This is a genomic window from Mycolicibacterium sarraceniae (assembly GCF_010731875.1).
GTDB lineage: Bacteria > Actinomycetota > Actinomycetes > Mycobacteriales > Mycobacteriaceae > Mycobacterium > Mycobacterium sarraceniae.
In genome coordinates this window covers 4,497,392-4,553,606 of the sequence record NZ_AP022595.1, presented here as the reverse complement: position 1 = coordinate 4,553,606, position 56,215 = coordinate 4,497,392, and the positions used below count along the sequence as shown (strand labels likewise).

55 protein-coding genes and 4 pseudogenes (2 of these 59 cut by a window edge) are annotated in these 56,215 nt (G+C 66.6%); 40 read left to right on the top strand and 19 right to left on the bottom strand.

Annotation, left to right across the window (positions count from 1 at the left end):
- The 4 genes in view from G6N13_RS25525 to G6N13_RS22720 are tightly spaced (at most 46 nt apart) and all read left to right on the top strand, a layout consistent with a single transcriptional unit that may run on beyond the window.
- Window positions 1-484 carry the 3' portion of a TIGR04255 family protein gene (locus G6N13_RS25525; protein WP_163700836.1) on the top strand. 380 nt of this gene lie to the left of the window's left edge, so 484 of the gene's 864 nt are visible here — the last part of the coding sequence; the start codon falls outside the window, past its left edge; it ends in the stop codon at window positions 482-484.
- A 46-nt stretch (window positions 485-530) separates the two neighbouring features.
- The gene (locus G6N13_RS22730; protein WP_163700833.1) at window positions 531-1,781 is read left to right on the top strand and encodes a glutamate-5-semialdehyde dehydrogenase; all 1,251 of its coding nucleotides are present in this window, start codon (window positions 531-533) and stop codon (window positions 1,779-1,781) included.
- Window positions 1,782-1,799: 18 nt separating this feature from the next.
- Window positions 1,800-2,678, top strand: a complete 879-nt coding sequence (locus tag G6N13_RS22725; RefSeq protein WP_163700830.1) for an AAA family ATPase — start codon at window positions 1,800-1,802, stop codon at window positions 2,676-2,678.
- A gap of 4 nt (window positions 2,679-2,682) precedes the next feature.
- Window positions 2,683-4,128 carry a vWA domain-containing protein gene (locus tag G6N13_RS22720; protein ID WP_163700827.1) on the top strand — a complete coding sequence of 482 codons (1,446 nt, stop codon included), beginning with the start codon at window positions 2,683-2,685 and terminating at the stop codon, window positions 4,126-4,128.
- 132 nt (window positions 4,129-4,260) lie between these two features.
- Here G6N13_RS22720 and G6N13_RS22715 read toward each other — a convergent pair.
- Window positions 4,261-4,518, bottom strand: a pseudogene (locus G6N13_RS22715) (IS1634 family transposase); the annotation flags it as partial.
- Window positions 4,519-4,821: 303 nt separating this feature from the next.
- On the opposite strand from G6N13_RS22715, the gene nadD reads away from it, so the two are divergent.
- The 5 genes from nadD to G6N13_RS22690 are packed head-to-tail and all read left to right on the top strand — an operon-like array spanning window position 4,822 to window position 8,093.
- Entirely contained in the window at window positions 4,822-5,454 is a 633-nt protein-coding gene (nadD, locus tag G6N13_RS22710; protein WP_163702451.1) for a nicotinate-nucleotide adenylyltransferase, read from the top strand.
- Window positions 5,451-5,834 (top strand): ribosome silencing factor, encoded by a 384-nt coding sequence (gene rsfS / locus G6N13_RS22705; protein WP_163700824.1) that lies wholly within the window; start codon window positions 5,451-5,453, stop codon window positions 5,832-5,834. Before nadD ends, rsfS begins: the two co-directional genes overlap by 4 nt.
- Window positions 5,831-6,499, top strand: a complete 669-nt coding sequence (gpgP, locus tag G6N13_RS22700; RefSeq protein WP_163700821.1) for a glucosyl-3-phosphoglycerate phosphatase — start codon at window positions 5,831-5,833, stop codon at window positions 6,497-6,499. The genes rsfS and gpgP overlap by 4 nt, the downstream gene beginning before the upstream one ends.
- Entirely contained in the window at window positions 6,489-7,226 is a 738-nt protein-coding gene (gene octT, locus G6N13_RS22695) for a diglucosylglycerate octanoyltransferase (RefSeq protein WP_163700817.1), read from the top strand. The genes gpgP and octT overlap by 11 nt, the downstream gene beginning before the upstream one ends.
- Window positions 7,227-7,229: 3 nt before the next feature.
- Window positions 7,230-8,093, top strand: coding sequence for a DegV family protein (locus G6N13_RS22690; protein ID WP_163700814.1), 864 nt, complete (start codon window positions 7,230-7,232; stop codon window positions 8,091-8,093).
- Here G6N13_RS22690 and G6N13_RS22685 read toward each other — a convergent pair.
- Window positions 8,080-8,631, bottom strand: coding sequence for a YceI family protein (locus tag G6N13_RS22685; RefSeq protein WP_163700812.1), 552 nt, complete (start codon window positions 8,629-8,631; stop codon window positions 8,080-8,082). The two genes, G6N13_RS22690 and G6N13_RS22685, sit on opposite strands and share 14 nt — an antisense overlap.
- A 97-nt stretch (window positions 8,632-8,728) precedes the next feature.
- Window positions 8,729-9,784: an NAD(P)H-dependent amine dehydrogenase family protein gene (locus G6N13_RS22680; RefSeq protein ID WP_163700810.1), complete on the bottom strand. Its 1,056-nt coding sequence runs from the start codon at window positions 9,782-9,784 to the stop codon at window positions 8,729-8,731.
- Window positions 9,785-9,900: 116 nt separating this feature from the next.
- Here G6N13_RS22680 and G6N13_RS22675 point away from each other — a divergent pair, with 116 nt between their 5' ends.
- The 3 genes from G6N13_RS22675 to holA are packed head-to-tail and all read left to right on the top strand — an operon-like array spanning window position 9,901 to window position 13,146.
- Window positions 9,901-10,686, top strand: coding sequence for a ComEA family DNA-binding protein (locus tag G6N13_RS22675; protein ID WP_163700807.1), 786 nt, complete (start codon window positions 9,901-9,903; stop codon window positions 10,684-10,686).
- Window positions 10,683-12,212, top strand: a complete 1,530-nt coding sequence (locus G6N13_RS22670) for a ComEC/Rec2 family competence protein (RefSeq protein ID WP_163700803.1) — start codon at window positions 10,683-10,685, stop codon at window positions 12,210-12,212. The genes G6N13_RS22675 and G6N13_RS22670 overlap by 4 nt, the downstream gene beginning before the upstream one ends.
- Window positions 12,175-13,146 carry a DNA polymerase III subunit delta gene (gene holA, locus G6N13_RS22665; RefSeq protein WP_163700800.1) on the top strand — a complete coding sequence of 324 codons (972 nt, stop codon included), beginning with the start codon at window positions 12,175-12,177 and terminating at the stop codon, window positions 13,144-13,146. Before G6N13_RS22670 ends, holA begins: the two co-directional genes overlap by 38 nt.
- Here holA and rpsT read toward each other — a convergent pair whose 3' ends face one another.
- The gene (gene rpsT, locus G6N13_RS22660) at window positions 13,147-13,407 is read right to left on the bottom strand and encodes a 30S ribosomal protein S20 (protein WP_163700797.1); all 261 of its coding nucleotides are present in this window, start codon (window positions 13,405-13,407) and stop codon (window positions 13,147-13,149) included.
- Between the two features lie 256 nt (window positions 13,408-13,663).
- On the opposite strand from rpsT, the gene G6N13_RS22655 reads away from it, so the two are divergent.
- Genes G6N13_RS22655 through G6N13_RS22645 form a run of 3 tightly spaced genes read left to right on the top strand, consistent with a single transcriptional unit; the run spans window position 13,664 to window position 17,052 of the window.
- A complete protein-coding gene (locus G6N13_RS22655) occupies window positions 13,664-15,235 on the top strand; it encodes a circularly permuted type 2 ATP-grasp protein (protein ID WP_407663948.1) in 1,572 nt (523 codons plus the stop codon).
- On the top strand, window positions 15,235-16,212 hold the full coding sequence (locus G6N13_RS22650; RefSeq protein ID WP_163700794.1) for an alpha-E domain-containing protein: 978 nt from the start codon (window positions 15,235-15,237) through the stop codon (window positions 16,210-16,212). Before G6N13_RS22655 ends, G6N13_RS22650 begins: the two co-directional genes overlap by 1 nt.
- Window positions 16,213-17,052 carry a transglutaminase family protein gene (locus G6N13_RS22645; RefSeq protein ID WP_163700791.1) on the top strand — a complete coding sequence of 280 codons (840 nt, stop codon included), beginning with the start codon at window positions 16,213-16,215 and terminating at the stop codon, window positions 17,050-17,052.
- Here G6N13_RS22645 and G6N13_RS22640 read toward each other — a convergent pair.
- The gene (locus G6N13_RS22640) at window positions 16,992-18,539 is read right to left on the bottom strand and encodes a PepSY-associated TM helix domain-containing protein (protein ID WP_163700787.1); all 1,548 of its coding nucleotides are present in this window, start codon (window positions 18,537-18,539) and stop codon (window positions 16,992-16,994) included. The genes G6N13_RS22645 and G6N13_RS22640 overlap by 61 nt on opposite strands.
- A 27-nt stretch (window positions 18,540-18,566) precedes the next feature.
- Window positions 18,567-19,397: a ribonuclease Z gene (locus tag G6N13_RS22635; RefSeq protein WP_163700784.1), complete on the bottom strand. Its 831-nt coding sequence runs from the start codon at window positions 19,395-19,397 to the stop codon at window positions 18,567-18,569.
- A gap of 306 nt (window positions 19,398-19,703) precedes the next feature.
- On the opposite strand from G6N13_RS22635, the pseudogene G6N13_RS22630 reads away from it, so the two are divergent.
- Window positions 19,704-19,904, top strand: a pseudogene (locus G6N13_RS22630) (CBS domain-containing protein); the annotation flags it as partial.
- Window positions 19,905-19,907: 3 nt separating this feature from the next.
- On the opposite strand, the gene G6N13_RS22625 reads toward G6N13_RS22630, so the two are convergent.
- Window positions 19,908-20,504: a type II toxin-antitoxin system PemK/MazF family toxin gene (locus tag G6N13_RS22625; RefSeq protein WP_235677868.1), complete on the bottom strand. Its 597-nt coding sequence runs from the start codon at window positions 20,502-20,504 to the stop codon at window positions 19,908-19,910.
- Between the two features lie 43 nt (window positions 20,505-20,547).
- On the opposite strand from G6N13_RS22625, the gene lepA reads away from it, so the two are divergent.
- Complete coding sequence (lepA, locus tag G6N13_RS22620; protein WP_407663817.1) at window positions 20,548-22,494, top strand: translation elongation factor 4; 1,947 nt, start codon at window positions 20,548-20,550, stop codon at window positions 22,492-22,494.
- 228 nt (window positions 22,495-22,722) lie between these two features.
- Here lepA and G6N13_RS22615 read toward each other — a convergent pair whose 3' ends face one another.
- Window positions 22,723-24,738 carry a glycoside hydrolase family 15 protein gene (locus G6N13_RS22615; RefSeq protein WP_163700779.1) on the bottom strand — a complete coding sequence of 672 codons (2,016 nt, stop codon included), beginning with the start codon at window positions 24,736-24,738 and terminating at the stop codon, window positions 22,723-22,725.
- A gap of 110 nt (window positions 24,739-24,848) precedes the next feature.
- Between G6N13_RS22615 and G6N13_RS22610 the strand changes: the two genes are divergently transcribed.
- The 6 genes from G6N13_RS22610 (at window position 24,849) to G6N13_RS22590 (ending at window position 29,168) form a co-directional block, all read left to right on the top strand.
- The gene (locus G6N13_RS22610) at window positions 24,849-25,043 is read left to right on the top strand and encodes a hypothetical protein (RefSeq protein WP_163700776.1); all 195 of its coding nucleotides are present in this window, start codon (window positions 24,849-24,851) and stop codon (window positions 25,041-25,043) included.
- Window positions 25,044-25,170: 127 nt separating this feature from the next.
- Window positions 25,171-25,263, top strand: a complete 93-nt coding sequence (locus tag G6N13_RS26280) for an Ms4533A family Cys-rich leader peptide (protein ID WP_407663816.1) — start codon at window positions 25,171-25,173, stop codon at window positions 25,261-25,263.
- Between the two features lie 117 nt (window positions 25,264-25,380).
- Window positions 25,381-26,421, top strand: coding sequence for a sulfate ABC transporter substrate-binding protein (locus G6N13_RS22605; RefSeq protein WP_163700772.1), 1,041 nt, complete (start codon window positions 25,381-25,383; stop codon window positions 26,419-26,421).
- Window positions 26,418-27,299, top strand: coding sequence for a sulfate ABC transporter permease subunit CysT (gene cysT, locus G6N13_RS22600; protein WP_163700769.1), 882 nt, complete (start codon window positions 26,418-26,420; stop codon window positions 27,297-27,299). Before G6N13_RS22605 ends, cysT begins: the two co-directional genes overlap by 4 nt.
- Window positions 27,296-28,108 carry a sulfate ABC transporter permease subunit CysW gene (cysW, locus tag G6N13_RS22595; protein WP_163700767.1) on the top strand — a complete coding sequence of 271 codons (813 nt, stop codon included), beginning with the start codon at window positions 27,296-27,298 and terminating at the stop codon, window positions 28,106-28,108. Before cysT ends, cysW begins: the two co-directional genes overlap by 4 nt.
- A 22-nt stretch (window positions 28,109-28,130) precedes the next feature.
- Entirely contained in the window at window positions 28,131-29,168 is a 1,038-nt protein-coding gene (locus G6N13_RS22590) for a sulfate/molybdate ABC transporter ATP-binding protein (RefSeq protein ID WP_179965040.1), read from the top strand.
- On the opposite strand, the gene G6N13_RS22585 is transcribed toward G6N13_RS22590, so the two are convergent.
- From G6N13_RS22585 to G6N13_RS26275, 4 genes are all read right to left on the bottom strand, one after another.
- A complete protein-coding gene (locus tag G6N13_RS22585) occupies window positions 29,165-29,869 on the bottom strand; it encodes a sirohydrochlorin chelatase (protein WP_235677867.1) in 705 nt (234 codons plus the stop codon). The two genes, G6N13_RS22590 and G6N13_RS22585, sit on opposite strands and share 4 nt — an antisense overlap.
- Entirely contained in the window at window positions 29,866-30,579 is a 714-nt protein-coding gene (locus tag G6N13_RS22580; RefSeq protein ID WP_163700757.1) for a phosphoadenylyl-sulfate reductase, read from the bottom strand. Before G6N13_RS22580 ends, G6N13_RS22585 begins: the two co-directional genes overlap by 4 nt.
- A complete protein-coding gene (locus tag G6N13_RS22575; RefSeq protein WP_163700754.1) occupies window positions 30,576-32,249 on the bottom strand; it encodes a nitrite/sulfite reductase in 1,674 nt (557 codons plus the stop codon). The genes G6N13_RS22580 and G6N13_RS22575 overlap by 4 nt, the downstream gene beginning before the upstream one ends.
- 118 nt (window positions 32,250-32,367) lie before the next feature.
- Window positions 32,368-32,442, bottom strand: coding sequence for an Ms4527A family Cys-rich leader peptide (locus G6N13_RS26275; protein WP_407663947.1), 75 nt, complete (start codon window positions 32,440-32,442; stop codon window positions 32,368-32,370).
- Window positions 32,443-32,553: 111 nt separating this feature from the next.
- On the opposite strand from G6N13_RS26275, the gene hemW reads away from it, so the two are divergent.
- Window positions 32,554-33,729 carry a radical SAM family heme chaperone HemW gene (hemW, locus tag G6N13_RS22570; RefSeq protein WP_163700751.1) on the top strand — a complete coding sequence of 392 codons (1,176 nt, stop codon included), beginning with the start codon at window positions 32,554-32,556 and terminating at the stop codon, window positions 33,727-33,729.
- A 275-nt stretch (window positions 33,730-34,004) separates the two neighbouring features.
- Here hemW and G6N13_RS22565 read toward each other — a convergent pair whose 3' ends face one another.
- Window positions 34,005-36,275 (bottom strand): SulP family inorganic anion transporter, encoded by a 2,271-nt coding sequence (locus G6N13_RS22565; RefSeq protein ID WP_407663814.1) that lies wholly within the window; start codon window positions 36,273-36,275, stop codon window positions 34,005-34,007.
- Window positions 36,276-36,597: 322 nt separating this feature from the next.
- Between G6N13_RS22565 and G6N13_RS22560 the strand changes: the two genes are divergently transcribed.
- Both G6N13_RS22560 and G6N13_RS22555 read left to right on the top strand, forming a co-directional pair.
- Complete coding sequence (locus tag G6N13_RS22560) at window positions 36,598-37,383, top strand: response regulator transcription factor (RefSeq protein WP_163700747.1); 786 nt, start codon at window positions 36,598-36,600, stop codon at window positions 37,381-37,383.
- Window positions 37,380-38,924 (top strand): sensor histidine kinase, encoded by a 1,545-nt coding sequence (locus tag G6N13_RS22555; RefSeq protein WP_235677865.1) that lies wholly within the window; start codon window positions 37,380-37,382, stop codon window positions 38,922-38,924. The genes G6N13_RS22560 and G6N13_RS22555 overlap by 4 nt, the downstream gene beginning before the upstream one ends.
- Here G6N13_RS22555 and G6N13_RS22550 read toward each other — a convergent pair.
- Window positions 38,879-39,202 carry a type II toxin-antitoxin system VapB family antitoxin gene (locus tag G6N13_RS22550; RefSeq protein WP_163700745.1) on the bottom strand — a complete coding sequence of 108 codons (324 nt, stop codon included), beginning with the start codon at window positions 39,200-39,202 and terminating at the stop codon, window positions 38,879-38,881. The genes G6N13_RS22555 and G6N13_RS22550 overlap by 46 nt on opposite strands.
- A 185-nt stretch (window positions 39,203-39,387) precedes the next feature.
- On the opposite strand from G6N13_RS22550, the gene hrcA reads away from it, so the two are divergent.
- The 3 genes from hrcA to G6N13_RS22535 are packed head-to-tail and all read left to right on the top strand — an operon-like array spanning window position 39,388 to window position 42,347.
- The gene (gene hrcA, locus G6N13_RS22545; protein WP_163700742.1) at window positions 39,388-40,425 is read left to right on the top strand and encodes a heat-inducible transcriptional repressor HrcA; all 1,038 of its coding nucleotides are present in this window, start codon (window positions 39,388-39,390) and stop codon (window positions 40,423-40,425) included.
- A gap of 25 nt (window positions 40,426-40,450) precedes the next feature.
- On the top strand, window positions 40,451-41,593 hold the full coding sequence (dnaJ, locus tag G6N13_RS22540) for a molecular chaperone DnaJ (RefSeq protein WP_163700739.1): 1,143 nt from the start codon (window positions 40,451-40,453) through the stop codon (window positions 41,591-41,593).
- Window positions 41,594-41,597: 4 nt separating this feature from the next.
- Window positions 41,598-42,347 (top strand): 16S rRNA (uracil(1498)-N(3))-methyltransferase, encoded by a 750-nt coding sequence (locus G6N13_RS22535; protein WP_163700737.1) that lies wholly within the window; start codon window positions 41,598-41,600, stop codon window positions 42,345-42,347.
- Here G6N13_RS22535 and G6N13_RS22530 read toward each other — a convergent pair.
- A pseudogene (locus tag G6N13_RS22530) lies at window positions 42,344-43,138 on the bottom strand (LuxR C-terminal-related transcriptional regulator); the annotation flags it as partial. The gene G6N13_RS22535 and the pseudogene G6N13_RS22530 overlap by 4 nt on opposite strands.
- 240 nt (window positions 43,139-43,378) lie before the next feature.
- Between G6N13_RS22530 and G6N13_RS22525 the strand changes: the two are divergent.
- The 7 genes from G6N13_RS22525 (at window position 43,379) to era (ending at window position 49,313) form a co-directional block, all read left to right on the top strand.
- On the top strand, window positions 43,379-44,617 hold the full coding sequence (locus G6N13_RS22525; protein ID WP_163700734.1) for a cytochrome P450: 1,239 nt from the start codon (window positions 43,379-43,381) through the stop codon (window positions 44,615-44,617).
- The gene (locus G6N13_RS22520) at window positions 44,614-45,018 is read left to right on the top strand and encodes a nuclear transport factor 2 family protein (protein WP_163700730.1); all 405 of its coding nucleotides are present in this window, start codon (window positions 44,614-44,616) and stop codon (window positions 45,016-45,018) included. Before G6N13_RS22525 ends, G6N13_RS22520 begins: the two co-directional genes overlap by 4 nt.
- 222 nt (window positions 45,019-45,240) lie before the next feature.
- Window positions 45,241-46,260 carry a PhoH family protein gene (locus G6N13_RS22515; RefSeq protein WP_407663811.1) on the top strand — a complete coding sequence of 340 codons (1,020 nt, stop codon included), beginning with the start codon at window positions 45,241-45,243 and terminating at the stop codon, window positions 46,258-46,260.
- Between the two features lie 15 nt (window positions 46,261-46,275).
- Window positions 46,276-46,812, top strand: coding sequence for an rRNA maturation RNase YbeY (gene ybeY, locus G6N13_RS22510; RefSeq protein WP_163700724.1), 537 nt, complete (start codon window positions 46,276-46,278; stop codon window positions 46,810-46,812).
- Window positions 46,809-48,101 carry a hemolysin family protein gene (locus G6N13_RS22505; RefSeq protein ID WP_163700721.1) on the top strand — a complete coding sequence of 431 codons (1,293 nt, stop codon included), beginning with the start codon at window positions 46,809-46,811 and terminating at the stop codon, window positions 48,099-48,101. Before ybeY ends, G6N13_RS22505 begins: the two co-directional genes overlap by 4 nt.
- The gene (locus tag G6N13_RS22500; protein WP_163700718.1) at window positions 48,094-48,414 is read left to right on the top strand and encodes a cytidine deaminase-like protein; all 321 of its coding nucleotides are present in this window, start codon (window positions 48,094-48,096) and stop codon (window positions 48,412-48,414) included. Before G6N13_RS22505 ends, G6N13_RS22500 begins: the two co-directional genes overlap by 8 nt.
- On the top strand, window positions 48,411-49,313 hold the full coding sequence (gene era, locus G6N13_RS22495) for a GTPase Era (protein WP_163700714.1): 903 nt from the start codon (window positions 48,411-48,413) through the stop codon (window positions 49,311-49,313). Before G6N13_RS22500 ends, era begins: the two co-directional genes overlap by 4 nt.
- Before the next feature lie 191 nt (window positions 49,314-49,504).
- On the opposite strand, the pseudogene G6N13_RS22485 reads toward era, so the two are convergent.
- Window positions 49,505-49,771: pseudogene (locus G6N13_RS22485) on the bottom strand (amidase family protein); the annotation flags it as partial.
- Window positions 49,772-49,898: 127 nt separating this feature from the next.
- On the opposite strand from G6N13_RS22485, the gene recO reads away from it, so the two are divergent.
- The 3 genes from recO to G6N13_RS22470 are packed head-to-tail and all read left to right on the top strand — an operon-like array spanning window position 49,899 to window position 51,983.
- Window positions 49,899-50,720: a DNA repair protein RecO gene (gene recO, locus G6N13_RS22480; protein ID WP_163700712.1), complete on the top strand. Its 822-nt coding sequence runs from the start codon at window positions 49,899-49,901 to the stop codon at window positions 50,718-50,720.
- On the top strand, window positions 50,680-51,594 hold the full coding sequence (locus tag G6N13_RS22475; RefSeq protein ID WP_179965039.1) for a decaprenyl diphosphate synthase: 915 nt from the start codon (window positions 50,680-50,682) through the stop codon (window positions 51,592-51,594). Before recO ends, G6N13_RS22475 begins: the two co-directional genes overlap by 41 nt.
- Window positions 51,595-51,638: 44 nt before the next feature.
- A complete protein-coding gene (locus G6N13_RS22470) occupies window positions 51,639-51,983 on the top strand; it encodes a hypothetical protein (RefSeq protein WP_235678114.1) in 345 nt (114 codons plus the stop codon).
- Window positions 51,984-51,987: 4 nt separating this feature from the next.
- Here the strand turns inward: G6N13_RS22470 and G6N13_RS22465 are convergent, their stop codons facing one another.
- Window positions 51,988-52,410 carry a Fur family transcriptional regulator gene (locus G6N13_RS22465; RefSeq protein WP_163700706.1) on the bottom strand — a complete coding sequence of 141 codons (423 nt, stop codon included), beginning with the start codon at window positions 52,408-52,410 and terminating at the stop codon, window positions 51,988-51,990.
- Window positions 52,407-52,739 carry an ArsR/SmtB family transcription factor gene (locus tag G6N13_RS22460; RefSeq protein WP_163700703.1) on the bottom strand — a complete coding sequence of 111 codons (333 nt, stop codon included), beginning with the start codon at window positions 52,737-52,739 and terminating at the stop codon, window positions 52,407-52,409. The genes G6N13_RS22465 and G6N13_RS22460 overlap by 4 nt, the downstream gene beginning before the upstream one ends.
- 146 nt (window positions 52,740-52,885) lie before the next feature.
- On the opposite strand from G6N13_RS22460, the gene G6N13_RS22455 reads away from it, so the two are divergent.
- Window positions 52,886-54,268: a glycine--tRNA ligase gene (locus G6N13_RS22455; protein ID WP_163700700.1), complete on the top strand. Its 1,383-nt coding sequence runs from the start codon at window positions 52,886-52,888 to the stop codon at window positions 54,266-54,268.
- On the opposite strand, the gene G6N13_RS22450 is transcribed toward G6N13_RS22455, so the two are convergent.
- Window positions 54,265-56,215 carry the 3' portion of a TPM domain-containing protein gene (locus G6N13_RS22450; RefSeq protein ID WP_163700696.1) on the bottom strand. It continues 65 nt past the right edge of the window, so the window shows 1,951 of its 2,016 coding nt (coding positions 66-2,016); the start codon falls outside the window, past its right edge; the stop codon is at window positions 54,265-54,267. The two genes, G6N13_RS22455 and G6N13_RS22450, sit on opposite strands and share 4 nt — an antisense overlap.

Sequence of the window (56,215 nt, the reverse complement as noted above, 5' to 3'; positions counted from 1 at the left end):
CGGGTTGCGCTTCGTCGACGAGATCCGGGTTCCCGAACCGGTGGCCGACTCGCGAGGGTGGACCAAGTGGATCAACAGCGGCCTGCTCGGTGCGCTGGCGATCACCCCCGACTACGTCCCCGCCCGGGGCATCCAGGGGATCGTGAACTTCGATCTCGGCGAACGCGGGAGCCTCAACGTGCAGTTCGCCGCCTTCAAGGACGGAGCGGCGGTGGTCCCGCAGCACCTGCAGCGACGGCCCTTCCGGTCCGGCCCGTTCTTCGGGCTCGATCTGGACGGTTTCTACGAGTTCGGCCAGGACGCGCTCGTCCGCCTCGACGCCGACGTCGCATCTGAGGTTCTGGCCAGATTGCACGCCCCGATCGAGTCGGCGTTTCAGAGCGCCATCACCGATGACGCCCGCGCCCTGTTTGGCGTCGCCGCCTCGGCGGACGAACGTATCGGCCGTCACCGCACCGTCGACCCGCTCGCCGGGCCGTCCTAGACGGCCCCCACCTGCCGGTTGGTGGGGAGACCGATACCCTGGGGGAATGAGTGTCGAGACGGCGGCCATCTCTGGGGACGTGCGTGATCAGGTTCTCGACGCCGCCCGTCGGGCGCGGGTCGCCTCGCGTTCGCTGGGGTCACTGACTACCACCGTCAAAGACCGCGCCCTGCACGCCGCCGCCGACGCCGTGCTGGCCCACGCCGACGCGATCCTGGCTGCCAATGCCGCAGATCTCGACGCGGCGCGCGCAGCGGGCACCGCGGAGGCGATGCTGGACCGGCTGGCGCTCAACCCGCAACGCATCGATGGGATCGCGGCCGGCCTGCGCCAGGTCGCCGGGCTTCCCGACCCGATCGGCGAGGTACTGCGCGGCCGCACGCTGCCCAACGGGCTACAACTGCGTCAGCAGCGGGTTCCCCTCGGCGTGATCGGCATCGTCTACGAGGGCCGGCCCAACGTGACGGTCGATGCCTTCGGCCTCACCCTCAAATCCGGCAACGCCGTCCTGCTGCGCGGCAGTTCCTCGGCCGCGCGTTCCAACGCCGCTCTGGTCGCCGCACTGCGCGGCGCACTGGCAGCCGAAGGTCTGCCCGAGGATGCGGTCCAGTTGCTGCCCAGCAACGACCGTTCCAGCGTCACCCACCTCATCCAGGCCCGCGGCCTGGTCGACGTCGTGATCCCGCGTGGCGGTGCCGGATTGATCGACGCCGTCGTCCGCGATGCCACGGTGCCCACCATCGAAACCGGTGTCGGCAACTGTCACGTCTACGTCCACTCCGCCGCCGACCTCGACGTCGCCGAGCGGATCATCCTCAACGCCAAAACCCGTCGCCCGAGCGTCTGCAACGCCGCCGAGACGTTGCTGGTGGACTCCGCCGTCGCCGATATCGCGCTGCCGCGGCTGGTGGGTGCCCTGCAACAGGCCGGCGTCGCCGTCCACGACAATCCGACCGACGACGATCTGCGGGCCGAGTTCCTGTCCATGGACATCGCGGTGGCCGCCGTCGACGGTCTCGACGCCGCCATCGACCACATCAACACCTACGGCACCGGTCACACCGAGGCCATAGTCACCACCAATCTTGCTGCGGCACAACTCTTTACCGAGCGTGTCGACGCAGCCGCGGTGATGGTCAACGCCTCGACGGCGTTCACCGACGGCGAGCAGTTCGGTTTCGGAGCCGAGATCGGCATCTCCACCCAGAAGCTGCATGCCCGCGGCCCGATGGGTCTGCCCGAATTGACGTCAACCAAATGGATCATCTGGGGAGACGGCCACACCCGCCCTGCCTGAGGCGACGACAGGAGAACCATGACTGAAACCCCGGCGCGTCCGGCACCGCTGTTCACCGACATCGACGATGTCGCCAAGCGGCTCGCCGAGACCGGCTATCTGCCCGATACCGCTACCGCGACCGCGGTGTTCCTCGCCGACCGGCTGGGCAAGCCGCTATTGGTCGAGGGACCGGCCGGTGTCGGCAAGACCGAGCTGGCCCGCGCGGTCGCCCAGACCACCGGGTCCGGGCTGGTGCGCCTGCAGTGCTATGAGGGTGTCGACGAGGCCCGCGCGCTCTACGAGTGGAACCATGCCAAGCAGATTCTGCGGATGCAGTCCGGGTCGAACGATTGGGACCAGGCCAAGTCCGACATCTTCAGCGAGGAATTCCTGCTGTCACGGCCGCTGCTGACCGCTATCCGGCGCACCGAACCCACCGTGCTGCTGATCGATGAAACCGATAAGGCCGATATCGAGATCGAGGGACTGCTGCTGGAGGTGCTGAGCGACTTCGCGGTGACCGTCCCCGAATTGGGGACGATTACCGCGGCGCGCACCCCGTTCGTGGTGCTGACCTCCAATGCCACCCGGGAGCTGTCCGAGGCGCTCAAGCGTCGCTGCCTGTTCCTGCACATCGACTTCCCCGACGCGGACCTCGAGCGGCGAATCCTGTTGTCCCGGGTGCCCGAACTGCCCGAATCGCTGGCGGCCGAACTGGTTCGGATCATCGGCGTGCTGCGCGGTATGCAGCTCAAGAAGCTGCCCTCGGTGGCCGAGACCATCGACTGGGGCCGCACCATCCTGGCGCTCGGGCTCGACACGATCGACGACGCCACGATCGCCGCGACGCTGGGGGTCATCCTCAAGCACCAGTCCGATCAGCGGCGCGCCGCCGCCGAACTGCGGCTGAACTAAGCCGATGGCCGTCCGCAGGGTGCGCCCCTCACAGCCGCTGGCCCCACACGGCCTGCCCGGTCATCTCGTGGGTTTCGTCGAAGCACTGCGCGCCCAGGGCATTTCGGTGGGCCCGTCGGAGACGGTCGACGCCGGCCGGGTGCTGACCGTGCTGGGTCTCGGTGACCGGGAGGCGCTTCGTCACGGTCTGGCCTGCGCGGTGTTGCGCCGTGCGGACCACCGGGAGACCTACGACGCGCTGTTCGACCTGTGGTGGCCGGCGGCGCTCGGCGGCCGCACCGTCATCGCCGACGAGGGCGCCGACGAGGACGCCCAGGACGGGTTGCCGCCCGAGGACGTCGAGGCGATGCGGCAGATGCTGCTGGACCTGCTGGCTGAAAACCCCGATATCGGCGATATGGACGAGCGACTGGTCGCGATGATCGCCCAGATCGTCGAGGCCTTCGGCCGCTACAACTCGAGCCGCGGCCCGTCGTACTCGTCGTATCAGGCGCTCAAGGCGATGGGCCTGGACGAGCTGGAAGGCCGGCTGCTGGCGGGTCTGCTGGCACCGCACCACGACGATCCTACTCCCACCCAAGAGCAGATCGCCAAAGCGCTTGCCGCGCAGAAGATCACGCAGCTGCGCCGGATGGTGGAAGGCGAGACCAAGCGTCGCACCGCTGAACAGCTCGGCCGCGATCACGTTCAGATGTACGGCATCCCGCAGCTGGCCGAGAATGTCGAATTCCTCCGGGCTTCTGGCGATCAGCTGCGCCAGATGCGCAAGGTCGTCGGCCCGCTGGCCCGGATGCTGGCCACTCGGCTGGCGGCGCGGCGGCGTCGCGCCCGTTCCGGTGCCATCGATCTGCGCAAGACGCTGCGCAAGTCGATGTCGACCGGGGGCGTGCCGATCGACGTCGTTCTGCGTAAGCCACGGCCGGCACGCCCGGAACTCGTTGTGCTGTGTGATGTCTCAGGCTCAGTGGCCGGCTTCAGCCACTTCACCCTGCAGCTCGTGCACGCCCTGCGCCAGCAGTTCTCCCGGGTTCGGGTCTTCGCGTTCATCGACACCACCGACGAGGTGACCCACCTGTTCGGACCGGACGCCGACCTCGCGGTCGCCGTCCAGCGCATCACCCGGGAAGCGGGAGTCTATACCCGTGACGGGCATTCCGACTACGGCAATGCGTTTGTCTCCTTCGCCGAGAACTTCCACAATGTGCTGTCACCGCGCAGCTCGCTGCTGGTGCTCGGCGATGCCCGCACCAACTACCGCAACCCGGCCGTCGACATCCTGGCTCATATGGTCAGCGCCAGCCGGCACGCGCACTGGCTCAATCCGGAGCCCCGGCATCTCTGGGGCAGTGGCGATTCGGCGACGGCGCGCTACGAGGACGTCATCACCATGCACGAATGCCGTTCTGCCAAGCAGCTTGCCGCGGTGATCGACCAGCTACTCCCGGTCTAGTACCCCAGCCGTAGATCGCTTTTATTGATACTGAACGGCGTGTTTGCGCAGTTTGGAACGGTTGCCGGGGCGTGATTCGCGGTTTGTGGAAACGAGAAAACACCCACGGCAGCCGCGGTTGCCCGAGTTAGGTCATTTGGCGTAGTCCCTTGAGTTTTCGGTTTCCAGCGCATTGAGCATGGTCGTGACCGCGGCGTTTAGCGCTGGCGGGAAGGCGGCGATGGCGCCGTTGAGGTCGATGGCCGATCGCAGGGGTTTGTGGGTGCGCAGGAATCGGCGCAGTGACAGTCCGCTGCGGTTCTGGACTTCGCGGCTGAGGGCCAAGGCGGTGAACACGATGCTCAGGTGGGCTTCGATGGCGTCGCGGGTACGGGTGAACATGGGTCTGGCGGCGGGTGTGTTGGCCGAAGTGTCGGTGCCGTCCGGCACACGCGAGATGAAATCGCGGCAACCACAGCGGCCACACCCGTCACAGACGGTGTCAGGCGTCGGCTACCGAAATCCATCATCATCGACCCCTTGATCGGCATAACTCGACTCAGGGCGAAACGCTACCTGAATTGCGGTGATATCCCGCGAAGATCTTTGCCAGCGCACGGTTGCGCCAGCGGGTCACGAGCGTCGCGAATCGCCTGGCCGCCTCCCGTAAGCTGGTCAATCGTGGTTTCCTCGGCTCGGCGCAGGCTCGGCGTGATGGGTGGGACGTTCGATCCCATCCACAACGGCCACCTTGTTGCCGCCAGTGAGGTGGCCGCCCTCTTCGATCTCGACGAGGTGGTCTTCGTGCCGACGGGTCAGCCGTGGCAGAAGTCCCGGGAGGTGACCCCGCCCGAGGATCGCTACCTGATGACCGTCATCGCGACCGCGTCCAACCCCCGGTTCTCGGTCAGCCGCGTCGACATCGACCGCGGCGGGCCCACCTACACTAATGACACGCTGCGCGATCTGCGCGCGCTCAACCCTGACGCTGACCTGTTTTTCATCACCGGAGCCGATGCGCTGGCATCGATCCTGTCCTGGCAGAACTGGGAAGAACTGTTCGCGCTGGCCAAGTTCGTCGGTGTCAGCCGGCCGGGCTACGAACTGAACGCCAAGCACATCGTTGCCGCCTTCGACCAGCTGCCCGAAGAAGCACTGAGCCTGGTCGAGGTGCCCGCGCTGGCCATCTCGTCCACCGACTGCCGCGTCCGTGCTGCCGGAAACCGGCCGATCTGGTACCTGGTGCCCGACGGCGTCGTGCAGTACGTATCCAAGCGCGGCCTGTACAGCGGAGTCGGCCAACTGCGCCGGCCCGCCGTGACGACATTCGAGGAGACCCCCACGTGACCGCGTCCGATGAAGCCATCCAGATGGCCACCGTGGCGGCTAGAGCCGCCGCAGCCAAGCTCGCACGGGACATCGTCGTCATCGACGTGTCCGGCCAGCTGGTGATCACCGACTGCTTCGTGATCGCGTCGGCCTCCAATGAGAGGCAGGTGAACGCGGTCGTCGACGAGGTCGAGGACAAGATGCGGCTGGCCGGGTACAAGCCCGCGCGCCGGGAGGGCACCCGCGAAGGCCGATGGGTGCTGCTCGACTACGTCGACATCGTGGTGCACATCCAGCATCAGGAGGAGCGCAACTTCTACGCGCTGGACCGGCTGTGGCGGGACTGCCCGTTCTTGACCGTGGATCTCGACGACGTTCACCCGGAGGACGCCCCGTGACGGTGCGGCGACTGGTCATGTTGCGGCACGGCCAGACCGAGTACAACGCCGGCAGCCGGATGCAGGGTCAGCTCGATACCGACCTGACCGATCTGGGGCGGGCGCAGGCTGTGGCAGCCGCCGAGGTGCTGGCCAAGCGCCAGCCGCTGCTGATCGTGTCCTCGGACCTGCGGCGCGCCTATGACACCGCGGTGGCGCTGGCGGAACGCACGGGGCTGGCCGTGCGCGCCGACACCCGGCTTCGGGAAACTCACCTCGGCGACTGGCAGGGGCTCACCCACCACCAGGTCGATGACACCGCACCCGGGGCGCGGCAGGCCTGGCGCGATGACGCCACCTGGGCGCCGCACGGCGGTGAGAGCCGCATCGACGTCGCCGACCGCAGCGTGCCGCTGGTCGCCGAATTGGTTGCCGCAGAGCCAGAGTGGGGTCTTGACGATTCCGATCGGCCGCTGGTGCTGGTGGCCCATGGCGGGCTGATCGCCGCGCTGTGTGCGGCCCTGCTCGGACTGCCCGTCGAGAGCTGGCCCGTACTGGGCGGGATGGGTAACGCCAGCTGGGCCCAGCTGTCCGGGCACAGTGCCGACGGCGCACCGTTCTCGGCGATCCGCTGGCGCCTCGACGTCTGGAACGCCTCGGCTCAGGTGGCCAACGATGTCCTCTGACGCCCCCCGGACACTGCTGATCTTCTGCGACTCCCTCTCGTACTACGGCCCGCAGGGTGGCCTGCCGTCCGACGATCCGCGGATCTGGCCCAATATCGTTGCTCGCCAACTGGGTTGGGATGTCGAACTGATCGGCAGGATCGGCTGGACCAGTCGCGACGTGTGGTGGGCGGCCACCCAGGATCCACGCGCGTGGGCTGCGCTGCCGCGGGCCGGCGCGGTGATTTTCGCGACCAGTGGCATGGACTCGCTGCCGTCGCCGCTGCCGACCGCGCTGCGCGAACTCATCCGCTACGTGCGCCCGTCCTGGCTGCGGCGCTGGGTTCGAGACGGGTACGGCTGGGTGCAGCCGAAGCTGTCGCCGATCGCGCGTCCGGCGCTACCGCCGCACCTCAGTGTCGAATACCTCGAAATGACCCGTGGCGCCTTGGATTTCAACCGGCCGGGCATCCCAATGGTCGCGTCGGTTCCCTCGGTGCACATCGCCCCCACCTACGGCATGTCCCATCGTGGCCGGCCCGGTACGGTCGCGGCGATCAACGAATGGGCGGCAGAGCACGGTATTCCAGTGGTCGATTTGAAAGAGGCGGTGGCCGAGGAGGTCATGGCCGGGCGCGGCAATCCCGACGGCATCCACTGGAATTTCGAAGCGCATCAGGGCGTCGCCGACCTGATGCTGAAGGCGCTGGCCGAAGCCGGCGTTCCGCACGACACCACCTGCGACTGACCTATGGCTGTCGTCGTGGTCACCGACTCATCGGCTCGGCTGCGTGCCGATGAGGTCCGCGCCTGCAACATCCGCGTGGTGCCGCTGCACATTCTGGTCGACGGCCGCGACCTGCGCGACGGTGTCGACGCTGTGCCGGCGGACCTGTACCAGCGTGGACACGTGACGACCGCCGGTGCTACCCCGAGCGAACTGACCGCCGCCTATCGGGATGCGTTGCGGGACAGCGACGGTGACGGCGTGGTGGCTGTCCATATCTCCGGTGAGCTGTCGAGCACACTGGGTGCCGCCGAATATGCGGCGCGCGAGTTCGACGGTGCCGTGCGGGTGGTGGACTCGAAGTCGACGGCGATGGGCACCGGATTTGTCGCACTGGCCGCCGCCCGCGCCGCCATCGCGGGTGCGGACCTGGGAACCGTTGCCGCCGAGACGGAATCGTCGGTCGGCCGGGTCTGCGCCTACATCGTCGTGCAGCGCTTGGATAATTTGCGCCGCAGCGGCCGAATCGGTGCCGCGGCGTCTTGGTTGGGCACCGCGCTGGCTCTCAAGCCGCTGTTACGCATCGACGAGCAGGGCCGGCTGGTACTGGCCCAGCGGGTGCGCACCGCATCCAAGGCGCAGGCGGCGATGGTCGAGCAGGTGCTCGACGTCGTGGGGGAGCAATCGGCATCACTGGCGGTCCATCACATCGACAATCCCTCGGTGGCAGCCGAACTGGCTGCCACGCTAGCCGCCGCCTTGCCCGGCTGCGGCGACGCCGTCGTCACCGATCTGGGCCCGGTGCTGGGTGTGCACGTGGGCACCGGCGCAGTGGGGATCGTCGTCGCCGTCGATCCCACCCCGCCCGCACCGCTCAGTCCTGCCTGAGCGCCTCGATCGACAAGGTGATGGTGACCTTGTCGCCGACCACCGCGCCGCCGGTGTCCAGCGGCATATCGATGTCGATGCCGAAGTCCTTGCGGTTCAACACCACCGAGGCCTCGAAGCCCGCGACCGCGCCGTGTCCCATACCAGGATTCACGCCGTTGAACTGCAGCGCGAGACTGACGGGCCGGGTCACGCCCTTGAGCGTGAAATCGCCGTCCAGTCGGTAGTTCTCGCCGTCCGGGGTCACCGACGTCGACACGAACGTCGCGGTGGGGTACTTCTCGACATCGAAGAAGTCGGGAGCCTTCAGGTGGGCGTCGCGCTGGTCGTTGCCGGAGTGCACCGAGGCGACGTCGATCTCTGCGGATGCCGACGGGGTGCCGTCCGCGGCGACGGTGATGGCCCCACTGAAGGTGCCGAAGGTTCCGCGGACCTTGCTGACGACGAGGTGACGTACCGAGAAGCTGATCGACGAGTGGGCGTTGTCGATCGCCCATGTTCCTGCGGTGAGATCGGTGCTCTGAGCCGGTGCGGTCATCGGGGGGTCTCCTTGATCCGGGCGTGCCGGACCTGATGCCCAGCACTTCAGAACGAGTAACCGGACCGCAGTCCGGATTAATTCCCGTCTCCGGGGATCACCCCGAGAAGCGCCCGGTCACCGGCGGCAGATCGGCCAGCGTGACGATGCCTGGAGCGGCGGCGACGACCGCGGGCACGGCGTTGGTCACCGGCATGGCGGTGTAGATCATGCCCAGGCCCATGAACCCCTCTTCGGGCCAGTTCTTCGGCGGCAGGCAGTGCAGCACCGTGCGCATGTTGGGTATGCCGAATACCTGGATGACGTGGCCGTGCTCAAGAGGCTTGGGCGGCACCGCATGGCTGCCCATGATCCAGTTGAAGCCGACGCTGACGACATTGCGGTCACCGACCCAGCCCCGGTGGTAGCCGTACACCCCGCCGACGGTGCCCTCCGGGATCGTCATGAATCCGAGGTCGCTGTCGCCGGTCGCGGTGGTGAACGTGACGTCGAACGTCATCCGGTCCAGCTTCGCGCCGATCGCGTCGGCCATCATCGCCGCCGACTCGGCGAACACCTCGCTCTCGCGACGCACGCTCTCATCCAGCCCCGGCGTGTCGGGGGCGCAGCCGAAGCCCATCGCGGACTGGGTGCCCGCGGACTCGTAGGTCGAACAGTCCACCGACTCGGTGATGCGGATTTCGTCGACGCGTTCGCAGGAACCGGACAGCACCATGCCGACCATGTTCGTCATCCCCGGATGGGCGCCGCTGCCGAAGATCGTGGAATTGCCTTGCTCGCATGCCTTTCGGATCCGGGCCAGGTCCTCGGGCGACTGCTTGCCGCCGGTGATCCAGGCTGCCGAGGACACCACGTTGACCCCGGCCTCCAGCAGCCGCACCAACTCGTCCACGCTGGGCCACAGGGGGTTGTAGCAGCAGGCGTCCGGCTTGGCCGCCAGTAGCGCGTCGATGTCGTTGGTTGCGGTGATACCGGTGGGCTCGGTCCAGCCGGACAGTTCGGCGGCGTCGACCCCGAGTTTGTCGGTGCCGTGGGCGTACACCCCAACCAGCTCCAGGTCCGGCCTGCTGATGATCGCGTGCAGCGACCGGCGGCCGATATTGCCGGTGGTCCACTGAATCACCCGAATGGGGCGGTCGGTGATGGCGGTCATGGGCGGTCCTCCTGGCTCGACGCGTGCGTGTACACAGTTCCGGATTCATCCACAGGACCGCCACCGGAAGTCCCGCACAGCGGGTTCCGGTCGCCGGCCGGGCCTACGGTCGTGACATGCGATCCGAGCAGCCGCTGGCGCGCCTGCGCCCGAACGAACCGGGCCCCGCCGACGACTCCGACCCCGACGACGAGATCCCGGTGCCCAGCTGGATCCCCGAGGGGAACGGTCAGCGCGGCTGGCTTGCCGCCATCCGGGCCGACCCGGGCCGCGCCGGCGGTATCGCCCTGGCGGTGATCGCCGTTGTCGCCGTGCTCATCACGGTGGTCACGTTGATGCGCGACGATCCGCCCCCTGTGGTGTCGGCCAAACTCCCGCCGGTGGACATGGTGTCATCGGCATCCGCGCGGCCCAACCCGCAAGCCAACGCCCCGGTGGTAGTCAGTGTGGTCGGGCTGGTCACCAAACCAGGCCTGGTGACGTTGGCGCCCGACGCCCGGATCGCCGATGCGGTCGCCGCGGCCGGCGGAACCATCGACGGAGCCGACACCCTCGGGCTGAATCTGGCTCGCCATCTCGCCGATGGCGAGCAGATCGTGGTCGGTATCGGCACTCCGGCAGGCCAGCCGACCGCGCTGGGCAGCTCGGTCACCGGCGGACCACCGGCCTCGTCCACTCCAGAGGTGGCGGCGGGAAAGGGTCAGCCGGCCCAACCGGTCGACTTGAACACCGCCACCGTCGAACAACTCGACGCGCTACCGGGAGTCGGTCCTGTGACGGCCGCTGCGATCGTGGCCTGGCGTGACACCAACGGAAAGTTCAGCAGCGTCGACCAACTCGGCGACGTCGACGGTATCGGCCCGGCGCGGCTCGACAAGTTGCGGCCCCTGGTCCGGGTGTGACCGATTCCGCCGCGCGCCTGGATCTGCGACTGGTGCCGGCGGCCCTGACGGCCTGGGTGGTCACCGCCGCGGGTATCACCTGGCCCGTCGGGCCGTTGCTGGCCACGGCCTGCGCGGCCGTCGGGCTCGGTTGGGCGGTGCTGACCCGATGGTGCGGCCAGGGCCGGCCGGCGCTGCGCACCGCCGCTGTCGCGGTGCTCGGTGCGGCGGTCGTCGGGACGGGTTTCGCGTTCGCGGCGACGCTGCGCAGTGCCGCGGTCCGTGACCACCCCATCGCCCAGCGGCTTGGCACGGTGGGCACCGTGACCGTGACACCGGGGGAGGACCCCCGGCCGCTGGGCAGTGGCCGGTTGATGTTCCGCGGCTCACTGGCCGAGCTGAACGGCACCGAAATGACCGGCAGTGTTGTTGTTTCCGCAACGACATCGGGCTTCGGCGAACTGACGGCGGGTAGGCCGGCGCGGTTCAGGGCGCGTATTGGCCGGCCGACCCGCCACGATCTGACGGTCGCTGTGCTCAATGCCACCGGCGACCCGGCGCTGGGCCGGGCATCGCCCCTGCAGCGCGTGGCGAGTGCCGTTCGAGCGCGCTTCGCGGATGAGGCACGCCGCGTTCTGCCTGCGGATCAGGCCGCGGTCCTGCCCGGGCTCGTGCTGGGCGACACATCGACCGTAAGTGCCAACACCACAGCGGAATTCCGTACGGCCGGGCTCACGCATCTGATGGCGGTGTCCGGCGCCAACGTGACGATCGTGTGCGGCGCGGTGCTGTTGTCGGCGGCAGTCGTGGGTCCGCGCGTGGCGGTCGGCCTGGCGGCGGTGGCGCTGCTGACATTCGTCATCGTCGTACAACCCACCGCCAGTGTGCTGCGTGCCGCGGTCATGGGTGCCATCGCGTTGGTGGCCATCGTGAGCGCCCGCAGACGCCAAGCCATTCCGGTGCTGGCGGCCACCGTGCTCGGATTGCTCATCGTCGCACCACAATTGTCGGTCGACGCCGGCTTCGCGCTCTCGGTGTCGGCGACGGCGGCGCTGGTCGTGCTGGCGCCGGGTTGGGCTGCGTCGCTGATCGCTCGCGGCTGGCCGAGGCCGCTGGCCGAGGCGGTCTGCGTCGCGCTGGCTGCGCAGCTGGTCACCGCGCCGCTGGTGGCGGCGATCTCCGGGCGTTTGAGTGTGGTCGGCGTGCTCGCCAATCTGGCTGTTGCTGTGGTGATTCCACCGATCACCGTGCTGGGTACGGCCGCCGCGGTGGTGTGTTGGGTCATGCCGTCGGCGGCCGGGCTGATGATCCGCTTCACCGGTCCCGAGCTGTGGTGGCTGCTGCGTGTCGCATCCACCGCCGCTGAGTTGCCGGGCGCTTCGGTGCCGGTACCGTCCGGGCTGGCCGGGGTGCTGACGGTCGGCGGGGCCACGCTGGCCATCGCGGTGTTGTGGCGGTGGCGCAAGGTCGGTGTCAGACGGTGTCGGCCGGTCGTGAAACGATCGTCGGGTGAGCGAGACGGCGGGCCTGCATCTGATCCTGGGTGACGAGGAGCTACTCGTCGACCGCGCCATCACCGAGGTGCTGCGGGGTGCCCGCGCCTCCGCGGGTAATTCCGACGTCCCGGTCGACCGGTTGCGGGCCGGCGAAGTGTCGGTCAACGAACTCGCCGAACTGCTCAGCCCGTCGCTGTTCGCCGATGAGCGGGTGGTCGTGCTCGAGTCGGCCGCCGAAGCCGGCAAGGATGCCGTCGAGTTGATCGCCACGGCAGCCGCCGACCTGCCACCCGGCACGATCCTGGCGGTTGTGCACACCGGCGGCGGGCGGGCTAAGGCGCTGGCCGATCAGCTGAAGAAACTCGGTGCCCAGGTGCATCCCTGCGCCAAGATCGCCAAGCCCGCGCAACGGGCGGAGTTTGTCCGCGCCGAGTTCCGGGCGCTGAAGGTCAAGGTCGACGACGATACGGTGACCGCGCTGCTCGACGCCGTCGGCTCCGATATCCGTGAGCTCGCCGCGGCGTGCTCACAGCTGGTCGCCGACACCGACGGCAAGATCGACGCGGTCGCGGTTCGGCGCTATCACAGCGGCAAAGCGGAAGTCACCGGGTTCGAGATCGCCGATAAGGCCGTGGTGGGTGATATCGCAGGATCGGCAGAAGCGCTGCGGTGGGCGATGATGGCCGGCGTCCCGCACGTCGTCCTGGCCGATGCCCTGGCCGAGGCGTTGCACACGATCGCCCGGGTGGGCCCGCTCTCGGGTGACCCCTACCGGCTCGCGGGCGAGCTTGGGATGCCGCCCTGGCGCATCCAGAAGGCGCAGAAACAGTCGCGGCGCTGGTCGCGCGACAAGGTGGCGACGGCGATCCAGCTAGTGGCGAAGCTCAATGGAGACGTCAAAGGCGTAGCGGCTGACGCCGACTACGCCCTTGAGGATGCGGTGCGCAAGGTTGCGCACCTGGCCGCCGGAAGCGGCCGGGACTGATCAGATCTTGTTGAAGGCCTGAGCCAGCGCGGACTTCTTATTGGCCGCCTGGTTCTTGTGGATGACGCCCTTGCTGGCGGCCTTGTCCAGCTTGCGGCTGGTCGAGACCAGCAATTCGGCGGCCTTGTCCTTATCGCCCTCAGCAGCTGCCTCACGGAACCCGCGGACCGCAGTGTGCAGGGAGCTCTTCACCGACTTGTTGCGCACACGGCGCCGCTCGTTGGTGCGGATGCGCTTTTCCTGCGACTTGATGTTGGCCACGCGTTATTTCCTCGTCTTCAAGCTTGGGGTCTCGGTCTTGCCGGGGCCAAACAGGCCCTCGGGCAGCGACTGCTGAGGGTACCAGTCAGGGTGTCAATCTCCCAAAGTGGAGCTCACTGGCCTGCCGAAACGGCGAACTTCCGGCAGCATGTGACGGGTGAGCCTTCGTACCCTGCCTTCGGAAGCCAGCCGGTCGTCGCGGAACGGTTCGCGGCAGCCACGCAAACATGACCATATCTTCGGCGGCTATAACGACATGGGCTCCTATGCCAAGGCGTTCGACGAGATGTTCGACAACCAGGGCAACGTCCGCGGGCCCTATAGAGGCATCTTCGCCGAGCTCGCCCCCTCGGACGCCGAGGAGCTCGAGGCCCGGGCCGAGGCGCTGGGCCGAGCGTTCATCGACCAGGGCATCACGTTCTCGTTGTCCGGCCAGGAGCGGCCCTTCCCGCTCGATCTGGTGCCCCGCGTCATCTCCGCGGCCGAGTGGTCCCGGCTGGAACGCGGTATCACTCAGCGGGTCAAAGCGCTGGAGATGTACCTCGACGACATCTACGGCGACCAGGAGATCCTGCGCGACGGGGTCATCCCGCGCCGGTTGGTCACCTCCTGCGAGCACTTCCACCGGCAGGCCGCCGGGATCAACCCGCCCAACGGGGTGCGGATCCATGTCGCCGGCATCGATCTGGTCCGCGATGCCCAGGGGACCTTCCGGGTGCTGGAGGACAACCTGCGTTCCCCGTCGGGGGTCTCCTACGTGATGGAGAACCGGCGCACGATGGCGCGGGTCTTCCCGAACCTGTTCGCCACCCACCGGGTGCGAGCGGTCGGGGACTACTCGTCGCATCTGCTGCGGGCGTTGCGCAACGCCGCGGCCACCAACGAGGCCGACCCGACTGTCGTCGTCCTGACCCCGGGCCCGTTCAACTCCGCCTACTTCGAACACTCCCTGCTGGCCCGCCAGATGGGTGTCGAACTGGTCGAGGGCCGCGACCTGTTCTGCCGGGACAACGTGGTCTACATGCGCACCACCGAAGGCGAGCGTCAGGTCGACGTCATCTATCGCCGTATCGACGACGACTTCCTGGATCCCATGCAATTCCGCCCCGACTCCGTACTCGGAGTCGCGGGCCTGCTCAATGCCGCGCGAGCCGGCAATGTGGTGATCTCCAGCGCGGTCGGCAATGGTGTCGGCGACGACAAGCTCGTCTACACCTACGTGCCGACGATCATCGAGTACTACCTCGGCGAGAAGCCGTCACTGGCCAACGTCGACACGTTCCGGTGCTGGCTCGACGAGGAGCGCGAGGAAGTGCTCGACCGGATCGACGAGCTGGTGATCAAACCCGTCGAGGGTTCTGGGGGCTACGGCATCGTGTTCGGCCCGGATGCCTCCGAGAAGGAACTGGCGACCATCCGCAAGAAGGTGATCGGCGACCCCCGCGGCTGGATCGCCCAGCCGGTGGTCCAGTTGTCGACGGTGCCCACCAAGGTCGGCGACGCGCTCGCACCTCGCCACGTCGACTTGCGGCCCTTCGCTGTCAATGACGGCGAGGAAGTGTGGGTGCTGCCCGGCGGGTTGACTCGCACCGCTTTGATCGAAGGGTCCCTGGTGGTGAACTCCAGCCAGGGCGGCGGGTCCAAGGACACCTGGGTGCTGGCCTCCAAGACATCGGTGGCCGCCCGCGAGCTCGGCGCCGCCGAGATCGTCCGGAAGATCCCCAAACCCGCCAAGAATCCGTTGGCGGAGAGGGGTTCTGAGTCCTCCAGTCAGCAGCAGCAGGGGCAACAGCAGAATCAGCAACAGCAGCAGCAGGTGATGCGCTGATGTTGGCCCGTAACGCCGAGGCGCTCTACTGGATCGGGCGCTATGTCGAGCGCGCCGACGACACTGCCCGCATTCTTGACATCACGGTTCACCAGCTGCTGGAAGACTCCAGCGTCGATCCCGACCAGACCTCGCGGGTGCTGCTGCAGGTGCTGGGCATCGAGCCGCCCAAACACGAGCTCGATCTGTGGTCGCTGACCGATCTGGTGGCGTTCAGCCGGGACTTGGAGGGCGGGTGCTCGATCGTCGACGCGATCTCGTCGGCGCGCGAAAATGCGCGCTCCGCAAGGGAAGTCACGTCCTCGGACATGTGGGAGTGCCTCAACACCACCTACAATGCGCTGGCTGAACGCGAGCGTGCGGCCCGCCGGTTGGGCCCGCACGAGTTCTTCAGTTTCATCGAGGGCCGAGCCGCGATGTTCGCCGGGCTGGCTGACTCGACACTGTCCCGCGACGACGGCTACCGCTTCCTGGTGCTCGGCCGGGCGATCGAACGCGTCGACATGACGGTACGGCTGTTGCTGTCTCGCGTCGGGGACAGCGCCTCCTCGCCGGCGTGGGTGACGGTGCTGCGGTCGGCCGGTGCGCATGACACCTACCTACGCACCTATCGCGGTGTGCTCGACGCCAGCAGGGTCGTCGAATTCATGTTGCTGGACCGGCTTTTCCCGCGGTCGATCTATCACTCGCTCAAGCTGGCCGAACACAGCCTCGACGAATTGATGCACCGAGCGCCCAACCGCGTCGGGTCCACCGCCGAGGCGCAGCGACTGCTCGGGCGGGCCCGCAGCGAGCTCGAATTCATCCGGCCCGGGGTGCTGCTCGAGACGCTGGAAGAGCGTCTTGCCAGCTTGCAGGAGACCTGTCGCGATGTCGGAGAAGCGGTGGCGCTGCAGTACTTCCACTCCGCGCCATGGGTGGCGTGGTCGGATGCCGGCAAACATGGGGAGCTCGTTATCGAAGAAGGTGAGATCTAAATGTGGCGGATGCGGGTTGTGCACGCGACGGGGTACGCCTACAAGTCGCCGGTGACGGCCTCCTATAACGAAGCTCGGCTCACGCCGCGTTCGGATTCCCGGCAGAACGTGATCCTCAACCGGGTCGAGACCATTCCGGCCACCCGGTCCTACCGCTACGTCGACTACTGGGGCACGGCGGTGACGGCTTTCGACCTGCACGCGCCGCACACCGAACTGGAAGTGACCGCGTTCTCGGTGGTCGAGACCGAGGAGCCGGAGGCACCTGCCGTCGACGTGTCCTGGGAAGAGCTGGCGTCCGCGGCGGTGCGGGACCGCTTCGATGAGGTCCTGACCCCCACGCACTACACCCCGGCGAGCAGGCGTCTGGAACGGGTCGGCAGGCGCATCGTCAAAGAGAACGACCCACAGGCCGCGGTGATCGCGGCCGCCCAGTGGGCGCACAGCGAACTGAAATACGTTCCCGGCACCACCGGTGTGCACTCCTCGGGCATCGACGCCCTGCGCGAGGGTAAGGGCGTTTGCCAGGACTTCGCCCATCTGACCCTGATCCTGTTGCGCGGCATGGGTATCCCGTCGCGGTATGTCTCGGGATACCTGCACCCCAAGCGCAACGCGGTGGTGGGCGACACCGTCGACGGACAGAGCCACGCCTGGATTCAGGCCTGGACGGGCGGCTGGTGGAATTACGACCCGACCAACGACTCTGCGATCAACGAGCAGTACATCAGCGTCGGCGTCGGTCGGGACTATGCCGACGTCACCCCGCTGAAGGGTATCTACTCCGGCGAGGGATCCACCGATCTCGATGTGGTGGTGGAGGTTACCCGGCTGGCGTGATCACGCCGGGCGGCGATGATCGCCTCGGCGACGAGCACCACGATCAGGGAGATGCCGAAGGCCGGGAAGAGCAGCCCGAGTGCGACCGCGACGACTGCCACCGTGGACATCGCTCGTTTCGGGGTGTTCGCACGTGTGGCCGGGCTGGTCGGGCCGGGCAGGCCGCTGCGTCCTGACGGACGCCGCTTCCACCACATCAGCAGACCGGTCAGCGCGCTGAGGAGCACGCCGAGGCAGGCGACCGTCGCCGAAATCCTTGTCAGCCAACCCATTTGGTTGCCCATGTGCATGGCGATCCCGAAACTGGTCAGCCGGGTCAGCGCCCCGTCCTGGGCGGCGGTGGCGTTGGCGATCGTGGCGCCGGTGAACTGGTTCAGGTAGAGCGTGCGCTGTTCGGACACCCGCTGCGGCCACCGGTTGACCACCGTGTAGCTGCCGTAGGTCGTCGTACCGTCCTTCGTCGAGTCCGACGGCGGGAAGATCGAATACCCGGGCACCATGTGCTCGTCGGTGGCGATGCGGTCGATGTCGGCGTAGGACAGCTGGGCCACGGTGCCCCCGGGCGCTGACGCATAGATCGGGTCGTCGGTGGCAGCCCAGGCGATGCGGCGACCCAACCGGTCGTAGTCACCGAGCTTCGCCGGCGTTGAGGGAGCATCGATTTCGGTCGACGGGGTGACCGTTGCGGTCACCGCCCGCCAGTTCTCGCCCCAGTAGCGCGTCCACGTCATTCCCGACAGGACATAGCCGGCCAGGATGACGGCGATGACGACACCGGTGAGGGCGTGCACATCACGCCACCGGATTCGGCCGCCGCTGCGCCACCGGACTTTCAACAGCGGTTTGGCGGCTTCGATCGCCCTGGGCCACCAGAGGTAGACGCCGCTGGCCAGCAGCACCAGAATCCAGGTCGCGGTGAGCTCCATCCACAGATTGCCGATCCCGACCGGGATCGTCGACTCCGGGTATGCCGATGGGTTGATCAGATGTCCCAACGACGGAAGTGCCACGTGCGGTCCGTCGTTGCCGAACATCCGGTGTAGCTGATTGGCCCAGCCCACCAGGCCGGACAGCTGATCGCGCTGGCCCAGATAGGCGCCGGTGTACGGATCGACGAACACCTGGATGACGTTGGTTTCGGCCTGCGGGTAGCCCGGCACCGTCGCTGCCGAGAAATCCACCCGAGTCGAGGAATTCGGGCCATCGGGTGGGGTGACCGCTTCCAGCGTGTCGGTCGCGCCGACGTGCAGTTTGGCAGTGGCTACCTGGGCATCCAGCGGCACGGCCTGCGGTCCCGGTTCGACCACCAGGAGATGCCGGTTGGTCCACGCGTCCAGCGGCTGGCTGTAGAGGATCACCAACCCAGAGCAGGCGAGCACCACCAAGACCGGCGCCGCGAACAATCCCACCCAGAAGTGCAGCCGCCAGATCCGGCGCAGCACCGCCGAATCAGCGCGGCGCGTCGAGGGTTCCACCGTTGTTGTCATCGCACATGAGTCGTGCGCGGCGGGGGATTAGTTCCCGACGGATACCTGGAGCAGATCGTTTCCGATTTCCACCGGCCCGCTGAACTCTCCTGCCGCCAGAGCCCGCCACTGATCCTCCTGCCCGGGCACCAGCGGCGGCACGTAGTGCGTGAGTACCAGCGTGCCGACTCCGGCGCGGGACGCGGTGGCTGCGGCCTGTTCCACCGAGGAGTGGTAGTCGAGGATGTCTTTGAGCCGCTGTGCTGGTACCTGCGCCACCAGATCCGCACGGATCACTGTGTGCACCAACGCGTCTGCGCCTTGCGCGAGAGCGTCGAGGCTCGCGCACGGCACGGTGTCACCGGCCAGCACCACGGTGGCGCCGTCGTACTCGACGCGGAACCCCAGCGTCGGTTCGACCGGTCGGTGGTCGGTGGGCGCGGCGGTGATCTGGACCCCGCCCTCGTCCCACACCTGGCCCTCGGTGTACTCGTGCACCTGAATCGACGGCGGTTCGGTGATGTCGGCGTGGTGGTGAATGCGGTAGGAGATGTCGGGTGCCAGCGCGGCCAGCGTCGCCTCGACGACGGCCTTGGTGCCGGGCGGTCCGATGATCGGCAGCGGGGTGGGCACGAACGTCGTCACCCAGCGGGTGGTGATGACATCGGACAGGTCGGTGATGTGATCGCTGTGCAGGTGGGTCAGCAAGAGCGCGGTGATAGTGGCCGCGCCGACACCAGCTGCGGCGGCCCGCATCAGGACCCCGCGCCCGCAGTCCACCAGGAACACGCCCTCACCGGCTTTCACCAGGGTCGACGGCCCGGCTCTATTCGGGTCGATCATCGGACTTCCGGTGCCGAGAAGGGTGATGTCGATCATGGGGTTAATTACTACTCTGCCGGGCAGCGACCCGGGGGCAAGTGGCCACGGCGCGGCGGGTTTCACTTCGCCGGCACTATTCAATGACCTATTGACACAACTCGACCATCCATTATTGCTAACTGCTCAGTTCAAAGGCAGCGCCGGCCCCGGCGGTCCGGGTCGCCGAGAAGGTCGCCATCATCTCGGTTCGCGGACTGCTCAAGCGGCCCGGCGAGATCGGCCGGATCAGCGCTCAGGCTGCCCAATTCGACGACACTGCCGCAGCCATGCCAGCGCCACCTGCGCCGGCTCTCGTCGGCGCAGCTCCTGGTGATGTGCTCACCCAACGACCAGATCGACGACCCGAGCGCGCTGATGACCAACAACCGGGTGCGGCATGTGGCCGTCATGCGGGACGGGCGACTGGTCGGCATCGTCAGCATCGGCGACGTCGTGAAGAACCGGATGGAGCAACTGCAGGTCGAGCAGGAGCATCCGCAGGCCTACATCACGCACGGCAGGTGACGGTTAGCTCCAGGAGTACTCGGCCCGCAGCCGGGCGGCGACGATCTCGAATGTCGTCTGCTCCAGGATCGCGCCTTCGCGGCGGATGCCTTCCTCGGGAACGTCGAGGACCCGGTCCAGCCGCACCCAGCTGGGCCTGCCGTCATAGTCCCAGCCGCCCGAGCCGATGCCGATCCAATTTCCGTCCTCGGCGTGATGGGCCTGGCTGGACAACATCAGGCCCAACAGGGTCCGGCGGTCACGGCCGACCACCAGCACCGGCCGATCCTTACCCCGGGTCGGATCGTCCTCGTAGACCACCCACGTCCACACCACTTCGCCCGGGTCGGCGCGGCCGTCGAGATCCGGCGCGTAGACCACGCGGCGGGCGCGGTGCGCCGTCGGGACGCTGCCGTTGGTCACCGGTCGACCTGCGGTGATCGCGGTGTGCGGCTCGGCGACTATCGAGCCGGCCACCAGCGCCTCGATACCCAGCCGCAGGCCCTGCTGGATGGTCCGCGGCACGGCCTGTGGGATCGGCAATTGCCTGATCAGCTTCGGCGCCTCGCTGAACACGAAGTGCTCCGCCAATTTCTGTAACGTCCTCCACTGCGACGCCATTCTCGACAGCATAGGCGGAACGGCGCGGGCCTGCGGCGCGCGATTGTGTCCATCGGCGCCCTACTCGATACCCTGGACAAATCCGAGGGCCCCCTCGAAGTGCTACCCGACCAGGAGAAACACAATCAGCAGCTTCGCCGACAAGACTTTCACTGCGCCGGCGCAGATCCGGAACTTCTGCATCATCGCTCACATCGATCATGGGAAGTCCACGCTGGCCGACCGGATGCTCGGCATCACCGGCGTGGTCGCCGACCGCGATATGCGGGCCCAGTATCTCGACCGGATGGACATCGAGCGCGAACGCGGCATCACGATCAAGGCGCAGAACGTGCGCCTGCCTTGGAGCGTCACAGCAGGTGGGGTCACTACGGATTACGTCCTACACCTGATCGACACCCCCGGCCACGTCGACTTCACCTACGAGGTGTCGCGTGCGTTGGAGGCCTGCGAGGGTGCCGTGCTGCTGGTCGACGCCGCTCAGGGCATCGAGGCGCAGACGCTGGCTAACCTGTACCTCGCGCTGGACCGGGACCTGACGATCATCCCCGTGCTCAACAAGATCGACCTGCCCGCCGCCGACCCCGATCGCTACGCCGGCGAGATCGCCCACATCATCGGTTGCGAACCCGATGATGTGCTGCGGGTGTCCGGCAAGACGGGTGTGGGCGTGCCCGAGCTGCTCGATGAGGTGGTCCGACTGATCCCCGCACCGGTCGGGGATGCCGACGCTCCGGCGCGAGCGATGATCTTCGACTCGGTCTACGACATCTACCGCGGTGTCGTGACGTACGTCCGCGTGGTGGACGGCAAGCTCAACCCGCGTGAGCGGATCAAGATGATGTCCACCGGCGCCACCCACGAACTGCTCGAGGTTGGCATCGTTTCGCCCGACCCCAAACCCAGCGACGGGCTGGGCGTCGGCGAGGTCGGCTACCTTATCACCGGTGTGAAAGATGTGCGCCAGTCCAAGGTTGGTGACACCGTCACCAGCGCCCGTCGCGGCGCCACCGATGCACTGACGGGTTATCGCGAACCCAAGCCGATGGTCTATTCGGGCCTGTATCCGGTCGACGGCTCTGACTACCCGAATCTGCGCGAGGCTCTGGACAAGCTACAGCTCAACGACGCGGCTCTGACCTACGAACCGGAGACGTCGGTGGCGCTGGGCTTCGGCTTCCGGTGCGGTTTCCTGGGGCTGCTGCACATGGAGATCACCCGCGAACGCCTCGAGCGGGAGTTCGACCTCGACCTGATCTCCACGTCACCCAACGTGGTGTACCGGGTGATCAAGGATGATGGCAGCGAGCTGATTGTGACCAACCCATCGGACTGGCCCGAAGGTAAAGTCCGCGAGGTCTACGAGCCGGTGGTGAAGACCACCATCATCTCGCCGAGTGAGTTCATCGGCACGATCATGGAGCTGTGTCAGTCCCGCCGCGGCGAACTCGGCGGTATGGACTACCTGTCTCCCGAACGGGTCGAACTGCGCTACACCATGCCGCTGGGCGAGATCATCTTCGATTTCTTCGATTCGCTGAAATCGCGCACCCGCGGCTACGCGAGCCTGGACTACGAAGAGTCCGGCGAGCAGGAGGCCGCGTTGGTTAAGGTGGACATCCTGTTACAGGGTGAGGCCGTCGACGCCTTCAGCGCGATCGTGCACAAGGATTCGGCACAGGCCTACGGCAACAAGATGACCACCAAGCTCAAGGAACTCATCCCGCGCCAGCAGTTCGAGGTGCCGGTGCAGGCTGCTATCGGAGCGAAAATCATTGCCCGCGAGAACATCCGGGCGATCCGCAAGGACGTGCTCGCAAAGTGCTACGGCGGTGACATCACGCGTAAGCGCAAACTGCTGGAAAAGCAGAAAGAGGGCAAGAAGCGGATGAAGACGATCGGGCGGGTTGAAGTGCCCCAGGAGGCGTTCGTCGCCGCGCTCTCCACCGACGGCGGTGGCGAGAAGACCGGCGACAAGGCCAAGAAATAGGCTCGTCTGTTGTGACGGCGGTTGGAGTACCCCAACCTGCCAGCTGAGGGACGCTATCGTCCGTGATCCGCTGTGGGCGGGTGCGAGTCTGCCGAGGAACTGGCCCGAAAGCCGCCAGGGACGATAGGCAAGCCGCTGCGGCCGCCACGGTGCTACTACAGCGTGTCGAACCGGCGCTGGCGGCCGACCGGTTGGCCTAGCTACCTCTGCCTTTTTGTAGGCCTCCGCCTACATCGGCGCGTTCGCGGGCTGGAACACGCCTGTGCTGTCGGCTTCCTCTTCGGCCCGGATGACGTGCACCACGGCATTGATCAGGGCCAGATGGGTGAACGCCTGCGGGAAGTTGCCCAGATGGCGGCCAGTACGCGGCTCGATCTCCTCGGCGTAGAGATGCAGCGGGCTGGCAAAGGACAGCAGCCGCTCGCACAGGTGCCGGGCTCGGCTCACCTCGCCGATCTCGACCAGCGCCGACACCAGCCAAAACGAGCAGATCGTGAAGCTGCCCTCTTCACCGGACAGGCCGTCGTCGGTCTCGTGGACGCGATACCGCAGTACCAGACCGTCCTCGGTGAGCTCGTCGGCGATCGCCAGCACCGTGGCCCGCACCCGCGGGTCGTCCGACGGCAGGAACCGCACGAGCGGGACCAGCAGCAGTGACGCATCCAGCGCGTCGTCCCCGTAGCGCTGGGTCAACACCCCGCGCTTGTCCACGCCGTTGGCCAGGATATCGGCCTTGATCTCCTCGGCGATCGCCCGCCACTGCTGGGCGTAGCTCTTCTCGCCGACCAGCTCGGCCAGCTTGGAGCCCCGATCCAGCGCGACCCAGCACATGACCTTCGACGAGGTGAAGTGCTGCGGCTCGCCGCGCACTTCCCAGATACCGCGGTCGGGTTCCTTCCAATGCTTGATGGCCTCTTCCACCTGCTCCTTGAGTACCGGCCACAACTGATCGGAGATCTGCTCGCGCGACTTTGCGTGCAGGTACACCGAGTCGAGCATGGTGCCCCAGATATCGTGCTGCATCTGGTTGTAGGCCCCGTTGCCGATCCGGACCGGGCGGGCGTTGTCGTACCCGGACAGGTGGTTGAGTTCTTCCTCGACCAACTCGCGCTCGCCGCCGACGCCGTACATCACCTGAAGAGGATGACGCTCGCCGTTGTTGGCACCGGATACGTCGGCGATGAAGGAGAAGAAGTCGTCGGCCTCGCGATCCAGGCCCAGGGTGTAGAGACCCCACAATGCGAACGTCGAATCACGCACCCATGCGTAGCGATAATCCCAGTTGCGTTCACCCTGCGGCGTTTCCGGCAGCGATGTCGTGCTGGCGGCCAGCAGGGCACCGGTCGGCGAATACGTCAAACCCTTGAGCGTGAGCGCACTGCGCTGTAGATAGGAACGCCACGGGTGGTCGGGGAAGTCGCCGATGTTGATCCACTGCCGCCAGGCCTCGCTGGTCTGCCACATCTTGTCGGCGGCTTCTTCATAGGTCTGCGGCGATGGATGCTTCGACCACGACAGCGCGACGAACACATTGTCACCCTCTTTGAGGCGGGTGCGGGCGCGCGCTTCGCGGCCCTCTAGCCCGATCCGCAGGTTCGTCGTCAGCCGCAGCGTGGGATGGGCGTCGGGGTCCTTCCTGGCCCGGGCGATCGCTTCGCCGTAGGCGTTGGCCGAGTACTCCCAGTTCGCGTTGACGCGCGCGTAGTCAAACGACGGCTCGCAGTTCATCACCAGCTCCACCGTGCCGCTCACACAGCGCACAGTGCGCAGCAGGATGTGCTCGGCATCCCAGTCCATTGGGGTGCGCCGGTGCGTTCTGGATCGGTGTTCAATATCGTGCCACGGGCCCATGACCAGGGCATCCCGCACGATCAGCCACCCGGTGTGGGTCTGCCACGTGGTCTCCAGAATGAGACTGCCAGGCAGGTAGCGGCGCGCGGCCGGAACCGAGACGCCGTACGGGCCCAACCGGAAATGGCCGGCACCACGGTCCAGGACCGCCCCGAAAACGCTGGGGGAGTCCGGTCGCGGAACGCACAGCCACTCCAGCGCACCGGCTGATGAGATCAGGCAGGTGTTCTCGCAGTCGGACAAGAAGGCGTAATCGGCGATCGGCGGGAACGGGTTGCGCAACGCGGCAGGCGAGGGATACGGCACCGGGGCGGTTACGGACAGCGGCGGCGGGGCTGGGTTGAGGGCCACAGCATCAGTGTCCTCGCCGGTCGGCTGGGCTTGCAGAACCATTGGGACATCATCGACCGGATTGCCTTGTGCCGTCTACTTATGCACCGATCCGTGCCTTTGCTGTTACCACCGGTCACGACGCAGCGCGGGGCGCGGCATACGCTGGTGCCGTGCAGGGGTTGTTGAGTTGGTGGGACGGCGTCGAACTCTGGTTGTCCGGGCTCGGTTTCGTCCTCCAGACGATCATTGTGATACCCGTGGTTTTAATGCTCGCCTACGGCATCGCATGGGTGATCGACGTGATTCTGCGCAACAGCATCCGGGTATTACGGTGCCTGCGCCTCGCTGAGCGGCGGCTCCGATGAGTGGGATGCCGCGATCCCGGGTGACGCTGGCCCTGGTGGCGCTGCTGATCTTGGTGATCGTTGTGTGGCTGATCAACCGCTGATACCCGGACTGGTCGCCTGACAGATCTCTGTTAAGCTTCGCGCCATGCAACCTGCCACCCCGTACGGCAAGGGCCATATCTTGGCCCTAATTGCCGTCGGCGCGTTGGCCGTTGCTGATGTTGCTTGTTGTCGCTGACACCCTCTGCCCGTCCTCGGTCTGGTGTCGGTGATGTTCGTTGGCATTCGTTGTCAGCATCGCCATTCCGTTGCGACGGGGCTCTATTCCCCTAACCCGCAATGAGAAAGGCCAGCAATGCCCAAGATTCACGCCCCCGTACGACGGTGGAGCACAGCTGTCGCGCTCGCGACGACCGCAACGGTGCTTGCCGCCTGTGGCGGCGGTGGTTCTAGCGACGTCGCCGGCGGGAGCAGCCAGCCCAAGGCTGACACCACCCTGACTTTGGTCGCCTACGCGGTGCCGGAGCCCGGCTGGAGCAAGATCATCCCGGCTTTCGCGGCGACCCCGGAGGGCAAAGGTATCGCGGTGACGACGTCTTACGGTGCCTCCGGTGACCAGTCCCGCGGCGTGGTTGACGGCAAGCCGGCCGATATCGTCAATTTCTCGGTCGAGCCGGACGTCACCCGCCTGGTGAAGGCGAACAAGGTCTCCGCTGATTGGAACAAGTCCACCACCAAGGGCATCCCGTTCGGTTCGGTTGTTTCTCTGGTTGTTCGTAAGGGCAACCCGAAGAACATCAAGGACTGGGACGACCTGCTGCAGCCGGGCCTCGAGGTTGTCACCCCGAGTCCGCTGAGCTCCGGCTCGGCCAAGTGGAATCTGTTGGCTCCCTACGCCGCCAAGAGCAACGGTGGTCAGGACGACGCGGCTGGTCTGGACTTCGTCGCCAAGCTGGTCAAGGATCACGTCAAGACCCGCCCGGGCTCCGGCCGGGAGGCCACCGACGTGTTCCTGCAGGGCACCGGTGACGTTCTGATCAGCTACGAGAACGAGGCGATCAACACCGAGCGTCAGGGCAAGCCGGTCGAGCACATCAACCCGCCGCAGACGTTCAAGATCGAGAACCCCGTCGCGGTGGTGACCACCGGTGCCCACGTCGACAAGGCGACCGCGCTGAACAACTTCCTGTACACCCCGGAAGGGCAGAAGCTCTGGGCCCAGGCCGGATTCCGTCCGGTCGATCCCGCGGTTGCCGCTGATTTCGCTACCGACTTCCCGGCCCCGCAGAAGCTCTGGACAATCGCTGACCTCGGTGGCTGGAGCAAGGTGGATCCGGCGCTGTTCGATAAGGACAATGGCTCCATCACCAAGATCTACAAGCAGGCCACTGGATGACAGCAGCTACCACGCCAAACCCGCAGGCGGTCCGGCCCGAGCTCACCCCGAACGGGGGCTCGGGCGGGCCGTCCCGCGTCGGCCGCCGGCATGGCACGACGAGCTTGCGCGTTGGGGCAGCGTCGATCTGGTTGAGTGTGATCGTCCTTTTGCCGCTTGCCGCGATCGTGTGGCAGTCGGCTAAGGGGGGATGGCACGCGTTCTGGCTGACGATCAGCTCGAACGCCGCCCTGGAATCTTTTCGAGTGACGCTGACGATCTCGATCGGGGTCACGCTGATCAATGCGGTGTTCGGACTGCTCGTCGCCTGGGTATTGACCCGAGACGACTTCCCGGGCAAACGGTTGGTCGATGCGGTGATCGACCTGCCTTTCGCGTTGCCCACCATCGTGGCGAGCCTGGTCATGCTGGCTCTCTACGGGCCCAACAGCCCGATCGATCTACATCTCCAGCACACCAAATGGGGTGTCGGCGTGGCACTTCTATTCGTCACGCTGCCGTTCGTGGTGCGTTCCGTCCAGCCGGTCCTGCTCGAACTCGACCATGAGGTCGAGCAGGCCGCCGCCTCGCTGGGGGCGACCAACTTCGTCATCTTCACGAAGGTGATCCTGCCGGCGTTGCTGCCTTCGCTGCTGTCCGGTGCGGGGCTGGCGTTCTCGCGCGCGATCGGGGAATTCGGTTCAGTGGTGCTGATCGGCGGTGCGGTGCCAGGGGAGACCGAGGTGTCCTCGCAGTGGATCCGGACGTTGATCGAGAATGACGACCGGACCGGTGCGGCGGCCATTTCCATTGTGCTGCTGGTGCTCTCGTTCGTCGTGCTGCTGGTGCTGCGGACCATCGGTTCGCGCGCGGCGAAGCGGGAGGAGCTGGCGACGTGAATCTGTCTCCCGCGGTGCGCTACCTCGTCCGCTACGTTGCGTTGGCGTACGTCGCGGTACTGGTGATCGTGCCGGTCGGCCTGATCCTGTGGCGTACCTTTGCTCCTGGATTCGGCGAGTTCGTCGCGTCCATCACCACGCCGGCCGCGATCTCCGCACTGCAGCTGTCGCTGATCGTCGTGGCGATCGTGGTACCGCTCAATGTGCTCTTCGGGATACCGACGGCACTGGTACTGGCCCGCAACAAGTTCCGCGGTAAGGCGGCGTTGCAGGCAGTCATCGATCTGCCGTTCGCGGTCTCACCGGTGGTCGTGGGGGTGGCACTCATCCTGCTGTGGGGTTCCGCCGGACTGTTCGGATTCGTGGAGAACAGCCTCGGGTTCAAGATCATCTTCGGGCTGCCCGGTATCGTGCTGGCCAGCATCTTCGTCACTGTGCCGTTCGTGATCCGCGAGGTCGAACCAGTTCTGCACGAACTCGGTACCGACCAGGAACAGGCGGCAGCCACCCTGGGATCCAGCTGGTGGCAGACATTCTGGCGGATCACGCTGCCATCAATCCGATGGGGTCTCACCTACGGCATCGTGCTCACCATCGCTCGAACCCTGGGCGAGTACGGCGCGGTGATCATGGTGTCGTCCAACCTGCCCGGCACGTCACAGACGCTGACCTTGCTGGTTTCTGATCGCTATAGCCGTGGTGCCGAGTACGGCGCGTACGCCGTCTCGACGCTGCTGATGGGTGTCGCGGTGCTGGTGCTGGTCGTCCAGGTGGTTCTGGATGCCCGCCGCACCAAGGCCAGCGAGTAATCGAACGAGGAGAACGACTTTCATGACAAATGCGATTACCGTGACGGGTGCCAACAAGCGCTACGGCGATTTTGCCGCCCTGGACAATGTCGATTTCGTGGTCCCCGCCGGTTCGTTGACCGCCCTACTGGGGCCTAGTGGATCGGGCAAGTCCACGCTGCTGCGCGCCATCGCCGGGCTGGATCAGCCCGACAGCGGCACGATCACCATCAACGGGCGTGACGTCACCAACGTCCCCCCGCAGCGGCGCGGCATCGGCTTCGTTTTTCAGCACTACGCGGCGTTCAAACACCTGTCCGTGCGCGATAACGTCGCGTTCGGGCTCAAGATCCGCAAGAAGCCGAAGGCCGAGATTAAGGACAAGGTCGACAACCTGCTCGAGGTGGTCGGGCTGGCCGGCTTCCAAAACCGGTATCCCAACCAGCTTTCCGGCGGCCAGCGCCAGCGGATGGCGTTGGCTCGGGCGCTGGCCGTCGATCCGGAGGTGCTCCTGCTTGATGAGCCATTCGGGGCGCTGGACGCCAAGGTCCGCGAGGATCTGCGGGCGTGGCTGCGCCGGCTACACGACGAGGTGCATGTCACCACGGTGCTCGTCACCCACGACCAGGCCGAGGCACTGGACGTCGCCGACCGGATCGCCGTCCTCAACAAGGGGCGCGTCGAGCAGGTCGGCTCGCCGACCGCCGTCTACGACAGCCCGGCCAACGCGTTCGTGATGTCGTTTCTGGGCACGGTGTCATCGCTCAACGGGATCCTGGTGCGCCCGCACGATATTCGGGTGGGCCGTAACCCGGAGATGGCGATCGCTGCGGGCGACGGTACCGCGGAATCCACCGGGGTCACCCGGGCCACCATCGACCGGGTCGTGTATCTGGGTTTCGAGGTCCGAGTGGAATTGACCAGCGCCACCAACGGTGCGCCGTTCACTGCGCAGATCACCCGTGGTGACGCTGAGGCGCTGGGGCTCAAAGAGGGGGACACCGTGTACGTGCGGGCCACCCGGGTGCCGCCGATCGCCGGTGAAGTGCAGATCGCCCGGAGCGAGGTCGTTGCCCGCTAGGCGGCGGCTCTGGCGGCCAGTGCGTGATCGAAGCGGTCGAGTACTGTCTCGGCCACCAGCGGATGCGCGCCCAGTGGCGCGACCATTGACATGCCTGCGGTGTCCGCAATGGCCGCCACTCGGTCGGTGATGCGTCCCGGTGCAATGAACCAGGGCGCCACGACAATCCGCCGTGCGCCCTTGCCGCGCAGGAGGTCGGCTCCGTCGAGCACCGACGGGTGCGGTCCGGTGGCGTAAGCCACCTGCACCCCGGACCACCGCGTCCCGCGAGCCAGCGTGTCGGCGAGCGCTGCGGTACGGGCATTGGCGCTGGCGTGCGAGGAGCCGACCGCAACCACCAGCACGCCCAGACCCCGCTCGTATCGATGAATCCGGTGCTCGGCCAGCCGTTCCCGCAGTACGGTCAGCAGGCGCGGATCTTCGCCAAGCGTTTCGGCCTGAATCACGTCGGCATCGGCGTCAGCGATCATCGCCGGAATATCGGCGCGGGCGTGGTAGGCACTGGCCAGCAACAGTGGCGCGACGACGGCCGGACCGTCCTGGATGCGCAGGGCGTCACGAAGGTTCGGCGAATTCTGTTCGCAGAACGCCACCTGCACATCCAGCTCGGGCCGCAGCGCGCGGATATGCTCGGCTACCGCGTGAGTGGTGGCCGAGGAGCGCGGATCGGCGCTACCGTGCGCCGTCAGGATGAGCCTCACGAAACGTGAAGACCGCATTCGGTTTTCGACTGGCCCTGCCAGCGACCGCTGCGCGGGTCGGCGCCCTCGAGCGGCTTGGCCGTGCACGGCGCGCAGCCGATCGACGGATAGCCTTCCTCCACAAGCGGATTCACCAGCACGCCGTTGGCCTGGATGTAGGCGTCCATATCCTCGTCGGTCCACGCGGCGAGCGGATTGATCTTCACCAGCGTGAATGCCTCGTCGAAGCTGATCAGGGGCGCATTGGCGCGGGTGGGAGCCTCGACCCGGCGGATGCCGGTGACCCAGGCGGTATATCCCTGCAGCGCCGTGCGCAGGGGGGTCACCTTACGCAGCCGGCAGCACTCGGTCGGGTTACTAGCGAACAGGTCCTTGCCCATCAGCTGGTCCTGCTCGGCGACGCTGTGCTCGGGGGTGACGTTGACGACGTGGATGTCGTAGACGGCCTCGACCGCGTCGCGGGTGCCGATGGTCTCGGCGAAGTGATAGCCGGTGTCCAGGAATAACACGTCAACGCCGGGGCGCACCTTGGCCGCCATGTCGACCAGCACCGCATCCTGCATGTTGGAGGCCACCACGTATTCCCCGCCGAAGTGTTTGTCGGCCCAGGCCAGCAGCTCGACTGCGCTGGCGCCATCCAGCTCCGCGGCGCCCCGTTCGGCAAGCTCCCGTAGGTCAGCCTCCGTCAATTCACCCACCCCAATGCTCATCGCAAATCATCTTCTTCCGCTCGTACAGCCCACTGAGCGAAACGCTCTCCCTCGTGTCTTTGTTTCACGAAGTTGCGCACGACCCGCTCGATGTAGTCGCCGAGCTCGGTGGAGAGCACCTTGTGCTGCCGCAACTTGCGGCCGAAACCGCTGTCCAGGCCGAGGCTGCCGCCCAGGTGGACCTGGAACCCTTCCTCGGGGCCGTTACCGTCGTCAACCATCTGGCCCTTGAAGCCGATATCGGCGATCTGAATACGGGCGCAGGAGTTCGGGCAGCCATTGATATTGACCGTGACCGGCACGTCGAGCTCGGAGTTGATGTCCTCTAGCCGCTTCTCCAGGTCGGGCACCAGGCTCTGGGCGCGCACTCTAGTTTCGGCGAAGCTGAGTTTGCAGAACTCGATTCCGGTGCAGGCCATCAGGTTTCGTCGCCAATGCGACGGTGTCGACGGCAAGCCGAGCGCATCGAGGCCGCTGCGCAGCTCGTCCAGCTTGTCATCGGGGACGTCGAGGATGATCAGCTTCTGGTACGGGGTGAACCGGACCCGGCCCGACCCGGCGGCCTCGGCGAGGTCGGCGACCTTGGTCAGGATCGTGCCGGAGACGCGTCCCGCGATCGGTGCGACGCCGACCGCGTTGAGCCCGTTCTTGAGCCGCTGCACACCGACGTGGTCGATCGGCCGGGCGACGGGCTCCAGTGCGGGCCCGTCGATCAGCGGACGCTTCAGGTATTCGGTCTCCAGAACTTCCCGGAACTTTTCGATACCCCAGTCCTTGACCAGGAACTTCAGCCGCGCCTTGGCGCGCAGCCGGCGGTAGCCGTAGTCGCGGAACACGCTGACGACGCCCTCCCAGACATCGGGCACCTCATCGATCGGCACCCAGGCGCCGACGCGCTGGCCCAGCATCGGGTTGGTGGACAACCCGCCTCCCACCCACAGATCAAAACCGGGGCCGTGCTCGGGGTGGTTGACCCCGATGAAGGCGACGTCGTTGACCTCGTGCACCACGTCCTGCAGGCCGCTGATGGCGGTCTTGAACTTGCGGGGGAGGTTCGAGTACTCCTTTTTGCCGATGTAACGCTTGACGATCTCGTCGATCGCGGGCGTGCCGTCGATCACCTCGTCGAGCGATTCACCGGCCAGCGGCGAGCCCAGCACTACGCGTGGGCAGTCGCCGCACGCTTCGGTGGTCTGCAGGCCGACCTCGTCGAGCCGGCGCCAGATCTCTGGCATGTCCTCGACCCGAATCCAGTGGTACTGCACGTTCTCGCGGTCGCTGATATCGGCGGTGTCGCGGGCGAACTTCGTCGAAATATCGCCGAGGGTGCGCAGCGCCGCGGTGGTCAGCGCACCACCGTCGCTGCGGACTCGCAGCATAAAGAACTCGTCTTCGAGCATGTCGGTGTTCTCGTCACCGGTCCAACTGCCGTCATAGCCGGGCTTGCGCTGCGTGTAGAGCCCCCACCAGCGGAAACGACCCCGCAAGTCGCCCTTGTCGATGCTCTCGAAACCGTTCTTGGCGTAGTTGTTCTCGATACGCTCCCGCACGTTGAGCGGGTTGTCGTCCTTCTTGCTCTGCTCGTTGGCGTTGAGCGGCTCGCGGTAGCCCAGGGCCCACTGGCCCTCACCCTTGGGACGCTTCGGCGCGGCCTTGGTCGGCTGACTCATGAAATGGGGCTCCTCAGATCAAGGAGCTGGCGTTCGAACTGCGAGAGTCCACCGGTGAGCTGTTCCGGCGGCGCAGATCCGGCAGCCAGCTGACGTACAGGTGGGCAGGTCTACGGCGTCAAGCCAGACAACAACAGGTGCAGACGCGCTTGAAATCGACGTGCCGCCGAGCCACCAGTGCGACGGGGCGCATGTTCTGGGGCGCAGGCATGCGGGCCATTCTGCCACGAACGGCCTCACTAGCTCTAACCGGCCCAGATTTTGGCTCGCGGTGAACAAAAGTCGGTTCTGCGACACTGAACCGATGTCAGTCCGTCCCGCGCCTGCCGCCCTGCCGGAACTGAGGCTGACTCCCGGCACGGCGTTCGGTATGTACCTTCACGTGCCGTTCTGCGCCACCCGCTGCGGGTATTGCGACTTCAACACCTACACCGCCGCCGAGCTTGGGGGGGCGTCTGCGCAGGGCTGGCTGGCCGCCGTGCGCACCGAGCTCGAATTGGCCGCTGACCTGCTGGGCGCGGTGTCGGTCGACACGGTGTTCATCGGTGGCGGCACCCCCTCGTTGCTCGGCGGGGCCGGACTGGTCGAGGTGCTCGACGCCGTGCGGAGCACGTTCACCCTGACGACCGGCGCGGAGGTCACCACCGAGGCCAACCCGGAGTCGACGTCACGGGAGTTTTTCGAGCACATCCGCGCTGCCGGCTACACCCGGGTGTCCCTGGGCATGCAGTCGGTGGCCCCGCGGGTGCTGGCGGTGCTCGACCGAACGCATTCTCCGGGCCGGGCGCTGCACGCCGCCGCTGAGGCGGCGGCGGCCGGCTTCGAGCACCTCAATATCGACCTCATCTACGGCACACCGGGGGAGTCGGACGACGATCTGCTGCGCTCGGTCGACGCCGCGCTGACCGCCGGCGTCGACCACGTGTCGGCCTACGCCCTGGTAGTCGAGGATGGCACCGCGCTGGCCCGCCGGGTGCGACGCGGTGAGATCGCTGCGCCCGATGACGATGTGCTGGCGCACCGCTACGAACTGCTCGACCAGCGGCTGTCAGCGGCCGGGCTGGGCTGGTATGAGGTGTCTAACTGGAGCCTCCCCGGTGCCGAGTGCCGGCACAACGTCGGCTATTGGAACGGCGGCCAGTGGTGGGGTGCGGGTCCTGGCGCCCACGGGTTCGTCGGCGACACCCGCTGGTGGAATGTCAAGCACCCCAGCGCCTATGCGCAGCAGTTGAGCGACGGTCAGGTGCCGGTCGCGGAGTTCGAGCGCCTCGACGCGCACGCCCGCCATATCGAGAATGTGCTGCTGCAGATTCGGTTGCGTACCGGACTGCCGCTGGCGGCGCTGACGGGCTCCGAACAGCGGCGCGCCGGCGACGCGGTGGCCGACGGACTGCTGCTTCGCGCCGCAGATCGCCTGGTGCTCACCGATCGTGGGCGATTGCTGGCCGACGCCGTGGTGCGCGACCTGCTCGACGACTGACGTCCGGACATGGCAAGGCCGCGGGGAACCCTTGGGGGGGTAGGCACTTCCCGCGGCCTTGCGCATGGGGCCCGTCGGTTAGCCCAGCACCCACAACGGGATTCCGTTGAACCCGAACGCTTGCTGGGGCGAGGTGGCGGAGTTTGATCATCGTTGACTGTCCTTTCTTCTTTCGGTCAGAGAAACCCATTGGGGGAGTGCGGGTTTCGTGGCATCTGCCCGATAACTCCAATTTAGTCGATGAGTAGGTGCCAGTCGCGATATTCATATCGCGGTCAAATATGTTGAGGACCAATCGAACTCAACGAACATGCGGCGGTGGGCTCGACGTGGAGTACCTTCGCGCTGGCAATGTCATAGAACAGCCCGACGACCTTCAGCCGGCCCTCCTCGTGCCGCTCGCGGACCAGCGGATGGCGCACCAGGGTGTCCACCTGGACCGCAACGCTGACCATGCTCAGCTGATCCACGGTGTTGAATCCTTGCTCGCCAGCCGATACCGCGATGGGATGACGGCCTTCGTCGAAGGCGTCCAAGGCCGGCCCGGCGTGTGTGAGCCAGGACCGCAAATACTCATCGCCGGGTGGGTTTTCGGCCGCGACGCCTGGCCCGCGCAGGGCGGCATTCATTGCGTCGCAAGCGGAATGGCCGCATACGACGATCGAAGACACCTTCAGCCTGCCGACCGCGTGGGCGATCGCCGCTTCCACAGAATGGTCGAGCTGGTCGGCGGGCACCAGATTGCCGACGTTGCGCACCGTGAACAGGTCCCCGGGCCCGCTGCTGGTGATCGCGTTGGGCACGATCCGGGCGTCGGTGCAGGTGATGAACAGCGTCTCGGACTGATGGGAGTGTGCCAGTTTGGCCATATGCGGGCGTATCTGAGGCGCGGTCCTGCGGTGATAGACCTCCAGGCCGTCGAGAACCGCCTGCGGCGGGGTGTCGCGCCGCTCGTGGCCGTTCTTGGTGTGCGGGTCCTGCCAGGAACTCCACGGCACCACGCCGAGCCGCTTATCGGCCAGGCCGAACGCGCGTTGCGGCGGCCCGGACAGCGCGCTGCGAAGTTCGACGGACCCGACTTCCTGCACCAGCACGCTGCCGCCGGAGGCTTCATGTTGGCGCTGCCAGTCTTCGATCACCTGGTGCGCGGCATGGTCGATGAAATCCACCGACATTTCCAGCGTCACGTGGATGCCGGGCGGTACGGATGCCAGCGTCGTGTGCAGCTGGGGCAGGGACAAGAACGTGCACGACCCTTCGACGGCGATGTGCCAATCGTCGTTGTCGGTGTGCTCGGCGGGTTGGGCATGGATCCTGGCGCGCGCTACCCGCCACACCGTCAGCGCGATCGCCAGCGCCAGCCCGAGCAGCACGCCTTCGAGCAGGTTGAGGAAGACGACACCGATGATCGTCACCGAGTAGACCGCGATATCGCCGGTCCGCTGTGCGGTCTTGATGTGGGTGAGCTTGACCAGCTGGATACCGATCACGATCAGCAGTCCGGCCAGCGCGGCGGTCGGGATCTGCTGGGCCAGGCCGGCGAACGGGAGAGCGAAGACCAGCACCCACAGCCCGTGCAGGATCGACGATGCCCGGGTCTTGGCGCCAGCCGTCACGTTCGCCGAACTGCGCACGATCACACCCGTGATCGGTAAGCCGCCGATCGCGCCGGAGGCCACATTGGCAACGCCCTGACCCACCAGTTCACGGTTCAGGTTCGACCGCGGGCCGTCCTGCATCCGATCGACCGCGACCGCGGTGAGCAGGCTCTCCACGCTGGCGATCAGCGCGACGGTGATGACGCCCGTCGCGAACGCGCCCCAGCTTCCCGTGGGCAGCGCGGGTGTCTGCAGGGCGTCGAGCAGGGATCCGTTGAGCTGGATACGCGGCACATTCAACGCGAAGAGCGCCGCGACCGCGCTGGCGACGACGATGGCGACCAGTGGGCCCGGCACTTTGCGAATCCGTGCCGGCGCCCAGCGCCATGCCACGAGGATCGCGATCACCAGCAGTCCGACGGCGAGCCCCGCGTGGTCGGCGTCGACCAGCTGACCGGGCAGTTCGGTGATGTTGCGCCAGGCTGAACTCTCGGAGCTGCCACCCAGCAGCACGTGGACTTGTTGCAGCGCGATCGTCACACCGATACCGGCCAGCATGGCGTGTACCACCATCGGTGAGATGGCTAACGCGGCCCGCCCGACCCGGCTGATTCCGAGCAGAACCTGCAGCAGGCCGGCGCAGACGGTGATCGCGCAGGTCACCGCCCAGCCGAATTCGGCGATCAGCCCGGCGACGATGACCGTCAGCCCGGCCGCGGGTCCGCTGACCTGCAGTGGCGACCCGCCCAGCGCGCCGGCGACCACGCCGCCGACGATGGCCGCGATCAGCCCGGCCAGCACCGGCGCGTCGGAGGCGATGGCAATGCCCAGCGACAGCGGTAACGCCACCAGGAACACCACCAGTGAGGCGGGTAGGTCATGGCGCAAGAACGTGGACGCCCTGTGCGGGTTTTCAGAACCCGTAGTCGGTTGGGTCAAGGGCTGCAAGGCCAGACTCCTGTCTGCGTAAGCGAGATCTTCTCAGTGACAATCGATTCGCGTGTCGAGCCGCCGATGCGGCACGAATTAACAAGCGCGACAGTAGGTGTGGCTTTCCGATGCATTCAAGGAATGCATAGAGGATCCATATCTGCATCGCCCGAAACGCGCCGCGAGCGTGACCAAACTGTGTTGCGGATAACAGGTCGGCGCGGAAAACTATGGCGGCGAGGGTAATACAACAGGCCGCGCGGAGATTCGATGACCGGCCAAAATATGAAACACATATGGGCTCCATGACAGATTCATATGTTTTCTACAGAATCGAAGTATGGCTCTACCGGTAGCACCCACATCGTCGCGTCCACAGCAGCCGCGCCAGAAGATTCTCGGCCAGTTGCCCCGCATCTCTCGGGTCGACGGATCCCCCATCCGTGTTCTGCTCGTCGACGACGAGCCGGCGCTGACCAATCTGGTCAAGATGGCGTTGCACTATGAGGGCTGGGATGTGGAGACGGCGAGCGATGGGCGCGACGCCTTGGCGAGGTTTGAGGACTTCGAGCCCGACCTTCTGGTCCTGGACATCATGCTGCCCGATATCGACGGTCTGCAGATCCTGAAGATGACCAGGGAGTCTGACGGGTACACGCCGACGCTGTTCCTGACCGCCCGGGACTCGGTGATGGACCGGGTGACGGGTCTGACGGCCGGCGGCGACGACTACCTGACCAAGCCGTTCAGCCTGGAAGAGCTGGTGGCCCGGTTGCGCGGCCTGTTGCGCCGGGCCAAGGCCACCATGGCTCCTGAGGATGGCGTGCTCACGGTAGGTGATCTGGTGCTCGACGGCGCGAGCCGCGACGTCCGCCGGGGCGGTGAACAGATCTCGCTGACCACCACGGAGTTCGAGCTACTGCGCTTTCTGATGCGCAACCCGCGCCGCGCCGTCACTCGCGCGGAGATCCTGGATCAGGTCTGGAACTACGGCTTCGGCGGACGGTCCAGCATCGTCGACCTCTACATCTCCTACCTGCGTCGGAAGGTCGACACCAACCGTGAGCCGATGATCCACACCGTGCGAGGGGTCGGCTACATGCTGCGGCCGTCACCGTCACCGTGATCGCAACGCGGCGGTGGCAGTGGCGCAGGCCGCGGTCGTTGCGCCGCCGGCTCGTGCTGTGGGTGTCGACGATCGTCAGCGTGGCTCTGGTGGGAGTCGGCGCGGTGGCGGTGATGAGCCTGCGCGACGAAGCCGCCAGCCTGGCCAACAGCCAGGTGACAAATTCGCTGGCGGCGTTCAGCTACTCCTACGCCAAAGCCAAGCGACATCAGGACGCGCCGGCTTCCGGTGATGGTTCGCACGAGGGGTTGGTCGAGTTCCCCGGTCAGGCTCCCGGCACGGTCATCGCCATGCTGCACGACGGGGTCGCCGTCTACGGCACGGTGTTCACCGATGGCGAACCCATCCCGGCGTCAGCGGCGGTGCTGCGTTCGCTGGCGGGTATCGACTGGCGTCACGGTGACCCGCAGACCGTCGCACTGCCCGGGCTGGGTTCGCACCGCGTCGGCCACAGTGACTTCGCCGGCGGCGAACGGCTGATCTCTGCGGTGTCGCTCGACCAGGCGAACAAGACCGTCGGGGGCAAGGTGCTGACCGTCGCGGGTTTGGTGGTCCTCGCGATCGTCGTCACCGCACTGGGCACGATCGTGGTGGTCAACTATGCGCTCGAACCACTGCGCCGGGTCGCGGCGGTCGCCGGTGAGGTGGCCGCGATGCCGCTGGACAGCACGGACTATCGCATCACCGCCCGGGTGAGCCCCGCCGACACCGATCCTGAAAGCGAGATCGGCGTCGTCGGACATACATTGAACCGGTTGCTGGCCAACGTCGACGCGGCGCTCAACGAGATCGCCGGATCCGACCGGCGGACCCGCCAATTCCTCACCGACGCGAGCCACGAGCTGCGCACACCACTGGCCGCGATCCTCGGCTATGCCGAACTCACGCGACAGGACAGTGAAATCCTGCCGCCCACCACCGAGTACGCGCTGGCCCGCATCGAGGCCGAGTCACGACGGATGACGTCGTTGGTGGCCGACCTGCTGCTGCTGTCCCGCCTCGATGAGGGACTCGACCTCGAACTCGAGGACCTCGACCTGTGTGATCTCGTCGCCGACGCCGTCAACGACGTGTCGGTGACGGCGCCGGATCACCGGTTCGTCACCGAGTTGCCCGACCAGGCCGTCTGGGTGCGCGGCGATCGGGCCCGCCTCCATCAGCTGCTGGGCAACCTGCTGAGCAACGCGCGAGTGCATACCCCGGCGGGGGTGACCGTCACGACGTCGCTATCGATCGCCGGCACTGGCGCGGCCGTCGAACTGGTGGTGGGCGATAACGGGCCCGGAATCCCCGACGACATCATGCCCAACCTGTTCGGCCGGTTTGTGCGGGCCGATAAGTCGCGCTCGCGCGAACTGGGCTGCAGCGGCCTCGGGTTGGCCATCGTGCTCTCGATCGTGGAGGCGCACAAGGGCACCGTCGTGGCCGAATCCAGTCCTGGCGCAACAGTATTCACTGTGCGGCTGCCTGCGGCGCCAACGCCGGGCCGGCCTGCTCAGCCCGCCGAGGATTGGCCGTTGGGGGCCGGGTCCATGTCGTAGACCCGGGCGTGCAGCACGGTGCGATTACGCAGAGCGGCGCGCACCGCCCGGTGTAGCCCGTCTTCGAGATAGACGACGCCGTGCCACCTGACCGCGTGCGGGAACAGGTCGCCGTAGAACGTCGAATCCTCGGATAGCAGGCGATCGAGCGCGAGCACCGTCGTGGTGGTGACCAACTCGTCGAGGCGGATCTGTCGAGGGGGGATCTGCGACCAGTCTCGGTAGGTCAGACCGTGGTCGGGGTAAGGCTTGCCGTCTCTGACGCCCTTGAAGATCATCGTGCCATTGCCCCGCGCGCAGCCCCCCGACTCCGCATCACCATTCGCGCAAGGCTAGTCGCTGGCGGCCGGAACGGCAGCGGTGGGAGGACTTGGATCCACGGCGCGCGGTGGCACTCGGCGCGCGTGTGTGCTAAATGGGCTGATGATGTCCGTAAAATAACGGCAACTTGGAGGTGGACCAGATGGGAAGTGCAGACGACCGTCGCTTTGAGGTACTTCGCGCCATCGTCGCCGACTTCGTCGCGACCCAGGAGCCGATCGGTTCCAAGGCCCTAGTCGACCGCCACAACCTCGGCGTGTCCAGCGCCACTGTGCGCAATGACATGGCGGTATTGGAGGCCGAGGGGTACATCACCCAGCCCCACACCAGCTCCGGCCGGGTGCCCACCGACAAGGGCTACCGGGAGTTTGTCGACCGCATCGACGACGTCAAACCGCTGTCGGGATCCGAACGCCGCGCGATCGTGCAGTTCCTGGAATCGGGGGTCGACCTCGACGATGTGTTACGCCGTGCGGTGAAACTGTTAGCCCAGCTGACCCGTCAGGTGGCGATCGTCCAGTACCCGACGCTGTCCACCTCGACCGTGCGCCACCTCGAGATCGTCTCGATCACCCCCGCCCGGCTGTTGATGGTCGTCATCACCGATTCGGGCCGAGTCGATCAGCGCATCGTTGAGCTGGGCGACACCATCGACGATCACCAGTTGTCTCAGTTGCGTGAACTGCTCGGGCAGGCGCTGGAGGGCAAGCGCCTGGCGGCCGCCTCGGCCGCGGTGGCTGACCTCGCCGCCCGACTGGACGGGTCCGGTGGCCTCGGTGACGCGGTCGGACGGTCGGCGACGGTGCTGCTGGAGTCGCTGGTCGAACACAATGAGGAACGCCTGCTGATGGGCGGTACCGCCAACCTGACCCGCAACACCGCCGACTTCGGCGGCTCGCTGCGCTCGATCCTGGAAGCACTGGAGGAACAGGTGGTGGTCCTTCGGCTGCTGGCCGCCCAACAGGAAGCGGGTAAGGTCACGGTGCGCATCGGCCACGAGACCGAGGCCGAGCAGATGGTCGGCACTTCGGTGGTGACCACGACCTACGGCAGCTCGGGCACCGTCTACGGCGGCATGGGTGTCTTGGGGCCGACCAGAATGGACTACCCGGGGACCATTGCCAATGTCGCGGCGGTTGCGATGTACATCGGGGATGTCTTAGGACACCGAGCCGGATAACCGGCGGGATTTCGAAAGGTCAAGTGTGGCAAGGGACTACTACGGCTTACTGGGAGTGAGCCAGGGCGCCAGCGATCAGGAGATCAAACGCGCCTACCGCAAGCTGGCCCGCGAGTTGCATCCCGACGTCAATCCCGACGAGGCCGCCCAGCATCGGTTCAAGGAGATCAGCGCCGCCTACGAGGTGTTGTCCGATCCGGAAAAGCGCCGCATCGTCGATCTGGGCGGCGACCCGCTGGAAAGCGCGGGCGGCGCGGCCAACGGGTTCAGCGGCTTTGGCGGTCTGGGTGATGTGTTCGAGGCGTTCTTCGGCGGTGGCGGCTCAACGCGCGGCCCCGCCGGTCGGGTGCGGCCCGGTTCGGACTCGCTGCTGCGCATGCGCCTGGACCTGTCCGAGTGCGCGACCGGCGTGACCAAGCAGGTCACCGTCGACACCGCCATCCTGTGCGATATCTGCCAGGGCAAGGGGACCCACGGCGACTCCACCCCGGTCGCTTGCGATACCTGTGGCGGCCGCGGCGAGGTGCAGACCGTGCAGCGTTCGCTGCTCGGTCAGGTGATGACCTCACGTCCCTGCCCGACCTGCCGCGGTGTCGGTGAGGTTATTCCCGACCCGTGTCACCGGTGCGGCGGTGACGGCCGCGTGCGGGCCCGCCGCGATATCAGCGTCAAGATCCCGGCCGGTGTCGGCGACGGTATGCGGGTCCGGTTGACCGCACAGGGTGAGGTCGGCCCGGGCGGTGGCCCGGCGGGCGACCTCTACGTCGAGGTCCACGAGCAGCAGCACGAGGTCTTCGTGCGCGACGGTGACGACCTGCATTTCACTGTCTCGGTGCCGATGGTCGACGCCGCCCTCGGCACCTCGGTCACCGTCGACGGCATCCTCGACGGGCTCACCGAGATCACGATTGCGCCGGGCACGCAGCCGGGATCGGTGACAACGCTGCGCGGACACGGCATGCCGCATCTGCGTTCGGGCGTCCGGGGGAACCTGCACGCGCACATCGAAGTGACGGTCCCCGGCAAGCTTGACGCGCGGGCCAAGGAATTGCTCAGCGAGTTCAAGACCCGCAGCCACGCCGAGCCCGAGGTCAAGTCCACGCACGCCGGCGCCGCCAATTCCGGCGGTCTGTTCAACCGGCTGCGCGAGACCTTCAGCGGCCGCTGAGGCGTTGGCCGACACCCTGTTCTACGCCGACGCCATCCCGGCGGTCGGGCAGTTCGCGGTCGTCGAGGGCGACGAAGGCTTCCACGCCGCGACGGTGCGGCGCATCCGTCCTGGTGAAACGCTGGTGCTCTCCGACGGCGCGGGCACCCTGGGTCGCTGCGAGGTCGAGGAAACCAGCAAGCGCGGATTCTCCGCCCGGGTGTTCGAGCGCTGGACGGCCCCCCGCCCGTCCCCGACGGTGACTGTCGCACAAGGTATCCCGAAATCGGAACGCTCCGAGCTCGCGATCGAATTGGCCACCGAGGCCGGTGCCGACGATTTCATCGCTTGGCAGGCGGATCGGTGCGTCGCGCGCTGGGACGGCGAGCGGGCGGAGAAGGGCCTGCGCCGCTGGCGGGCGGTGTCACGCTCGGCCGCGCGGCAGTCACGGCGCGCCCACATCCCGGACATCACCGGGCCGGTGGTGTCGGCCGCACTGGTCGCGCAGGTCGCCGAGCGCGTCGGAGTAGGTGCTCTGGTGCTCGCGCTGCACGAGTCAGCCGACCGGCCGCTGACTGAACTACCTGTGGCACAAGCAAATTCGATCATGTTGATCGTGGGTCCCGAAGGCGGGATCAGCGACGGCGAACTCGCCGCGCTGGTGGAGGCCGGTGCCGCCGCAGTCCGGCTCGGCCCCACGGTGCTGCGCACCACCACCGCCGCGGCAGTGGCACTGGGCGCGCTGGGGGTACTGACGCCGCGCTGGGCGCTTTAGGCCGAGTGGGCCGGATCGGGCCGGGCGGCCAGGCGCGCGTAGATCGACGCGGCCTCGGCGCGGTTGCTGGCGTGCAGCTTTCGCAGCACCCGTTTCACATGAGATTTCACCGTGCCCGGGGTGATCACCAACTCGTCGGCGATCTGCTGGTTGGTGCGCCCGTCGGCCATCAGCCGCAGCACCTCGGCTTCGCGGCGGGTCAGCATGTCATGCACCCGCGACTCGACCTCGGCCAGCCGGCGGCTCGCCGGGCTGCGTTCTGCCGGTTCGACTTTCCGCAGTTCCAGGTCCGCATCCTGCAATGCTTGGGCGGCCTGCTCGGCGGTGGCCGGCGCGCTGCGCACCTCGGCATGCTGGCGGCGCATCCGTTCCATCAGCACGGTGCGCCCGGAGTACAGCCGGTCGGCGTGCAGGAAGCCGATCACCTTGCCAGTCGGCATGACCGGGGCCGCGACATCGGAGTGGGTCAGCGAGAAATCAATGATCGGGCGGTTCACCCGGAGATCGTTTTGCGCGTCCCGCACGATTTCCGGTGCGTGGCGTCGGATCATTTGCGTTTCGAGCAGCATGTGGTCCAGCGGCGGTGCGACGGACTGGGCGAAGGCGACCATCTTCTCGGCACCCTCGGCGTCCTCGCCGAAGTATGCCGCTTCCATCATCATTCGGCCCTCGTGGACGCGGAACAGCACCGCCCGGTCGAATCCGCACGACTCGACGAGTTCACGTGGCGCGCGGTCGACGATCTTGGCGACCTCATCGATGCCGCGCAATTTCGAGAGCCCTTCCGGCACGCCTCGTCGTAGCGGCGGGTCACCGCACTGGTCGGCGGTTCTTTGGAGGCCCAGCCGGGGTGATTACCGTCGACGCGCGCGGTCACGGCAAGCGAGTCAAGAGCGTCAGTGGTGGCGGTCACAGTGAGCCGATCGTCTCACCACTGAGCCGGTGCCAGTGGCAAAACCGCCCGGTCGGGGGCGCAACTGACCTCCATCGGGAGATCGACTAGTCCCCCCACCAGCATCGAGGCTGTTGATATGACGTCGACCACCGCTTCTGCACTCCACTTGCTGACCACTCCGGAGGGGATCGCGAACCCGTATCCGCTCTTCGAGCAACTGCGGGATTGCTCGCCGGTGGCGGGCTACCAGGACTGGCCACCGCGGACCGTGCCCGGCGCCGATGAGCCGGTCACCGCGTGGGCATTGTTCCGCCATGATCAGGTCCTCGCTGCGGCTCGCGACGGCGAGACATTCTCCTCCCGTGACCCGATCCAGGAGGCGTCCTCGGCACCGAGCCTGATGCTGGTCAACACCGATCCGCCCGCACACACCGGCGAGCGCAAACTGGTCAGCCAGGCGTTCTCGCCGCGGCGCATCCGCCGGCTCGAGAACTGGCTCGGCGAACTCGTGCCGGTGCTGCTGGCCGATTTCGATGCCCGCGGCCACGATGGCGATCCCGATGTCATGGAGTTCGCCGACGAGGTGCCCACCCGTGCGATGGTGCGCTTGCTCGGCCTACCCGACGGCGACCACGTCCGGTTCAAGAACTGGGCCAACGCCTTCATGCTGTCGTCGACGATGACACCCGAGGAGCGGATGGCCAGCAATATGGAGATGGTGCAGGCGTTCACCGAGCGTGTCATCGAACACAGTGCGCACCTTGATGATTCGCAGGATGTGGAGGACGCCGAGGATCTGATCTCGGCGCTGCTGCGGGCTGAACTCGACGGCGAGCGTCTCACCCCGGAGCAGATCGTGCGGCTCTGCGTGACGCTGGTGGTGGCCGGCAGCGAGACGACGACCTACCTGATCGGCAGTGTCGTGCACGCCATGGCGTGTGAGCCCGCGGTGACCGCCCGGCTGCGGGCGGACCGGTCGCTGGTGAGCACCTTCATCGAGGAGGTGGCCAGACTGACTGGGCCGCAACGGTTGTTCCGCATCGCGACCCGCGACGTCGAGATCGATGGCGCGCAGATCAAGAAGGGGGAGTGGGTGGCGTTGTTCTTCGGCTCGGCCAACCACGACCCGGCCGTATTCGAGGATCCCGAACGCCTGGATCTGGACCGCCCGAATATCCGCCAGCATCTGGCGTTCGGCCACGGCCTGCACTTCTGCCTGGGGGCACCGCTGGCCCGGCTGGAGGTGGGCTCGGTCGTGAACGCGGTACTGGACTGCTACTCGGTGATCGGCCTGTCCGAGGAGCCGGGTGTGCGCCAGACCGCCAGCCTGCTCACCCACGGTTTCGTCCGCCTGCCGCTGCAGCTCACCCGATGACCGAGAGCGCCAACGTCGCTGCCACTAAGGCGATCTATGCCGCGGTTCCCGCCGGTGATCTGGAAACCGCGCTGAGCCATATGGATTCGGAGGTCCGGATCACCTACTACGGCAGCGACGCCATCCCGTACGCCGGTGACTACCAGGGTATTGCGAAAGCCGTCGAGTTCTTCAGCACGGTGGGCAGCCATGTCCAGATCGTGGCGATGGAACCATGGCTGTTCATCGAAGACGGCGACAACCTCGCGGTCTGGGGCCATCAGAAGTTCCTGCGGCCAGCCACCGGGCACCTCTGGGAGTCGGAGTTCGCCCACATCATCGCGCTGCGCGGCGGCAAGTGGCTGCACTTCCGGGACTTCATGAACTCCGCACTCACCCACCAGGCGTTCACCCGCGAATAGCTCCTCAGAGCCGTGCGGTCGGCATCATCGGCTCGCCGCCCTGGCCGAGGTGAGCCAGCGGTCGTCGGCGACGGCGGACTGCGATCGTGCGCTGGATGTCCTGCTGGTGGGCATACGTGCCAGCGCCCAGGCGCTGACGACTTCACCCGGTCACGGCCCGGCGGTACGATGAACCAACCGGCCAATTCGCCCGATCTCCAGAAAGCAGGCTTCGAAGACCACGTGGCTTCCCGCGAGACGACCGCTGCCTCGCAAGTGCGCAGCAGCATGACTGTTCCGCCCGACCTCGTCGTGGGCCTGCTGGGTTCCGCCGACGAAAACTTGCGCGCACTCGAACGCAGCCTGTCAGCCGACCTGCACGTCCGAGGAAATACCGTCACCCTGTCCGGTGAGGCCGCTGACGTCGCGATGGCCGAGCGGGTGATCTCCGAATTGATCGCGATCGTCGCCGGCGGTCAGACACTGTCTGCGGATGCGGTACGGCACAGCATCGGGATGGTCGCCGGCGCCGATAACGAGTCGCCGGCCGAGGTGCTGACCCTGGACATTCTGTCCCGGCGCGGTAAGACAATTCGGCCCAAGACGCTGAACCAGAAGCGCTACGTCGACGCTATCGACGCCCACACCATCGTGTTCGGCATTGGACCGGCAGGTACCGGTAAGACCTACCTGGCGATGGCCAAGGCCGTCAACGCGCTGCAGACCAAACAGGTCACCCGGATCATCCTGACCCGCCCCGCCGTGGAAGCCGGTGAGCGTCTTGGCTTCCTCCCCGGCACGCTGACTGAGAAGATCGACCCTTACCTGCGGCCGCTGTATGACGCTCTGCACGACATGATGGATCCGACCGCGATCCCGAACCTGTTGGCCTCCGGCGTGATCGAGGTGGCGCCCCTAGCCTTCATGCGCGGCCGCTCGCTCAATGACGCGTTCATCATTCTCGACGAGGCGCAGAACACGACCGCCGAACAGATGAAGATGTTCCTCACCCGGCTGGGCTTCGGATCCAAGATCGTCGTCACCGGTGATATCACTCAGGTCGATCTGCCCGGCGGCGCGAGATCCGGCCTGCGTGCGGCGATGGACGTCCTGGACGGAATCGACGATATCCACTTTTCCGAACTCACCAGCGCCGACGTCGTGCGTCACCGACTGGTGTCGGAGATCGTCGACGCCTACGCCAAAGCCGAGCAGCAGCCCGGCCTGATGAACCGCTCCCAGCGTCGTTCGACGCGGCGTTAGGGGCGAGGAGAACATATGACTATCGAGGTTTCCAACGAATCCGGCCTCGACGTTTCCGAAGAGGAACTGATCAGCGTCGCGCGCTTCGTGATTCGCCGGATGGACGTCAACCCGGCCGCTGAACTGTCGATGGTGTTGCTCGACACCAATGCGATGGCCGATCTGCACATGCGCTGGATGGACCTGCCCGGTCCCACCGACGTGATGAGCTTCCCGATGGACGAGCTCGAGCCCGGCGGGCGCCCGGATGCGCCTGAGCCGGGGCCATCCATGCTCGGCGATATCGTGCTGTGCCCGCAGTTCGCCGCCGACCAGGCCACCGCGGCGGGTCACAGTCTCGGCCAGGAGCTGGCGCTGCTGACGGTGCACGGTGTGCTGCACCTGCTCGGCTACGACCACGCCGAGCCGGACGAGGAGAAAGAGATGTTCGACCTACAGCGCACACTGCTCGAGGAGTGGGTCGCCGAGCAGGTCCAGGCCTATCACCAGGATCGACAGATCGAGCGAGATCGTCGACTGCTCGACAAGTCACAGTTCTTCGACGAACCGTGACGGGCTGGAGCGCGCTTCTCGGCGCGATTGCGCTGATTGCGCTGGGTGGTTTGTTCGCCGCGATCGACGCCGCCATCAGCACGGTGTCGATCGCGCGGGTCGAGGAACTGGTGCGCGACGAGCGCCCGGGCGCGTTGCGATTGGCCAGGATCATGGCCGAGCGGCCCCGCTATATCAATCTTGTTGTACTGCTGCGCATTGCGTGCGAAGCGGCCGCGACGGTGTTGCTGGTCGCTTTCCTGTGGGATGGCCTCGGTCTGAAATGGGCGCTGGTGGCGGCGGCCGCGATCATGACGGTCGCCAGCTTCGTTGCCATGGGCGTGGGGCCGCGCACGATCGGCAGGCAGAACGCCTACACCATCGCGCTGACGTCAGCGGTTCCGCTGCAGGCGATCTCGGTCCTGCTGACTCCGATCAGCCGGCTACTCATCGTGCTCGGCAACGCACTGACCCCGGGCCGCGGTTTCCGCAACGGGCCGTTCGCTTCCGAGATCGAGCTGCGCGAAGTGGTCGACCTGGCGCAGCAGCGCGGCGTGGTGGCCGACGACGAGCGCCGGATGATCCAGTCGGTGTTCGAACTCGGTGACACCGCCGCGCGGGAGGTGATGGTCCCGCGCACCGAGATGGTGTGGATCGAAAACGACAAGACCGCAAGCCAAGCGACATCGCTGGCGGTGCGCAGCGGCTATTCCCGCATCCCGGTGATCGGCGAGAACGTCGACGACGTCGTCGGCGTCGTCTATCTCAAAGACCTCGTCCAGCGCACTTACAACTCGTCCGACAGCGGTCGTGGCACGAAGGTTTCGGAAATCATGCGCTCGGCGGTCTTCGTGCCGGATTCCAAACCGCTGGACGATCTACTGCGCGAAATGCAGCGCGACCGCAACCATATGGCGCTGCTGGTCGATGAATACGGCGCGATCGCCGGGCTGGTGACTATCGAGGACGTGCTGGAAGAGATAGTCGGCGAGATCGCCGATGAGTACGACCACGACGAGGTCGCGCCGGTGGAAAAGCTGGGCGACAACAAGTTCCGGGTATCGGCTCGGCTGCCGATCGAAGACGTCGGCGAACTCTACGACGTCGAGTTCGCCGACGATCTGGACGTCGACACCGTCGGCGGATTGCTGGCCCTCGAACTCGGTAGGATCCCGCTGCCCGGCGCCGAGGTGGTGTCGCACGGGCTGCGGCTGGTCGCCGAGGGCGGCCGGGATCATCGCGGCCGGCTTCGTATCGGCACCGTGCTGGTAAGCCGAACTGACATCGAGGAAGGCGACCAAGATGAGTGAGGCGCTGGAGGCCGAAGACGCCAAACTGGTGGTGCTCGCGCGCGGCGCGATGGGGCGCGCGGAAACACCCGAGGGGGCGGCGGTGCGCGACCTCGACGGCCGCACCTACGCGGGCGCGCCGGTTACCCTGTCGGCGTTACGGCTGACCGGCCTGCAGGCCGCCATCGCCGCGGCGGTATCCAGTGGGGCAACGGGTTTCGAGGCCGCGGTGCTGGTCGGCGGTTCGGCCGACGACAACGGTGTCGCCGCCTTTCGAGAACTCTCGCCCTCCGCGGTGATCATCGTGACCGATCGCTCAGGAGCGCCCCAGTGAGCGAATTCCGTTCCGGCTTCGTCTGTTTGGTGGGTCGCCCCAACACCGGCAAGTCGACACTGACCAACGCGCTGGTCGGTGCCAAGGTGGCGATCACGGCTAACCAGCCGCAGACCACCCGGCACACCATCCGCGGCATCGTCCATCGCCCCGACTTCCAGATCGTGCTCGTCGACACCCCCGGCCTGCACCGGCCACGCACGCTGCTGGGCAAGCGGCTCAACGACCTGGTGCGTGACACATACTCCCAAGTCGATGTCATTGGGCTGTGCATCCCCGCCGACGAGGCGATCGGGCCCGGCGACCGGTGGATCTACGAGCAGATTCGCGAGGTGGCGCCCAGGACTACGCTCGTCGTCGTCGTCACCAAGATCGACAAGGTCGCCAAGGACCGGGTGGCCGCACAGCTGATGGCCGTTGATGAACTCGTCGGCGACACCGCCGCCGAGATCGTGCCAGTCTCGGCGACCCGGGGCGACCAGGTCGACGTCCTCACCGAGGTGCTGGCCGCCCAGCTGCCGCCCGGCCCGGCGTTCTATCCCGACGGGGAGCTCACCGACGAACCCGAAGAAGTGCTCATGGCCGAGCTGATCCGCGAGGCCGCGCTGGAAGGCGTGCGCGATGAGCTGCCGCACTCGCTGGCTGTGGTGATCGAGGAGATCGAAGATCGTCCCGACCGCGATGACCTGATCGATGTGCGCGCGGTGCTCTATGTCGAGCGGGACAGCCAGAAGGGCATCGTGATCGGCAAGGGTGGGGCCCGCCTCAAAGAAGTTGGGACAGTGGCCCGCACGCAGATCGAGAAGCTGCTGGGCACCAAGGTCTACCTCGACCTGCGGGTCAAGATCGCCAAGAACTGGCAGCGTGACCCCAAACAGCTTGGGAAGCTTGGGTTTTAGATGTCGGTGCTCTCAGCGTTCGTCCAGCCCGGACAGGCGCGTCGCCAGTGTGTGACGGACCGCGGGTCCCTGCCGGGTACGAGAAGGCCACGATCCGGGCGGGGCTGCTCCCCTCGCAGGTGCTCGGGATGGCGCTGTGCCGCTACGTTCAGGCATTCCCGCCGCTGGCCGATATGACCGTCGAGGCGATCGTTGATCGCCTCCAGTTCGGCCGCCAGCGAGATCAGCAGCGGACCGCTGGTGGACGGGCCCATCAACTGAACGCCGATGGGCAGCCCGTCGGCGGTGAAGCCGGCCGGGATGTTGATCGACGGCCAGCCCAGCATGTTCCACGGGAAGGTCACCGGGCAGTCTGCGATCATCGTGCGGTCGGTGGTGCCTGCGCCGAGGCGATCGGGATTCCTAGCAGCGGCACCTGCTCTCCGGCGGCGCGGCGTCGCTCGGCGTCGGCGGCTTCGGCCAGCGCATAGAGCTGCTCGCCGATGGTGGGGCGGCGTGCTCAGATTCGCGTGAGCTGTCATGGCGACGTCGAGACTAACGGCGCGCGTCCGCGCTTATGTCGCATTGCGGTGGGAGACTACTCGGATGCGGTTGTATCGGGATCGGGCTGTTGTGCTGCGCCAGCACAAGCTCGGTGAAGCAGATCGCATTGTCACCCTGCTGACCCGCGACCATGGTCTGGTCCGTGCAGTCGCCAAGGGCGTGCGCCGGACCCGCAGCAAATTCGGCTCCCGGCTGGAGCCGTTCGCGCATATCGACGTCCAGTTGCATCCCGGCCGCAATCTGGACATCGTCACCCAGGTGGTGTCCATCGACGCTTTCGCCACCGACATCGTCAGCGACTACGGCCGCTACACCAGCGCGTGTGCGGTCCTGGAAACCGCCGAGCGGCTCGCCGGCGAGGAGCGCGCCCCCGCGCCGGCGTTGCACCGGCTCACGGTCGGCGCGCTGCGGGCGGTGGCCGACGGAACGCGGCCCCGTGAACTGGTCCTGGACGCCTACCTGCTGCGGGCCATGGGCATCGCAGGCTGGGCGCCGGCACTGATCGAGTGTGCTCGCTGTGCGGCACCCGGCCCGCACCGCGCTTTCCACATCGCCGCTGGTGGCAGTGTCTGCATACATTGCCGCCCGTCCGGCTCGACCACGCCGCCGCAGGCGGTGCTCGATCTGATGTCGGCGCTGCACGATGGTGACTGGGAGGCGGCTGAGGCGTCGTCGGTGTCGCATCGCAGTCACGCCAGTGGGCTGGTAGCTGCGCATCTGCAATGGCACCTGGAGCGCCAGCTGCGCACCTTGCCGCTGGTGGAGCGGGTCTACCGGCGGCCCGCTGACCACGTTAAGGAGATGTTCAGGCAGGATGAAACCCATGGCGATGAACCGGGTAACCAGCTCGTGGCGGGGGGCTGAGCGCAAGCGGAAAGACCGCTTTCCGCAGCTCGCGCCCGCGCCCGACGACTACCCGGTGTTCCCCGACACCTCGGTGTGGCCAGTGGTGTTCCCCGACTTGCCGCCGGCACCCGGCGGCGGACCGCGCCGTCCGCCCCAGCACACGTCGAAAGCCGTGCCGCCGGCCATCCCGGCCGACCAGATGCCCAAGCACGTTGCCGTCGTGATGGACGGCAACGGACGCTGGGCCACCCAGCGCGGGCTGGGCCGCACCGAGGGCCACAAGATGGGTGAGGCGGTGCTGATCGACATCACCTGCGGGGCCATCGAGATCGGCATCCAGCATCTGTCGGTGTATGCGTTCTCTACCGAGAATTGGCGACGCAGTACCGAAGAGGTGCGCTTCCTGATGGGCTTCAATCGTGAGGTTGTGCGCCGGCGCCGCGAGAACCTCGACGCCATGGGCGTCAACATGCGCTGGGTGGGGTCGCGCGCGCGGATGTGGCGCAGCGTGATCAAGGAATTCGACATCGCCGAGAACATGACCGTTGGCAATGACGTGATCACGGTCAACTACTGCGTCAACTACGGCGGGCGGGCCGAAATCGCCGAGGCGACAAAGCAAATCGCGCGTGACGTGGCAGCCGGTCGGGTCGATCCGGAACGGGTGAACGAGGCCACGATCGGGGAATACCTGCACCGGCCCGACATTCCTGATGTCGACCTGTTCATCAGGACATCGGGGGAGCAGCGGGCGAGCAACTTCATGCTCTGGCAGTCCGCCTACGCCGAATACGTGTTCCAGGACAAACTTTGGCCCGATTACGACCGGCGGGATCTGTGGGCGGCGTGTGAAGAGTACGCCGAGCGAAACCGCCGATTCGGCCGGGCCTGACCGTGGAACTGGCGGCCAGGCTGGCCGAGGCGCTGGCCGCGGTCATGCCCGTCGAGGTGGAACCCGATGGTGCGATCACGGTTCGCTACGAAGGGACGTTCGCCTCACTGCGGTCGGTCATGATCGCCGACGATATCGAGATGGTGTCGGTGACACAGGTACTGGCCTGGGATCTGCCCGTCGACGCCGAACTGCGTAGACGGATTGCCACCCAAGCAGAGTCGACGATGCTGGGCACCGTGGCGCTTGTGCAGCAGACCGGTAAGCGTGGGGATGCGATGCTGCGCTATAACTTTCCCGGCGAGGGACTACCCGATACAGCGCTGCAGACGTTGGTGTTGATGGTGCTCGCGGGCGGCGCCGCCGCCCGCCACGCCATCGTGGATTAGCAGCTCAGCCCCGGCACTGCCTGCAGGTGCCGAACAGTTCGATGGTGTGGCTCACGTCCGAAAACCCGTGTACCTCAGCGACTTCGGCGGCCCACGCCTCGACCTCGCGGCCGCTGACCTCCACGGTGGCGCCGCAGCGTCGGCACACCAGGTGATGGTGATGGTCATCGCCTTCGCAGCGGCGATACATCGACTCCCCGGTGTCGGTGCGCACCATGTCCACCAGATTGGCCGCCGACAATGACTGCAGTGTCCGGTACACCGTGGTGAGCCCGATGTTCTCGCCGCGACGGCGCAGCTCGTCGTGCAGCTCCTGAGCCGAATGGAATTCGTCGACGGTGTCGAGCAGCGCGATGATCGCCGCCCGCTGACGGGTGGCGCGCACCCCGGTCGCGGCGGCGCGCGCAACGATTTTGGCTCCGGTCACGCGTGTTCCTCGCCGGCGTGGCTGACTGCGGCGACGACGATCTCGACCAAGTGATCATCGACCAGCCGGTACATCACTTCGCGTCCAGAACGTTCGCCGGCCACCACCCCGGCGGCCTTCAAGATTCGCAGGTGCTGGCTGACCAGCGGCTGGGGCACGTCGAGCGCGTCGACGAGCTCGTGCACGCAGCGCTGGGACTCCCGCAGCTGCAACACGATCGCGATGCGTACTGGTGCCGCCAGCGCGCGCAGCAGCTCACCGGCGCGCTCCAGGATGTCGGCTCGTGGCGAGGAGGGTTCGTCGACTCGGCTGGGGGCGGGGGCGGTCATATCGTCACCTCCACATTATTGGGAACCATTTCCACTTGCTGCCCACTTTTCCATGCACGTTCACGCATGTCAAAAGTTGGTTTCGCGGGTCGTTAAGCTGTACGGCTATTGCCTGTCCGCACATCGACTAAGGAGTGACACCCATCGTGGCGTCCGTCATCGATTCCGTCGTCAATCTGGCCAAGCGTCGCGGGTTGGTCTATCCAGCCGGCGAGATCTACGGCGGCACCAAGTCAGCCTGGGACTACGGCCCGTTAGGCGTGGAACTCAAGGAGAACATCAAACGCCAGTGGTGGCGCTCGGTGGTGACCGGCCGTGATGACGTCGTCGGCCTGGACAGCTCGATCATCTTGCCGCGCGAGGTATGGGTCGCTTCCGGCCACGTCGAGGTCTTCAACGATCCGCTCATCGAGTGCCTCAACTGCCACAAGCGGCATCGTCAGGACCACCTTCAGGAGGCGTACGCCGAGAAGAAGGGAATCGCGGATCCCGAGTCGGTCGCGATGACCGAAATCGTCTGCCCGGATTGCGGCACCAAGGGCCAGTGGACCGAGCCCCGCGAATTCAACATGATGCTCAAGACCTACCTCGGCCCGATCGAAGCCGAGGAAGGGATGCACTACCTGCGGCCCGAGACCGCTCAGGGCATCTTTGTCAACTTCGCCAACGTGGTGACGACCTCTCGTAAGAAGCCGCCATTCGGTATCGGCCAGATCGGCAAGAGCTTCCGCAACGAGATCACCCCGGGCAACTTCATCTTCCGCACCCGTGAGTTCGAGCAGATGGAGATGGAGTTCTTCGTCGAACCCGACACCGCACCGCAGTGGCACCAATACTGGATCGACACCCGGCTGCAGTGGTACATCGATCTCGGCATCGAGCGCGATAACCTCAGGCTCTTCGAGCATCCCAAGGAGAAGCTGTCGCACTACTCGGCGGGCACCACCGATATCGAGTACAAGTTCGGTTTTCAGGGCAACCCGTGGGGCGAGCTCGAAGGTATCGCCAACCGCACCGACTTCGACCTCAAGACGCATTCGGAGCATTCCGGCACCGATCTGTCGTTCTACGACCAGGCCGCTGACACCCGCTACGTCCCCTATGTCATCGAACCCGCAGCGGGACTTACCCGTTCGTTCATGGCGTTTCTCGTCGACGCCTATGCCGAGGACGAGGCGCCCAACGCCAAGGGCGGGGTGGACAAGCGTACGGTGCTGCGGCTGGATCCCCGGCTGGCCCCGGTCAAAGCCGCTGTGCTGCCGCTGTCCCGGCACGCCGATCTCACCCCGAAGGCCAAGGATCTGGCTGCGGAGTTGCGCAAGTACTGGAACATCGAGTTCGACGACGCCGGTGCGATTGGCCGGCGCTATCGGCGCCAGGACGAGATCGGCACACCGTATTGCGTGACAGTCGATTTCGACACGCTCGACGATCATGCGGTCACCGTGCGCGAACGCGACGAGATGACGCAGGAACGCATCGGTATCGACTCGGTCGTCGACTACCTGGCCACCCGGCTCAAGGGTTAGAAGCGGCCCCCGCCGCCGAACATATCGCCGCCACCGCCGGACGATCCACCGTAGGTGCTCGATGTCCACCCACCGCCACCGCCACCGCCGAATCCGCCGCGCATACCGCCGGACAGAATGTTGCCGAGGATGATCCCGCCGATCACCGCGCCCATATTCGACGAACCACCTACTCTGCCATAGTGATTCATATACGTCCGCTGGGCGGATTGGACGTCGTTGTTGGCCAGCTGCTGGGCCTGAGCCGCCAGCATGGACGCGCCATTGGCGCGGGCGATCGCCTCGGTGACGTTGGACTTCTGCTTGGCCTGCGCGGCCTCGAGCTGCCGCACGGCTTCGTTGAGCCGGGTCCGTGCCTCGGGGCCGATACTGCCGCGGCGGGTGTCGATGTAGTCCGATACCGACCGCACCCGCGACTGCGCGGTGAACAGGGCCTGATCGAAGGACCGCCCGAGTCGCTCCGCCGTATCGCGCTCATCGGCCACGCTGGCCAGTAGTCGATCGAGGTCCGCGTCGGCCTGGGTCAGTTCGGTGAAAGCCCCCAGCGGGTCTGCGGTCCCATCGGTTTGCGCGGCCGCCACCGCTTTGACCGCGGCGTCACGCGCCGCCGTCAGCTCGTCGGTATCGGACAGCCCGCCCTGGGTCAGCTGGGCCACGGCCTGGTTGATGCCCTGCTGGGTGTCGGCGATCGCCGAGGGTAAGGCGGCCACCGCACGCCGGATATCGGTGGCCGCGCTGTCCACCGCGTCGAGCATCGAACCGGCCTGCTGCAGAGCCGATTCCGTGGCGCGTACACAATCGACCAGTTCGTTCTGTTCGCCAGCGACCGGCTTGGCCACCAACTCGCGGGCACGGCTGATCGATTGGTCGGCAAAGTCCAGCCGCTCTTTGGCGGCGGCGACATTGCGCGCCACCGAAGCCAGTGCGGTATCGGCGAACTCGCTGTGCAGCTGCGTGAGTGTCGTCTGCGCGGGATCGATGCGGGCGCTGATGTCCACTAGTTTCTGGGTCAGCACGTCGAGCCGGTCGGGTGCGTTGATGACCAGATCCCGGAGTTCATGGAACGCTTCGGTCTGCGCGTCCAGGTCGCGGTTGGCGCGCGCGGCGGCGACCACGACCCGGGTGAGCAGGTCGCGGCGCTGGGCCGGTGTTTCAGGGATCGCATCGTCGAGTTGTTGGCGCACGGTGAAGGCTTGCTGAAGCGTGGCTTTGGCGTTGTCCACTGCCCGGTTGAACCGATCCGCCTGCTGTTGGCCGAATTCATCTTCAGCCAAAGCCAATTCGTTGGAGCTGGTGCGCACGGCGTTGTCGACATCGACGACGATCGACCGGGACAGCTCGTCGAGGGCGTCGAGGGGCACCGCGGCCAGCGCGTCGGGGTCGGTCGGGTCGACCCGCTTGGCGGCCGCGACCTCGGCTTCGTGCCGCTTGTTTCGGCGCCGGCGGCTCCACAGCAGCAGCGCCGCGACCCCGACCAGAATCACGGCCACGATGATCAGCAGCGGAACCAACGAAAACCCGCCGGACCTGCCGCTGCTGGTGCCCAGCCCCGCAAGCCCGTTGGCGGCCGCGATCGCCGCACCCGCCCAGTCGCTGCTATGCAGTGCCGGCTCGACCTTGTTCACCCGGAGGTTGTCCACCTGGGCCGAGGTGGCACCACTGGCCGCTGCTGACGGCACCAGGAAGGCGTACGAGCGCTGCTCGGTCGCGATCGCCAGGATCGCGTCCTGATCGCCGAGATCGCTGAGCTGACGGGTCGCATCGGTCCATCCCACCGCGGTCTTGGGGGCAAACGAGGCGACGTAGACCACCCAGAGCCGCACGTGTCGGTCGCGGTAGAGCGTGTCGACCGCTTGCTGCACATTCGCGAGCTGGCCGCCGCTGAGGGCTCCGGCGTTGTCGGTCACGTAGTCCGGCAGCCGCAGTGGCGGCTCGGCGACCGCGGCC

Bases quoted from the DNA above. Each gene is read 5' to 3' on its own strand.
- G6N13_RS22590 (WP_179965040.1), top strand. From the start codon at position 28,131: ATGACAAATGCGATTACCGTGACGGGTGCCAACAAGCGCTACGGCGAT.
- G6N13_RS22520 (WP_163700730.1), top strand. From the start codon at position 44,614: ATGACCGAGAGCGCCAACGTCGCTGCCACTAAGGCGATCTATGCCGCG.
- G6N13_RS22680 (WP_163700810.1), bottom strand. From the start codon at position 9,784: ATGACCGCCATCACCGACCGCCCCATTCGGGTGATTCAGTGGACCACC.
- G6N13_RS22725 (WP_163700830.1), top strand. From the start codon at position 1,800: ATGACTGAAACCCCGGCGCGTCCGGCACCGCTGTTCACCGACATCGAC.
- octT (WP_163700817.1), top strand. From the start codon at position 6,489: ATGTCCTCTGACGCCCCCCGGACACTGCTGATCTTCTGCGACTCCCTC.
- G6N13_RS22650 (WP_163700794.1), top strand. From the start codon at position 15,235: ATGTTGGCCCGTAACGCCGAGGCGCTCTACTGGATCGGGCGCTATGTC.
- G6N13_RS22635 (WP_163700784.1), bottom strand. From the start codon at position 19,397: ATGATCGACATCACCCTTCTCGGCACCGGAAGTCCGATGATCGACCCG.
- G6N13_RS22525 (WP_163700734.1), top strand. From the start codon at position 43,379: ATGACGTCGACCACCGCTTCTGCACTCCACTTGCTGACCACTCCGGAG.
- recO (WP_163700712.1), top strand. From the start codon at position 49,899: ATGCGGTTGTATCGGGATCGGGCTGTTGTGCTGCGCCAGCACAAGCTC.
- G6N13_RS22470 (WP_235678114.1), top strand. From the start codon at position 51,639: ATGCCCGTCGAGGTGGAACCCGATGGTGCGATCACGGTTCGCTACGAA.
- G6N13_RS22575 (WP_163700754.1), bottom strand. From the start codon at position 32,249: ATGAGTCAGCCGACCAAGGCCGCGCCGAAGCGTCCCAAGGGTGAGGGC.
- G6N13_RS22640 (WP_163700787.1), bottom strand. From the start codon at position 18,539: ATGACAACAACGGTGGAACCCTCGACGCGCCGCGCTGATTCGGCGGTG.
- G6N13_RS22645 (WP_163700791.1), top strand. From the start codon at position 16,213: ATGTGGCGGATGCGGGTTGTGCACGCGACGGGGTACGCCTACAAGTCG.
- G6N13_RS22625 (WP_235677868.1), bottom strand. From the start codon at position 20,504: ATGGCGTCGCAGTGGAGGACGTTACAGAAATTGGCGGAGCACTTCGTG.
- G6N13_RS22500 (WP_163700718.1), top strand. From the start codon at position 48,094: ATGAGTGAGGCGCTGGAGGCCGAAGACGCCAAACTGGTGGTGCTCGCG.
- G6N13_RS22655 (WP_407663948.1), top strand. From the start codon at position 13,664: ATGGGCTCCTATGCCAAGGCGTTCGACGAGATGTTCGACAACCAGGGC.
- G6N13_RS22605 (WP_163700772.1), top strand. From the start codon at position 25,381: ATGCCCAAGATTCACGCCCCCGTACGACGGTGGAGCACAGCTGTCGCG.
- G6N13_RS22560 (WP_163700747.1), top strand. From the start codon at position 36,598: ATGGCTCTACCGGTAGCACCCACATCGTCGCGTCCACAGCAGCCGCGC.
- G6N13_RS26280 (WP_407663816.1), top strand. From the start codon at position 25,171: ATGCAACCTGCCACCCCGTACGGCAAGGGCCATATCTTGGCCCTAATT.
- G6N13_RS22720 (WP_163700827.1), top strand. From the start codon at position 2,683: ATGGCCGTCCGCAGGGTGCGCCCCTCACAGCCGCTGGCCCCACACGGC.
- G6N13_RS22730 (WP_163700833.1), top strand. From the start codon at position 531: ATGAGTGTCGAGACGGCGGCCATCTCTGGGGACGTGCGTGATCAGGTT.
- ybeY (WP_163700724.1), top strand. From the start codon at position 46,276: ATGACTATCGAGGTTTCCAACGAATCCGGCCTCGACGTTTCCGAAGAG.
- hrcA (WP_163700742.1), top strand. From the start codon at position 39,388: ATGGGAAGTGCAGACGACCGTCGCTTTGAGGTACTTCGCGCCATCGTC.
- nadD (WP_163702451.1), top strand. From the start codon at position 4,822: ATGGGTGGGACGTTCGATCCCATCCACAACGGCCACCTTGTTGCCGCC.
- G6N13_RS22580 (WP_163700757.1), bottom strand. From the start codon at position 30,579: ATGAGCATTGGGGTGGGTGAATTGACGGAGGCTGACCTACGGGAGCTT.
- G6N13_RS22550 (WP_163700745.1), bottom strand. From the start codon at position 39,202: ATGATCTTCAAGGGCGTCAGAGACGGCAAGCCTTACCCCGACCACGGT.
- cysT (WP_163700769.1), top strand. From the start codon at position 26,418: ATGACAGCAGCTACCACGCCAAACCCGCAGGCGGTCCGGCCCGAGCTC.
- G6N13_RS22675 (WP_163700807.1), top strand. From the start codon at position 9,901: ATGCGATCCGAGCAGCCGCTGGCGCGCCTGCGCCCGAACGAACCGGGC.
- G6N13_RS22685 (WP_163700812.1), bottom strand. From the start codon at position 8,631: ATGACCGCACCGGCTCAGAGCACCGATCTCACCGCAGGAACATGGGCG.
- G6N13_RS22475 (WP_179965039.1), top strand. From the start codon at position 50,680: ATGGCGATGAACCGGGTAACCAGCTCGTGGCGGGGGGCTGAGCGCAAG.
- G6N13_RS22615 (WP_163700779.1), bottom strand. From the start codon at position 24,738: ATGGTTCTGCAAGCCCAGCCGACCGGCGAGGACACTGATGCTGTGGCC.
- G6N13_RS22460 (WP_163700703.1), bottom strand. From the start codon at position 52,739: ATGACCGCCCCCGCCCCCAGCCGAGTCGACGAACCCTCCTCGCCACGA.
- G6N13_RS22690 (WP_163700814.1), top strand. From the start codon at position 7,230: ATGGCTGTCGTCGTGGTCACCGACTCATCGGCTCGGCTGCGTGCCGAT.
- hemW (WP_163700751.1), top strand. From the start codon at position 32,554: ATGTCAGTCCGTCCCGCGCCTGCCGCCCTGCCGGAACTGAGGCTGACT.